Origin of the sequence: Salmonella sp. SAL04162, assembly GCF_046551535.1 — a bacterium.
Lineage (GTDB): Bacteria > Pseudomonadota > Gammaproteobacteria > Enterobacterales > Enterobacteriaceae > Salmonella > Salmonella enterica.
Window position 1 is genome coordinate 738,019 of record NZ_JBGDVX010000001.1, and the last position, 48,230, is coordinate 786,248.

Below are 48,230 nucleotides of genomic sequence, written 5' to 3' on the forward strand. Positions count from 1 at the left end.
GGTCGTGGCGTTATCTTCGATAAACTTCACCTGCTCTTCTTCCCAGACGGCATCCAGTGCCTGACGGGTATCATCCCGCGATTCCTGAACAATTTGCTTTGTGACACTGTCACTTGTAAGCGTACTGCCCGCCAGCGTCAGCAGGGCGTCAAACAGTTGATACCACGGCGCTCCTCGCTGTTTCAGACGACCGCCCAGCAGCGCCAGAATAGGGGCAATATTCTGTAATCCCTCGAGAGCTTCCGCTTCCGGCAACACGCTTAAGTACTCCAGATAGAGCGGCAGGTGATCCGGTAGTTCGCGGCAGTTGAGCTGCAGGCCCACGGTTTCATACTGGCTTAACAAATCGACCATCGCCTGGCCGCGATCGCGGGACTCCGCATGAACATGCTCGAATAACAGCAATGAAGTGGCGCGCCCGCGGTCAAACACTTCGCACCATTCTGCTTGTTTATCCAGTAACGGCGCATAAAGCAGCTCGCGAGTGAAGTCGGCCAGCATTGGCGCATCGTGTTGGATAAGGGCAAGCGCTTCATCCCGATATTCCCACAACTCGTCGTCCGGATACTCCATCAACAGGCCAATCGCTTTGAGGACTTGCATTACTCCCCCTCCGCTTTATCACGCACTTCGGTGATATTGATGGCATCAATACGGCTACTGTTGAACAGGTTGAATTTGGTATCCGACCCGTGGCAACCGTCGCCAAAAGTAAAGCCGCAGCCGTTGCGCTCCGGAAAGGCATCGCGCGCCATTTCCCGGTGACTGGTGGGAATGACAAAACGATCTTCATAATTGGCAATCGCCAGGTAGCGATACATCTCTTCAACCTGTTGTACGCTCAGACCCACTTCGTCAATCGCGCGGGTATCCGTCACGCCTTCAACCGTCTGCGAGCGCATGTAGTGGCGCATCGCCATCATCCGCTTTAGCGCCCGAATGACCGGACCGGTATCGCCCGCGCTGAGCATATTGGCCAGGTACTGGACTGGAATACGCAGCGTCTCCACCGCCGGCAGAATATTGCCATTGTGCGGCAACCCGCCCGCGTCGGCGTATGACTGGATGGGCGACAGCGGCGGTACGTACCAGACCATCGGCAGGGTACGGTATTCCGGGTGCAGCGGAAGCGCCAGCTTCCAGTCCATCGCCATTTTGTACACCGGCGACCGTTGGGCGGCGTCGATGACGTTTTGCGGGATGCCCTGTTTAAGCGCCTCTTCGATGACCGCCGGATCGTGCGGATTGAGAAACACATCGCACTGACGTTCATACAAATCTGTCTCGTGTTCGGTACTGGCCGCTTCTTCAATCCTGTCGGCGTCGTAGAGCAGAACGCCAAGATAACGAATGCGCCCGACGCAGGTTTCCGAACAAACGGTCGGCTGGCCGGATTCAATACGTGGATAGCAAAATATGCACTTCTCAGACTTGCCGCTCTTCCAGTTAAAGTAGATTTTTTTGTACGGGCAGCCGCTGATACACAAACGCCAGCCCCGGCATTTATCCTGGTCGATTAGCACGATGCCGTCTTCTTCACGCTTATAAATAGCGCCACTTGGGCAGGTGGCGACACAACTGGGGTTGAGGCAGTGTTCGCACAGGCGCGGCAGGTACATCATGAAGGTGTTTTCGAACTGACCGTACATCTCCTTTTGTATGTTGTCGAAGTTACGGTCGCGGGCGCGTTTTTCAAACTCGCCGCCGAGCAGCTCTTCCCAGTTTGGCCCCCAGATCACCTTGTCCATCCGTTTTCCGTCAATCAGTGAACGAGGACGGGCGGTGGGCTGATGCTTACTCTCCGGCGCATTATGTAAATGCTGATAATCGAAGGTAAAGGGTTCATAGTAATCATCGATTTGCGGAATCACCGGGTTGGCGAAAATTTTGCTAATTACCCCCATTTTGCCGCCCAGACGGGGCCTTATCTTGCCATTAACATCACGAACCCAACCGCCTTGCCACTCCTGCTGGTCTTCCCAGTTTTTGGGATAGCCGATACCCGGTTTAGTTTCGACGTTATTGAACCATGCGTATTCCATCCCTTCACGTCCGGTCCAGACGTTTTTACAGGTGACGGAGCAGGTGTGACAGCCAATACACTTATCGAGATTCAGTACCATCCCAACCTGTGAGCGTATTTTCATTTTTTCGCCTCCTGTACCTGATCCCGGCCCTCATCATCCAGCCAGTTAATGTTTTTCATTTTCCTGATCATGATGAATTCATCGCGATTCGAACCCACGGTTCCGTAATAGTTGAAGCCGTAAGCCAGTTGCGCATAGCCGCCGATCATATGCGTCGGTTTTGGACAGACCCGGGTCACGGAGTTATGGATCCCGCCGCGCATCCCGGTCACTTCCGAGCCCGGAATGTTCATAATCCGCTCCTGGGCGTGGTACATCATGGTCATACCCGGCGGAACACGCTGGCTGACCACCGCACGAGCGGTAAGGGCGCCATTAGCGTTGAAGGCTTCAATCCAGTCGTTATCTTCAATACCCAATTCACGGGCATCGGCTTCGCTAATCCAGACAATCGGCCCGCCGCGCGACAAGGTCAGCATCAGCAGGTTTTCGCTGTAGGTGGAGTGAATTCCCCATTTCTGGTGCGGCGTCAGGAAGTTAAGCGCTTTTTCCGGGAAACCGTTGGGCGGAATTTCTCGCATTTCGCTGACGCTGCGGGTATCAATCGGCGGGCGATATGCCACCAGGCTTTCGCCAAAAGCGCGCATCCACGCATGATCCTGATAGAGTTGTTGCCGCCCCGACAACGTGCGCCACGGGATCAGTTCATGTACGTTGGTATATCCGGCGTTATAAGAGACATGCTCGCTTTCCAGCCCTGACCAGGTCGGGCTGGAGATAATTTTGCGCGGTTGCGCCTGGATATCACGAAAGCGAATTTTCTCATCTTCTTTATTGATGGCCAGATGGGTGTGCTCGCGCCCGGTCATCTCGCCCAACGCCTGCCAGGCTTTCACCGCCACCTGGCCGTTAGTTTCCGGCGCTAAGGCAAGAATCACTTCCGAAGCATCCAGCGCGGTGTCGATGCGCGGACGTCCTTTCGCCGGGCCATCGTGTTTGGTGTAATTGAGCTTACCGAGGAAATCGACTTCATCTTGCGTATTCCAGGCAATACCCTTACCGCCGTTGCCTAATTTATCCAGCAGGGGACCCAGCGAGGTAAAACGTTCATAGGTGGCCGGATAATCGCGTTCAACCACGACGATATTGGGGGCGGTTTTTCCCGGAATAAGTTCGCACTCGCCTTTACGCCAGTCGAGAATATCAAATGGCTGCGCCAGTTCCGCCGGGGAATCATGCTGGAGCGGGTGTAACACCACATCGGTTTCCTGTCCGAGGTGTCCGACACACACCTCAGAAAAGACGCTGGCGATACCTTTGTAGATTTCCCAGTCGCTTTTGGATTCCCAGGCAGGATCGACCGCGGCGGAAAGGGGGTGGATAAACGGATGCATATCCGAGGTATTCATATCGTCTTTTTCATACCAGGTGGCGGTCGGCAAAACGATATCGGAAAACAGACAGGTACTGGACATACGGAAATCAAGCGTGACCAACAGATCGAGCTTGCCCTCAATCGCGGCGGACTGCCATTCCACCTCTTCAGGCTTAATTCCTTCGCTGGAACCCAGCGCTTCGCCCTGAATACCGCTGTCGGTGCCCAGCAGATATTTGAGCATGTACTCATGACCTTTCCCGGAGGAGCCGAGCAGGTTAGAGCGCCAGACAAATAAATTTCGCGGGTGATTATGACCACTGTCAGGCTGTTCGCAGGCAAAACGGATAGCGCCTGATTTCAACGCCTGCACGGTATAATCCGCCGCAGACAGCCCGGCTTTATCGGCGCTCGCTTTCACGCTGAGCGGGTTAAGATTAAGCTGCGGTGCCGAGGGTAGCCAGCCCATACGTTCCGCGCGCACGTTGAAATCGATCAGGTGTCCGGAAAATTTAGCCGGATCGGCCAACGGCGACAGCAACTCTTGCGCAGTCAGTTTTTCATAGCGCCACTGGCTGGCATGGTTGTAGAAAAACGAGGTACTGTTCATCTGACGCGGCGGGCGATTCCAGTCCAGCGCGAAGGCCAGCGGCAGCCAGCCGGTTTGCGGCCGCAGCTTCTCCTGGCCGACATAGTGCGCCCAGCCGCCGCCGGTTTGTCCAACACAGCCGCAGAACACCAGCATGTTAATCATCCCACGGTAATTCATATCCATGTGATACCAGTGATTCACTCCCGCGCCGAGGATGATCATCGAACGACCGTGAGTTTTATGGGCGGTCTCGGCAAATTCACGCGCAATAGTTTCGATATGTCGACGCGGCACGCCGGTAATCTGTTCGCCCCAGGCCGGCGTGTAGGCTTTTACGTCGTTATAATTATTGGCGCTATGGCAGTCATCCAGACCACGATCCAGCCCATAATTAGCCAGCACCAGATCGTAAACGCTGACGACCATCCGCTCGCTACCGTCCGCCAGAGCCAGGCGTTTCACCGGTAACTGACGTACCAGCACCGGTTCCTGCCGCACGCTGCGAAAATGTGGGTTTTCGTTGCCGCCAAAATAGGGGAAAGCGACACCCGCCACGTCATCATGCTGACCGAGTAAAGAGAGCGACAGTTCAGTTTCGACGCCCGCCGCCACCGGTTCCAGGTTCCATTTTCCCTTTTCGCCCCAGCGAAAACCGATAGAACCATTGGGCGCGACCAGTTCGCCCGTACTGTTGAGCGCGACGGTTTTCCATTCCGGATTATTGGCTTCTCCCAGTCCATCCACCAGATCCGACGCGCGCATCATACGCCCCGGTACATAACTGCCGTCTGCGCGCTCATCCAACAGGACCAGCATTGGCATATCGGTATAACGGCGGCAATAGTTAAGAAAATAGTCGCTGGGATTATCGAGATGAAACTCTTTTAAAATAACGTGACCCATGGCCATCGCCAGCGCGCTGTCGGTACCTTGCTTTGGCGCCAGCCACTGATCGCACAGTTTAGCGACTTCGGAATAGTCCGGGGTGATGGCGATCGTCTTGGTGCCTTTGTAGCGCACTTCGGTAAAGAAGTGGGCGTCCGGGGTACGCGTCTGCGGCACGTTAGAGCCCCAGGCAATAATGTAGGCTGAGTTATACCAGTCGGCGGACTCCGGCACGTCAGTCTGCTCGCCCCAGGTCATTGGCGACGCGGGTGGAAGATCGCAATACCAGTCATAGAAGCTCAGACAAGTACCGCCAAGCAATGACAGATAACGTGTTCCGGCGGCGTAAGAAACCATCGACATTGCCGGAATAGGTGAAAACCCCGCCACACGATCCGGGCCATAGGTTTTGATTGTCCAGACGTTAGCGGCGGCAATGAGCTGATTCAGCTCTTTCCAGTTCGAACGAATAAAGCCGCCATGTCCGCGCGCCTGTTTGTAACTTTGGCATTTTTGCGGGTCGTTCATTATAGATTCCCATGCCAGCACCGGATCGCTGTGCCGGGAAAGAGCCTCGCGCCACAGTTCTATCAGCCGCTTACGCACCAGAGGGTATTTCAAACGATTGGCGCTATAGAGATACCAGGAGTAGCTGGCGCCGCGCGGGCAGCCGCGCGGTTCATGGTTTGGTAAATCGGGACGTGTGCGCGGGTAGTCGGTTTGCTGGGTTTCCCACGTCACCAGACCGTTTTTGACATAAATTTTCCAGCTACAGGAGCCCGTGCAGTTGACGCCGTGGGTTGAGCGCACGATCTTATCAAACTGCCAGCGCTGGCGATAACTGTCTTCCCAGTCGCGGTTGGTATGCATCACCTGACCATGGCCGTCGGCAAAGGTATCGCCTTTTTGTTTAAAGTAACGAAAGCGATCCAACAGTTTACTCATGACATTTCTCCTGCTTCGATAAATTTTCCGCCATCCTGTCGATTTGGCGTTAAACCATTGCCGGATGGCCGTCCTACAGGTGCGTATGTTGTTATTGTTGTTTAGGCTTACGACGCCCGTAGACCAGCCAGGTCAGCAGGACGCAAGCGATGTAAAACAGCAAAAAGATTTTCATGGCGCCCACCGGCGAGCCGGTCAATGCCAAAGAGGTGCCAAACGCTTTTGGAATAAAGAAGCCGCCCACAGCGCCAATAGCGGAGATAAACCCGAGCGCGGCGGCGGTATCCGTCACCGCTTCGCGCTGCGCCTGCTCATCGCTCCCGCCGCGCAGTTTGACGTTGTAGAGCGTGATCTGACGAAAGATCACCGCAATCATCTGGAAGGTAGAACCGCTGCCGAGACCCGCTGTCAAAAACAGGCCCATAAAAACAAGATAGAACGCGCTAAAGCTGCCTGCGCCGGATCCTGGCAGCGTGAGGAATAGCAGGGCGGTAAACAGCGCCATAAAGATAAAATTAATGAGCGTTACGCGAACGCCGCCGAATTTATCGGAGATCACGCCGCCTGCCGATCGCGCCAGCGCGCCGATAAAGGGGCCAAAGAACGCCAGTTGCAGAATGTTTACGTCGGGAAATTGCGTTTTGGCGAGCATGGCGAAACCTGCGGAAAAGCCGATGAATGACCCGAATGTCGCCAGGTACAGCAGGCTAAGCAGCCACAGGTGCAGGCGTTTTAGCACCGGCAATTGCGAGGCGACAGACGCTTTTGAACTGCCGATATCGTTCATACCAAACCAGGCGGCAAGTGTCGCGACAGCCAGTAACGGCACCCAGATCCAGGCGGCGTTAGTGAGGGCGAGCAGGGAGCCATCAGGTTGCGGTACGCCCCGGACGCCTAAAAAAGTAAATATCGGCAGAAAAATAACCAGCGGCGCAAGCAACTGCATCACACTGACGCCAAGATTTCCCAAGCCGCCGTTAATACCCAACGCGCTACCTTGTCTGGCTTTTGGAAAGAAAAAACTGATGTTGCCCATACTGGACGCGAAGTTTGCCCCCGCAAAACCGCACAACAGAGCGATGAGCATAAATACCCCGAAAGGGGTGGCGGGATTTTGCACGGCGAACCCCAGCCAGGCGCAGGGAATAATCAATATTACGGTACTTAATACGGTCCATTTACGGCCACCAAACAGTGGTACCATAAAGGAGTAGGGAACGCGTAATATTGCGCCGGAAAGAGAAGGTAATGCGGTTAATAAAAAGAGTTGGTCGGTGGTAAAATTAAATCCAATTTTATTGAGGTTGACGGCAACAGCGCTAAACAACATCCAGACGCAAAATGCCAGGAGCAAACAACTTACTGAAATCCATAAGTTTCTCCTGGCGATGCTTTTCCCTTTATTCTCCCAGAAGGCTGGATTTTCGGGTCGCCAGTCACTCAAGAGATAACGGTTATAATTCTCGTTTTGTCGTGTCATTTTACCCCTCACATGCGCATATCATTTGAGAAAAAACACAAAAAAGAGACAGAGCGTCACGCGCTCTTTTGAGAACTTATTGAAGTTTTTTTAGAATATTGAGTGAAAGAATAGATAAAAAACCAGGCCAGCGCGGCGCGAAGAGGAGATATGATGTTTCTTAATTGTTACTATTTGTAAATTAAAAGTTATTTTTATTAAATTATTTGTAACTTTACGCAAAGAGTTCAAGCGTAATCATCCGATCCAGATGGTATTTAAACGCGGGATCGGCCATTTCCGGAATACCCAGCACATACATACCGTCCAGCCCGCACACCAGTGCGATAAGCCGCCAGGCGATATCCGTGGCGTTAGCAGTAAACGTAAATTCTCCTGCCTGTTTGCCCTGCTCAATAATTGTGACCGTTTCCTCATGCCACATCTGCATCGTAAGTAGATAAGCATCTCTGATGTGCGGATCCCGGTCGGCCAGAATTTGCGCCTCTCGCCACAATTTTATGTAAGGCTCAAAGCCGCCGTCTTCGCTACCCAACATAGCGTGAAGCCGTGCACGCCAGGTGGCGGGCGGCGGAACTTGCCCGGCATCAAGCAGGGTGCGGATCAAATGGACAAAGGCCAGCGCTTTGAGCTCGCCCGCCGAGCTGAAGTGGTGATGCACCTGGCCGGCGGCGACATCGGCTTCTGATGCGATTCGTCGCACCGTCATGGCGGTAAACCCCTCTGCCAGCGCCACGCGCATCGCCGCTTGCAGGATCACTTCGCGGCGTTCATCCCGGTTAAGGTAACTCATATTTTCCCCACATTAGCCAATGCGCGCAGTGTAACAAAAAGCTGGACATTCGTTCAACTTACCGTAGGATCCTGAAGCTGGACAAGCGTCCAAATTTGAGTTTTTGAAGGGAGAGTTATGTTTCGTCAGTGGTTAACGTTAGTCATTATTGTGCTGGTCTATATTCCTGTCGCCATTGATGCCACGGTCTTGCATGTCGCCGCCCCGACACTGAGTATGACACTGGGGGCCAGCGGCAACGAGCTGCTGTGGATCATTGATATTTATTCTTTGGTTATGGCTGGCATGGTGTTGCCGATGGGCGCGCTTGGCGATCGTATCGGTTTTAAACGCCTGCTGATGCTGGGCGGGACGCTCTTTGGCCTGGCGTCACTGGCGGCAGCGTTTTCGCATACCGCCAGTTGGCTTATTGCCACCAGGGTATTACTGGCTATTGGCGCGGCGATGATTGTACCGGCGACGCTGGCCGGGATACGCGCCACCTTTTGTGAAGAGAAGCATCGCAACATGGCGCTGGGCGTCTGGGCAGCGGTAGGTTCGGGCGGAGCGGCGTTTGGGCCGCTCATCGGCGGCATATTATTAGAGCATTTTTACTGGGGATCGGTTTTCCTGATCAACGTGCCGATTGTGCTGGTCGTCATGGGCTTAACCGCCCGCTATGTTCCTCGCCAGGCGGGCCGTCGCGATCAACCGCTCAATCTTGGCCATGCGGTGATGCTGATTATTGCCATTTTGCTGTTGGTCTATAGCGCTAAAACCGCGCTGAAAGGGCATCTGTCGCTGTGGGTCATCTCGCTTACCCTGCTTACCGGCGCGCTGCTCCTGGGACTCTTTATCCGCACACAGCTTGCGACATCGCGTCCGATGATTGATATGCGACTATTTACCCATCGCATTATCCTGAGCGGCGTCGTGATGGCGATGACCGCGATGATCACTCTGGTGGGTTTTGAGCTGCTGATGGCGCAAGAGCTGCAGTTTGTTCACGGGCTATCGCCTTATGAGGCCGGGGTATTTATGCTGCCGGTGATGGTCGCCAGTGGATTCAGCGGGCCGATTGCGGGCGCGCTGGTCTCGCGTCTGGGACTACGGCTGGTCGCGACGGGCGGCATGGCGTTAAGCGCGCTGAGTTTTTATGGCCTGGCGATGACGGATTTCAGCACCCAACAATGGCAGGCCTGGGGGCTGATGGCGCTGCTGGGATTTAGCGCCGCCAGCGCATTGCTGGCTTCCACGTCGGCAATTATGGCCGCTGCGCCGGCAGAAAAAGCGGCGGCGGCCGGCGCGATCGAAACGATGGCTTATGAACTGGGCGCGGGACTGGGCATCGCCATTTTCGGTCTGTTGTTAAGCCGTAGCTTCTCCGCGTCTATCCGTCTGCCTGCCGGGCTTGAGGCGCAAGAGATTGCCAGAGCGTCATCTTCAATGGGGGAAGCCGTGCAGTTGGCGAATAGCCTGCCGCCCACGCTGGGGCAGGCAATACTGGACGCCGCCAGACAGGCCTTTATCTGGTCGCATAGTGTGGCGTTAAGCAGCGCCGGGAGTATGCTTCTTTTGCTGGCGGTAGGGATGTGGTTCAGCCTGGCAAAAGCCCAACGCCGATAACATAACGCCTGATGAGATAAGCGCTTAATGCGCTAGCTGGCAGGGGGAGTCCATTTCCTCAACCTCTTTACCGCTGAGGCGTGCGTATTGCCCCGTCAGTCGCCAGAAAGCAGGCTGGGTTTCGGTATAAATTTCCGCAGCCAGAATCAGCCGACGGCGATCAACTTCGTTCAGTTCCAGTAAGGTCCAGGGAATAAAATAGCGATCGGTATCGGTAAGCCGAAACCACAGCGGACACCCGCAGCCGGAACAGAAGTAGCGTTCGCCGCGTGAAGAGGATGAAAAGTATGGCGGTTCCGGGGAAAGGGGGTCTAGCTGTGGTTGCCCGCAGGCTTCCAGATACATGGCTATTCCACCCGACCATTTTTGACACAGCGTACAATGGCAGGCATAGACATCCAGCATTTCGACGTCAACGGTAAAATGGCTCTGTCCGCAAAGACAACGACCAGTGAACGTCTGCACGGCATACTCCTTATGACCGAGTCTACATCAAGAGAAAAAGCCAGCCCTGAAAGGACTGGCTTTGTATTCAGACTACAACAAAATTAGAACTGGTAGTTCAGACCAACAGCAACGATGTTGTCAGTGCTGATCTGCGCAACATTTTTAGTGAAGTTGGTGTCATCCAGCAGGTTGATTTTGTAATCAACGAAGGTGGACATGTTTTTGTTGAAGTAGTAGGTAGCACCGACATCGATGTACTCAACCAGATCCTGGTCGCCGTAAGCACCCAGATCTTTACCTTTGGATTTCAGGTAAGCAATGGACGGACGCAGACCGAAGTCGAACTGGTACTGAGCAACAGCTTCAAAGTTCTGAGTTTTGTTAGCAATACCGTCGATTTTACCGAATGTGGTCATATTCAGCGTTTCGGAGTAGGTGGTCGCCAGATAGATATTGTTCGCATCATATTTCAGACCAGCAGCCCACACTTCCGCATTCTGGCCAGAAGCATACAGGCCATTGGTGCCGTTGCGCACCTGACGGTCAGTACGGTCAGACTTCGCATAGGCCGCACCCACGCCAAAACCTTCGTACTCATACGTTGCGGACAGACCGAAACCGTCGCCGTTTGCTTCTACTTCATTGTCACGATCGTTTTTGCCCTGATACTGCGCGGCAAAGTTCAGACCTTCAACCAGACCGAAGAAATCGGTGTTACGGTAGGTGGCAACGCCGGTAGCACGCTGGGTCATGAATACGTCAGTCTGGGTCCAGGTATCGCCACCGAACTCAGGCAGAACGTCGGTCCATGCGCCGATGTCGTAAGCAACGCCGTAGTTACGACCGTAGTCGAAAGAACCGTATTCAGCGAATTTCAGACCAGCGAATGCCAGACGGGTTTTGTCTTTGTCGGAACCTTCAGATTCAGTACGGTTGCCTTTGAATTCATATTCCCACTGGCCAAAACCAACCAGTTGGTCATTGATCTGCGTTTCGCCTTTAAAGCCCAGACGCGCGTAAGTTTTGTCACCATCACTTCCGTTATCATCAGAGAAATAATGCTGAGCGTGAACTTTACCGTACAGATCCAGTTTATTGCCGTCTTTGTTATATACCTCGGCTGCATTTACAACGCCTGCTGCCAACAGGGAAGTCACTGCCACTGCCACTAACTTAAGTTTCATTTTAATAATCCTTATAATTTTCTTAGCGTGTTTCCTCAACCATTGTTAAACGAGGCGTTTGTCAATGGCAGACTATTTTTAAATGACGGAGTGGCATAAGTTCAATAATAAGTTTCATAAGATTACAAATTATTTTAATTTGTGTGATCGAGATCTCCTTAATACATTTGAGAGTATTAATTCAAATAGGGACTGTCTAATAAGATATATTTTCGGAGGGGACTATTGGGCTGTTTATGGTTTTATTTTTGGTAGTAACTACTGATTATTATATGCACTAATAACAGTTGCGAGCTAGCGTTAATTATATATTTGTTAATAAAATTATATCATCAAATTAACATATTTAACTATTTTATAAAATTCATTTTTACCAGCGCATACTGGTATGGCGCAGGAGGAGCACGTGAAAATGGAAAATCGTCAAATACACACAGGCGATAGATAAAAGCGTAGTTGTGTTATGAAGAGTGTCAAGGTACAGCGGGTCGATTTAATATCAACATCGGCCCGCCCGTCGCTATTAGCGCCGCCGCGTTGCCAGCCAACAAAGTAGCGAACCTACGCAAACCATGACTGCGCCTTGCCAGAAGGAGAATGACAGTGGTGAGCTGAGTAACAGCGCGGCCAGAGCAGAGGACATGACGGGGGTAAAATAAGACCCTACGGCCATGATAGTCACATTGCCATGAAGTATGCCCACATTCCATGCGGCGTAGGCAAACCCTAACGTTAATGCCGCGGTAAAAAGTTTAGCAATCACCGGTAGGCTAAATATCATGGCAGGTTGCGGAGTAAGAAAATAGTGGAACCACAGCGCCACGGCGGTGAGTAACACAAAGACGGTGATACCGTTAAAACCACGCGCATATTTATTGGTGACCGTGCAGTACGTCGCCCATATAAACGCCCCAAGAAATGCCAGTAAATAACTTAGCGGACTGGTGGCGACATTGTTGATAATTTCTCCGGCATTAAGACCATTCTCGCCCCCCAGAACCCAGCAAACGCCAGTAAGTGCAATAAGCAATCCAGGAACAATAAGCCAGTTAGTTTTTTGCCCATTAAAAAGAATGGCAAACAGAATAGTCAGGCTGGGCCATAAATAGTTAACCATGCCGACTTCGATAGCCTGATGGCGAGTGGCGGCATAACCGAGAGAAAGCGCCAGGCATATTTCATAACTGACAAACAGTACGCTGCCTGCGATGAGGTATCGCCCCGGGAAACGACGGATATCAGGTAATCCGACGGTAAAAATCAGCAGCAGGCCGCTTAATGAATAGATCATGGCTGCGCCGCCTACCGGTCCGAGACCTTCGCTGACGCCGCGAATTAACCCAACCATCGTGCTCCACAGAACGATGGCAACAAGCCCTATTAGCGTTGCTTTTTGTGATGTCATGCTTTGTGACTGTCCTGAATACCGCGCAAAATAAACTGCCACTTATAGCACTTTTTCCGAGGGCGATGCCATGCAGTGTCATTTTTTAGTACCTCCCTGGAGTTATTGCAGTTTAAAAATAGGGCTATTTAATAGCGGAACCGTTTCAATATTGATTTGACGCAAAAAAGTTATCGATTTTGCTGTTAGTTTCCTCGCGAAGTTATACACGCATCCTGGACTGAGGTTTTGATGCAGTTCGAAGGAGGCGTGCATCCGTGGAAAAAAGAGGAAAGCAATGGACGTCAGCCGCAGACAATTTTTTAAAATCTGCGCGGGCGGTATGGCGGGAACAACGGTGGCCGCACTGGGTTTTACCCCTAAAATGGCCCTGGCTCAGGCGCGAAACTATAAGCTGTTGCGCGCAAAAGAGATCCGTAACTCCTGCACATACTGTTCCGTAGGTTGCGGGCTATTAATGTATAGCCTGGGAGATGGGGCAAAAAACGCGAAAGAAGCGATTTACCATATTGAAGGCGACCCGGATCATCCGGTAAGCCGTGGCGCGCTGTGCCCGAAAGGGGCCGGTTTGCTGGATTATGTTCACAGTGAAGATCGCCTACGCTATCCGGAATACCGCGCGCCGGGTTCCGACAAGTGGCAGCGCATTAGCTGGGATGACGCTTTCACTCGTATTGCTAAATTAATGAAAGCCGATCGTGACGCCAACTTTATTGAAAAGAATGAGCAGGGCGTCACGGTTAACCGCTGGCTCTCTACCGGGATGCTGTGCGCCTCGGCGGCCAGCAATGAAACGGGTATGCTGACGCAGAAGTTTGCCCGTTCTCTCGGTATGCTGGCGGTAGATAACCAGGCGCGCGTCTGACACGGACCAACGGTAGCAAGTCTTGCTCCAACATTTGGTCGCGGTGCGATGACCAACCACTGGGTGGATATTAAAAACGCCAACGTCGTTATGGTGATGGGCGGCAATGCCGCAGAAGCGCATCCGGTGGGTTTCCGCTGGGCGATGGAAGCGAAAAACAATAACGATGCGACGCTGATTGTCGTTGATCCACGCTTTACGCGTACGGCGTCGGTGGCGGATATCTATGCGCCAATACGTTCCGGTACAGACATTACCTTTCTGTCCGGCGTGTTGCTGTACCTGATCGAAAATAACAAAATCAACGCTGAGTACGTTAAGCATTACACCAACGCCAGCCTGCTGGTGCGGGATGATTTTGCCTTTGATGACGGTCTTTTCAGCGGCTATGACGCCCAAAAGCGTCAGTACGATAAATCCTCCTGGAACTACCAGTTCGATGAAAACGGCTATGCCAAACGTGATGAAACGTTGACGCACCCACGCTGTGTGTGGAATCTGCTGAAGCAGCACGTTTCGCGCTATACGCCGGACGTTGTGGAAAACATTTGCGGTACGCCGAAAGCGGACTTCCTGAAGGTGTGTGAGGTGTTAGCCTCTACCAGCGTTCCGGATCGCACTACCACCTTCCTGTATGCGCTGGGCTGGACGCAACATACCGTCGGGGCGCAGAACATCCGTACCATGGCGATGATCCAGTTGTTGCTCGGCAATATGGGGATGGCTGGCGGCGGTGTGAACGCTTTGCGCGGCCACTCTAATATTCAAGGCTTAACGGATTTAGGACTGCTCTCCACCAGCCTGCCGGGCTACCTGACGCTACCGTCAGAAAAACAGGCCGATCTGCAAACTTATCTGGCCGCGAATACCCCCAAAGCGACGCTGGCCGATCAGGTCAACTACTGGGGTAATTATCCTAAGTTCTTCGTCAGCCTGATGAAATCTTTCTATGGCGATGCGGCGCAGAAAGAGAATGACTGGGGCTTTGCCTGGCTGCCTAAGTGGGATCAGTCCTATGACGTGATCAAATATTTCAACATGATGGATAGCGGGAAAGTCACCGGCTATTTCTGTCAGGGCTTTAACCCGGTGGCGTCCTTCCCGGACAAAAACAAAGTGGTGCAAAGCTTAAGCAAACTGAAGTATCTGGTCGTTATCGATCCGCTGGTGACTGAAACATCAACGTTCTGGCAGAACCACGGCGAATCTAATGATGTCGATCCGACAACGATTCATACCGAAGTCTTCCGTCTGCCGTCTACCTGTTTTGCGGAAGAGGATGGCTCTATCGCTAACTCCGGTCGCTGGCTACAGTGGCACTGGAAAGGTCAGGACGCGCCGGGCGAAGCGCGTAACGACGGCGAGATTCTGGCCGGTATTTACCATCGTCTGCGTGAAATGTATCGCGCAGAAGGCGGTAAAGGCGCCGAGCCACTATTGAAGATGAGCTGGAACTACAAGCAGCCGGATGAACCGCATTCGGAAGAAGTGGCGAAAGAGAACAACGGCTATGCGCTGGAAGATCTCTATGACGCCAACGGTACACTGCTTGCCAGGAAAGGCCAGTTGTTGAGCAGTTTTGCATTACTGCGCGATGACGGTACGACATCCTCCTCCTGCTGGATTTATACCGGTAGCTGGACGGAGCAGGGCAACCAGATGTCCAGACGTGATAACGCCGACCCGTCAGGGCTTGGCAATACACTGGGTTGGGCGTGGGCGTGGCCGCTAAACCGTCGCGTATTGTATAACCGCGCTTCGGCGGACCCGCAGGGTAAACCATGGGATCCAAAACGGATGCTGATCCAGTGGAACGGCGCGAAGTGGACAGGGAACGATATTCCGGACTTTAACAACGCGGCGCCGGGGAGCGGGACCAATCCGTTTATCATGCAGCCGGAAGGGCTGGGACGTCTGTTTGCTATTGATAAAATGGCGGAAGGACCGTTCCCTGAACACTACGAGCCGATGGAAACGCCGCTGGGCACTAACCCGCTGCACCCGAATGTGGTCTCGAATCCGGCGGCGCGTCTGTATGAAGAAGATGCGCTGCGCATGGGTAAGAAGGAGCAGTTTCCGTACGTGGGCACGACTTACCGCCTCACAGAGCATTTCCATACCTGGACCAAACATGCGCTACTTAACGCTATCGCTCAGCCGGAACAGTTTGTGGAGATCAGTGAGACGCTGGCGGCAGCGAAAGGTATTGCTAACGGCGACTATGTGAAGGTGAGCAGTAAACGCGGGTTTATTCGCGCGGTCGCGGTGGTAACTCGTCGTCTTCGCACTCTGCATGTCAACGGTCAGCAGGTTGAAACGGTGGGGATCCCGATTCACTGGGGCTTTGAGGGTGTCGCGCGCAAGGGCTATATCGCCAATACTCTGACGCCAAATGTCGGTGATGCCAACTCGCAAACGCCGGAATACAAAGCGTTTTTAGTTAACATCGAGAAGGCGTAAGGGAGGCGAACATATGTCTATGGAAACGCAGGACATTATTAAACGGTCCGCAACAAACGCCATCACGCCGCCTCCGCAGGCGCGTGATTACAAAGCCGAAGTCGCGAAACTGATCGACGTCTCCTCCTGTGTCGGCTGTAAAGCCTGCCAGGTAGCCTGTTCTGAATGGAACGATATTCGCGATAACGTTGGCCATTGTGTCGGGGTGTACGATAACCCTGCCGATCTCAGCGCCAAGTCCTGGACGGTGATGCGCTTTACCGAAACCGAGCAGAACGGCAAGCTGGAGTGGCTGATTCGTAAAGATGGTTGTATGCACTGTGAAGATCCAGGCTGTCTTAAAGCCTGTCCATCTGCCGGGGCTATCATCCAGTACGCGAACGGGATTGTTGATTTTCAATCTGAACACTGTATCGGCTGTGGTTACTGTATCGCCGGGTGTCCGTTTAATATTCCGCGCCTCAACAAAGAGGACAACCGCGTTTATAAATGTACACTCTGCGTCGATCGCGTCAGCGTGGGCCAGGAACCGGCCTGCGTCAAAACTTGTCCGACCGGGGCTATTCACTTCGGCACCAAAAAAGAGATGCTGGAACTGGGTGAGCAACGCGTGGAGAAGTTAAAAGCGCGTGGCTTTGAACATGCCGGTATCTACAACCCGCAGGGCGTCGGCGGTACGCACGTCATGTATGTGCTGCACCATGCCAACCAGCCGGAGTTGTACCACGGCTTGCCGAAAGATCCGCAGATCGATACCTCAATCAATCTGTGGAAAGGGGCGCTAAAACCGCTGGCCGCAGCGGGCTTTATCGCCACTTTCGCCGGTCTGATTTACCACTACATCGGTATTGGCCCGAATAAAGAAACGGACGACGATGAGGAGGATCATCATGAGTAAGTCGAAAATGATTGTGCGCACGAAATTTGTCGACCGCGCCTGTCACTGGACGGTGGTGATCTGCTTCTTCCTGGTAGCGCTGTCGGGGATTTCGTTTTTCTTCCCGACGCTACAATGGCTGACGCAAACCTTTGGCACGCCGCAGATGGGACGTATTTTGCACCCGTTCTTCGGTATTGCCATTTTCATCGCTCTGATGTTTATGTTCGTGCGTTTCGTCCACCACAACATCCCGGATAAAAAAGATATTCCGTGGCTGAAAAATATTGTCGAAGTATTGAAAGGCAATGAGCATAAGGTGGCGGATGTCGGCAAATACAATGCCGGACAGAAGATGATGTTCTGGTCCATTATGAGCATGATTTTTGTGCTGCTGGTGACTGGCGTGATTATCTGGCGTCCGTATTTCGCGCAGTATTTCCCCATGCAGGTGGTGCGTTATAGCCTGTTAATTCATGCGGCGGCGGGCATTATTTTAATGCACGCGATCCTCATCCATATGTATATGGCATTTTGGGTGAAAGGCTCGATTAAAGGCATGATCGAAGGGAAGGTCAGCCGTCGCTGGGCGAAGAAACATCATCCACGCTGGTATCGTGAAATCGAGAAGGCGGAAGCAAAAAAAGAGAGCGAAGAAGGTATTCAGTAATTCTTTCGCGATCTGATAAACAAGGCGCTATCCTGGTAGCGCCTTGTTTTCATCTGCTGTCTGTATACTCAGACGACCACAGCAAATCGTTTAACGACGGAAATCGATGACCATACGGCCACGAATTTGTCCCTGTTCCATCTCTTTAAAAATAGCGTTGATATCTTCAAGCGGACGTAAAGCGACTTTTGGCACGACTTTTCCTTCCGCCGCGAACTGGAAGGCTTCGGTCAGATCCTGGCGTGTCCCCACCAACGAACCGACAACCTGAATGCCATCTAGCACCAGGCGAGGGATATCAAGGTTCATGGCTTCTGGCGGCAGCCCGACTGCCACCACGCGGCCTCCGGCGCGAACGGCATCTACTGCGGAATTAAACGCCGCCTTAGCGACCGCGGTAACCACCGCTGCGTGCGCGCCACCGGTTTTTTCCTGCACAATTTTAGCCGCATCTTCCGTACGTGAATTAATGGTCAGATCTGCGCCCATTTCCTCGGCCAGTTTCAGTTGTCCATCATTGACATCAATGGCGATCACTTTCGCATTGAAAACGTTTTTCGCGTACTGCAAGGCCAGATTACCCAGACCGCCCAGACCGTAGATGGCAATCCACTGGCCAGGTTTAATATGAGAAATCTTCACCGCTTTATAGGTGGTAACGCCCGCGCAGGTAATACTACTTGCCGCCGCAGAGTCCAGACCTTCCGGTACTTTCACCGCATAATCCGCGACGACAATACACTCTTCGGCCATGCCGCCATCTACCGTGTAACCGGCATTTTTCACGTTGCGGCATAAGGTTTCATTGCCCGTATTGCAATACTCACAGTGTCCGCATCCTTCATAAAACCACGCGACACTCGCGCGATCGCCGGGTTTCAGCGAGGTGACACCAGGACCGACTTCCGCCACGACGCCAATGCCTTCGTGTCCCAGAATGACGCCGGTTTTGTCACCGAAATCTCCGTTTTTCACGTGTAGATCGGTATGGCATACGCCGCAGCACTCCATTTTTAGCAAAGCTTCACCGTGGCGAAGGGGACGCAGCGTTTTCTCAGTAACATCAACCTGATGATCTTGTGTGACAACAGCAGCTTTCATAACCTTCTCCTTTTCTTAATAGTGAACTGCATAGCAGGTAATAGCAGGTAAGGTGCTATTACCTCTTTAGGATTAATATTTCTGATGAGTTATGCAAGGCGGCAGAAATACAATGTAATAGTTTAGCCAGGATTATCCTGATAAATCCCCGTTCAATACATAAAGGTGGCTAATATTAGTAGCTTGACAAATAAGCAGGGAAAGGAATTCAGGGGTGTCGACAGACTCACCAAAACTAAAGAAGAAAGAGATATCCGGCGGCATTCACCGCCGGGTACGTATTAAATGGAAGTCCGACGGTAGTCGCGGTATTCCGGTTTCCAGAAGTTATCGTCAATCGCCTGTTGCAGCGCTTCCGCAGAGGTTTTCACCGCTACACCTTGCTGCTGCGCCATTTTGCCTACGGCAAAAGCGATAGCGCGCGACACGACCTGGATATCTTTAAGCGCTGGCAACACTAATCCTTCGCCGTTATTGACCAGCGGAGAATGTTTCGCCAGCGTCTCACTGGCTGACATCAGCATTTCATCAGTAATGCGCGATGCGCCGGAAGCGATAACCCCCAGACCGATGCCGGGGAAAATATAGGCGTTATTACATTGTGCGATCGGATAAATCTTATCTTTCCAGATGACCGGCGAGAATGGGCTGCCGGTTGCCACCAGCGCGTTGCCTTCCGTCCAGGCGATAATGTCCTGTGGCGTGGCCTCCACGCGAGAGGTGGGATTAGAGAGCGGCATGACGATTGGGCGAGGGCAATGCTTATGCATCTCGCGGATGATCTCTTCAGTAAAGAGCCCGGTCTGGCCGGAAACCCCGATCAGAATATCCGGCTTCACGTTACGCACCACATCCAGCAGCGACAGCACGTCATTTTCGGTATCCCAGTGCTGGAGATTGTCGCATTTCTGCACCAGTTTTGCCTGGAACGGCAATAAATTAGGCATCCGGTCCGTCAACAGGCCGAAGCGATCGACCATAAAAACGTTCTGTCGAGCGGCATCTTCGCTTAAACCTTCACGCTGAGTCTGCGCGATGATCTGTTCAGCAATTCCACATCCGGCGGAACCCGCGCCGAGGAAAACGATTTTCTGCTCGCTAAGCTGACTGCCGGCAGCGCGGCTGGCGGCGATCAACGTACCGACGGTCACGGCTGCGGTGCCCTGAATATCATCGTTAAAGGAGCAAATCTCATCACGATAGCGCGTCAACAGCGGCATTGCGTTTTTCTGCGCGAAATCTTCGAACTGTAGCAGGATATCTGGCCAGCGCTGCTTAACGGCCTGAATAAACTCATCGACAAACGCATAATACTCATCGTCGGTAATGCGCGGATGACGCCAGCCCATGTAAAGCGGATCGTTGAGTAACTGTTGATTGTTGGTGCCGACATCCAGCACAACGGGAAGGGTATAGGCCGGACTAATGCCGCCGCAGGCGGTGTATAATGACAGCTTACCGATAGGGATCCCCATCCCGCCGATGCCCTGATCGCCAAGCCCCAGAATCCGCTCGCCATCCGTCACCACAATAACTTTAATGTTGTGGTTAGGCACATTCTGCAAAATGTCGTCCATATTGTGACGGTTCGGATAAGAGATAAATACGCCGCGCGCCCGGCGATAAATCTCAGAGAAGCGCTCACAGGCCGCGCCCACGGTCGGGGTATAGATAACCGGCATCATCTCTTCAAGATGGTTTTGCACCAGTCGATAAAAGAGCGTTTCGTTGGTATCCTGGATGTTACGCAGGTAAATATGCTTATCGATTTCTGTTTTAAACCCCTGATACTGGAGCCAGGCGCGTTCGGCCTGTTCTTCAATCGACTCGACGACCTCCGGCAGCAGCCCTGACAAATTGAAGTTGCGGCGCTCTTCTACGCTAAAAGCGCTGCCTTTGTTTAACAGGGGGAATTCCAGCAATACAGGGCCAGCGTAAGGGATATAAAGGGAACGTGCTTTCTTGGTTGTAGTTTCCATGTTACTCACTCTTTTTCGAATAACTGTCCCTGGCACCGTCGTTTATCATCATATATTGCCTTCCACCAGGGAACCGACCCTGAGTATAAAGCATTGTGAGACGTTAAGGTCATTCCTATAAACAAAAACACCATTGCAGATGCAATGGTGTTTAACGTCATTTCAGGACTGTACGATTACTTTTGGCTATCGGCGCGGCGCTTTCTGCCGGTTGGGTTATTCACCACGCTGCTGGTGTCGCCTTCAGTAACAACCTTACGCTGGTTGGAAATTCTGTAATCCAGTCCAAGTATATGACGAGCCTGACGGTTCGATTTCATGTTAACTCCTCAATCCTGTTGCTAGTTTTAAGGACAAATTCGCTTACGCGAAAGAAACGTAACCCCTAAGGTTGCCGATACAGCATAGCAGGTTTTACAGAGTAGGGTGCTGCCCGCTTACCACATAGTTGATGGTCTGCTGGTAGATGTCACTGAGGATGTCATTGTCGGAAGCCTCAACCCATTTGGTCAGCTCCATTAAAATATCATCTTCAGTGACAACGCCTAACTCCGCGCGTAATCCTTGTTCAATCGCGTTGACCAGGGCCGGTTGTGCTGCTGAGGTATTTGCTGAGTGATAAGTAAACATATAATGCCTCCGTGAACATGTATTTGTTTAGTACGGCTCGCAGAAAATTAATTCGTATTCAGCATGGCAAATATTTTTGCGGCTGTGGTTAAGATTAGTCCTGGAGTTATTTTAACGCAAGGCGGAACTCTAATTGTTTACCCCAGAAGAAAATATATTACGTTTGCCAATTACATGTCCTCATACAAATAGTGGTCAATTAATATACATTTAAAAGGCTAGTTATTGCGATTTTTATCTTTTATTACAACGAGATAAGACAAATCTTAATTTGAATAAAAATATACATAGTGGAATACGCTTCCGGAAGAAAACGTAAGGATAAAAGGAGGGATATATTCTTTAAAGAAAGGGAGGCCTGTTGATTTAATATCCATCACTGAAAAAGCATACAACTATTTTCTATATCTGAAGTGCGGGTAATTGACAACATGCTACATCCATCGGCATGGACAACGCAGATTAGCAGCATGGTCTATACTTTATTTTTTGAGCCAACAGGAGAGCAAAAATGACAATCCATAAGAAAGGTCAGGCACACTGGGAAGGCGACATCAAACGGGGTAAAGGTACCGTATCAACAGAAAGCGGCGTGCTTAATCAACAACCGTATGGATTCAATACCCGGTTCGAAGGCGCGCAGGGGACCAACCCGGAAGAGTTAATTGGCGCCGCACATGCGGCCTGTTTCTCCATGGCACTATCACTCATGCTGGGAGAGGCTGGATTTACGCCGACATCCATTGACACCACCGCTGACGTATCGCTTGATAAGGTGGAGGCGGGCTTCGCCATTACCAAAATTGCGCTACAAAGCAAAGTCGCGGTAGCAGATATTGATGCTTCAACTTTCGATCAAATCATCCAGAAAGCAAAAGCCGGGTGCCCGGTATCGCAGGTTCTGAATGCGGAAATCACCCTCGACTACCAGCTTAACGCCTGATAACTCCGCCAGCCCGGTAACGACTCTTGTTTATCGGGCTGTTGAATATCGCTTTTTCTCCCTCTCTCATTTTCTTCACGCTATCGGGCGTTAAAAGTACACGGAGCGAATGAAAAAGTATCAGACGTCAGGAACCTCGAGAAGCGTCTTCTTACCGTGTCTTTGTTGGTATTCGTTACAGGTGTTAATCATTTTCTTTGCAGCTCCTTTTAGTAAAGAAAGCATTAAATCATCATAATCAACGTAGAATCTGGTTGTTTCGGTTTCCGTTTTTATCTCCCCAATTGCTGCTATTTCAGTGGCTAATTTCAATTTTGCCGCATCGATATCTTTATTCGCTTGTTTCACTGTAGCCGATAAGCTAGTAAAGAAATTTTGCACTGCTTTTAGCCTGTTATTCAATTCTGGAATCAATTTCCCTTCAATCACGCCCGCAGCAATAGAATAGGAAATAATTAATCCAAATGGACCGGCGACTATGCCTGCAGCAGCACCGGCATAAGCTTCCTTACGAATTCTATCCACCTGTGACTGGAAATAACTACTTTTTTCCGAGAAATCATTAGTTAACTGGCTATCTAATGCCAGCAGTTTTCCTGAAGCGTTGTTGAAACTTTGTGAACTTGCCAGGAGAGATTTTTGCGCTTCATTCAGTTTATTGACGCCATCATCTAATATCCTGATGAGAATATCTTTCTGGGCTGATGCTTTTTTCTCATTATATTCATCAAATAGTAAAATATACGCTGAGAGTAATTGCGTCACGACACCACACCATTCATAAACAGTTTGTGTCGCTTCAAAATACTTGTCCTGGCTGTCCATAAGCAAAACTTTAATATCACCAACTAAAACAGAAGCTTCCTGCGAGTACTCCTGTTTAAAACGGCTTAACTCTTTTATGGTTTCATCAAAGGTCTTCCAGGGGATGACCTGGTCGAGGTATTTGTTATAAAAATCTAATGCCCCATCTGCGGTTTCGATCGCGCTTTTAACTACCTCTACAGTTTGTTCTGCAAATATTCCAGTCATAATTATTTGCCTCTTTAAATATATAAATTGCAATTAAGCTATTGTTTTATAACTTATTTCTACCTATTACCTCCAGACAGCTTTTGTAGCTTAAGTTAACATTCCAGAAGCTGGAAATACTGCCAGCTTTCTGCTTATCTACGCAGGGTACGATTACTCTGCTGCATTTTCTCCAGAATACGACCAAAAGAAACTGTTTTGCTTCCTACTTTCACCATCCCATCTTCCGGTAAGTAGCTAAATTTGACGTACAGTATATTGTTGCTGGTTTTATCTTTTGGCTTCATAGCCAAAATAGCTTGCTGTAATGCTTTTAGGTCGGCGGGGATTCCCACCGCATCGGTGATATCGGTACCGGGCACAAATTTCGATACCTGATCAACAGTTTGAGTCAATATATCCTGCAGCGGAAATAAGCCGGTAAAACGTTGTTTGGGTTTATATTTTGTCACTCCAATATAAATGTCAGGTAGACCTTTAATGTGGTTTTCAATACTGCGAGTTTTATTTTGCAACATAAATTCGCTAATCTCTACCGGAGAGCCGATCAATACCAGAGGTTTCACTCCTGCACCTTTTTCGGAAAAGAGATAGTTGTTATTGCTGCTTTTTACTGCTTTCTGCAACTCGCCACGATCCATGATTAAGCTGTAATATTTACCCTCTTTCACAACAGGTTTTGGTTCACGCCACATATTGATATCGCTAGCTTGTGCTAAACTGGATGCCATCATGTAACCGAAAAACGCCAATGTTACGGATAGTTTCATTAACTTTACCTTTTAATTAGCCAAAAAAAATAGCACTCGTAAAAAGTATAAAGCCGTGGTTACAACAAAACATAAACGTCGCTCACTTCACCGATAAGCATTTATTTATCTTAATAATGTAAATTACCCTTCCAATAATGCCTGAATTATTACCCTTTGGATTCAACTGCTTGCAGTTATAGTGCTAAATAACAATAAATCTACTGGAAGTATACAGTTTGTGTACGAAAGGTGTTTTTTATGATTACGGAAACCTGAAATTGTCCGACTATCTGTAAATGCTATGAAATTGTATTGTAGATCCGATTGCGCCCGGTGCTGATGACTACCGGGGCAATAGTGGTTGGTTTAGCCCTGATAGGGTTCGCCAGCGGCGTAGACGCCGCAAGCCGTTTTGGCCAGGGCTGGTGGTTGCCTCCGGAATGCTGACAGGCAATCTGTTTACGATGTTTGTTCTGCCCACCGTTTGTGTCTGGCTGGCGCGATTGCGACAGCATGTCAGAGCGAAGTTCTCTTTCATCAGCTCAACGTAGCGCATACCTCGTCATTTGCTATTGTCGTGGTCTACTTTTTCGCCCTAAAATCTGCTCGCCATGTTGCTTTATTCATCAAACATCAAAATCAGTCAACGTAAATATCAATAATAGCCATATCACGGAGGGTGATCTTTATTCCTGAGAGAGGAGGGGTATTATTTTCTGCGTTCTACATTAACGGGTTAACGCGCAGATGTAGAGGTTATTTATATAATTATTGGAGCAACAACAATGAATAAATTCTCCCTTGCTACAGCAGGTATTATCGTGGCAGCGCTGGTAACCAGTGTTAGCGTGAATGCGGCAACAGATACTACTAAAACAAACGTTACGCCTAAAGGTATGAGCTGCCAGGAGTTTGTTGACCTCAATCCGCAGACTATGGCGCCAGTCGCTTTCTGGGTGCTGAATGAAGATGAAGATTTTAAAGGCGGGGACTACGTTGATTTCCAGGAAACTGAGACGACAGCAGTGCCGCTAGCCGTTGAGCTTTGTAAGAAAAACCCGCAGAGTGAATTAAGCAAAATAAAAGACGAAATCAAGAAAGAACTCTCAAAATAAGAGTAAACTGATATCAAAACCCGGCCTGTGTGTCGGGTTTTACTATTTGTGACACCGTCACAAATAACATCTTCCATTTCTTCTACCAATCACGTGGTATTGCACTATTTTCATTAGAGCCCTTTCACTATATGGAGACCTAATGAAAATTTTACCGCTGGCACTCTTTATCATTCCTTTTCTGGCCGGATGTGGCGCCAATAATACGCCGCCGCAAACGCCTATTCCCGGGGAAAAAACATCTGCCAAATTACGTACCCTGGAAACAGGCGCGGCGGCTATTCAATCCAGACCACCTGTCGATGCCATCAGTACCTACCTTGACGGGTTCCATTTTTATAGCGGTGATAAAAACGGACAGATGGAAGCGCACCATTACGTTACCGTCCTGAACGAAGATGTCATGCAGGCGGTGATTTACGACGGCAATACGAAAAACGCGCGCCTGATGGGGGTGGAGTACATTATCAGCGAACGTTTATTTAAAACGCTTCCTCCCGAGGAGAAAAAACTGTGGCACAGCCACCAGTACGAGGTGAAATCCGGTAGCCTGGTGGCGCCTGGCTTACCGCAGGTCGCTGATAAGGCGTTGATGAGTAAGATTGTTAATACTTATGGCAAGACCTGGCACACCTGGCATACCGACCGGGATAAAACCCTGCCAATGGGTATCCCTGCGCTGATGATGGGCTTTACTGGCGACGGGCAGCTTGACCCCGCGCTGCTGGCCGATCGGGATCGCCGTCTGGGAATTGATACCCAGGCCATTAAACGCGAGCGGCAGGATCTGCCTGAACATCCCGTTATCAAGGGGGCTAACGCCTGGGAGCAGGGAGAAGTTATCCAGCTACAGCGTGTTCAGGGCGCTGGCGAACACGGGCGAGGCGATACCGCGCACTTCGGTACATCTGAGCAATCCCGACAATAATTCCACGCTTTTACACGCAGATACGAAAAAGAACGCCTGTTAAGTGACAGTGTCACGTAAAGATTAGCCCCATAGTCTATGCTTGTTCTTCGGATGCTGTAGAGGTTATGGGTTAAACGGAGCGATAAATGAGTTCAAAAATTTTTTGCAAAAGCTGGGGGGCTGAATATATCGCCGCTGATGTTGTCCGCTTTCGTCTTTGGGCCACCGGTCAGCAAAAGGTTATGCTCAGGCTTGCGGGTAAAGACCAGGAAATGCAGGCGAGCGGTGACGGCTGGTTTACGCTGGACGTCTCCGGGGTGACGCCAGGTACGGAGTATAATTTTGTACTCAGCGATGGCATGGTGGTCCCCGATCCGGCTTCCCGCGCCCAAAAAACTGACGTCAACGGTCCGTCATATGTGATTGATCCAGGCAGCTACGCGTGGCGCAACACCGGGTGGAAAGGTAGCCGTTGGGAGCAGGCCGTGGTGTACGAGATGCATACAGGCACGTTCACTCCGGAAGGCACCTTCCGCGCCGCAATAGCGAAGCTGCCTTATCTCGCTGAACTCGGCGTTACCGTTATTGAAGTGATGCCCGTTGCGCAATTTGGCGGCGAACGCGGCTGGGGCTATGACGGCGTACTGCTTTACGCGCCGCATTCAGCCTATGGGACGCCGGATGATTTCAAAGCGTTTATTGACGCCGCGCATGGGTATGGTCTTTCCGTCGTCCTGGATATTGTGCTGAACCATTTCGGCCCGGAGGGAAATTATTTACCGCTATTGGCGCCGGCGTTTTTCCACAAAGAGCGCATGACGCCGTGGGGAAATGGTATCGCCTATGATGTCGACGCCGTGCGGCGCTATATCATCGAGGCGCCGTTATACTGGCTGACAGAATACCATCTCGACGGCTTACGCTTTGACGCTATCGATCAGATTGAGGACAGTAGCGCCAGGCATGTGCTGGTTGAAATCGCACAACGTATTCGGGAAGACATTACCGACAGACCCATTCATCTGACCACCGAAGATAGCCGCAATATTATTTCTCTGCATCCCCGAGATCAGGATGGCAATGCGCCGCTGTTTACCGCCGAATGGAATGACGATTTTCATAATGCCGTCCACGTTTTTGCGACCGGAGAGACCCAGGCCTACTACAACGATTTTGCTGATGCCCCGGAAAAACACCTCGCAAGAGCGCTGGCCGAAGGATTCGCTTATCAGGGAGAAATTTCACCACAAACCGGCGAACCTCGCGGCGTAAAAAGTACCGGACAACCCCCGGTCGCTTTTGTGGATTTTATTCAGAATCACGATCAGGTCGGTAACCGCGCCCAGGGCGACAGACTGATAACCCTGGCGGGTGCTGAACGAACAAAAGTATTGCTCGCCACGTTGCTGCTTTCACCGCATATTCCGCTGCTTTTTATGGGCGAAGAGTATGGCGAAAGCCGTCCTTTTCTTTTTTTTACCGATTTCCATGGGGATTTAGCCCGCGCCGTTCGTGAAGGTCGCGCAAAAGAGTTTGCCGATCATGCAGGGGAAAATGTTCCGGACCCGAATGCGCCAGAGACCTTTCAACGCTCAAAACTTAACTGGAAGCAACAGCACAGTGAAGAGGGTAAAGCGTGGCTGGCGTTTACCCGCGAACTACTGCTTTTGCGCCAGAAGCATATCGTACCGCTGTTGTCCGCTGCCCGTGAGAGCTCAGGAACGGTATTGCAAACCGCGCCCGGGTTTATTGCCGTTAGCTGGCGTTTTCCGGGAGGAACACTGTCACTGGCGCTGAATATTAGCGCCACGACGGTATTACTGCCCGATTTACCGGGTAAGACTCTCTTCGCCTGGCCGAATGAATCCACCGGGTCGCTTTCCCAACATTCTCTTATTGTCCGCTTAGCCCAGGGAGAGTCTGCATCATGATCCCAACTGCAACGTATCGCCTTCAGTTTCGTAATGGCATGACCTTCGATCGCGCTGCGGCGCTGGTGCCTTACCTTAAAAATCTGGGTATCAGCCATCTTTATGCCTCACCCATCTTTACCGCCACCAAAGCGTCAACGCATGGTTATGATGTCACCGATGCGAATGAGATTGAGCCTTCTATTGGCGGGCGTGAAGGATTTGAAAGACTGGTGGCTGAACTTAAAGCGCAAGGTCTGGGATTGATCATCGATATTGTGCCTAATCACATGGCCAGCTCGCTAGAAAACGCCTGGTGGCGCGACGTGCTTGAATATGGCAAGGAGAGCCGTTACGCGCGCCATTTCGATATTGACTGGTCGCGCCGACTGACGCTGCCTTTTTTAGGCGACACGTTTGACGCCGTGCTGGAAAACGGAGAAATTGCGATCAAGCCCGATCCCGCTACGGGTAAACCCGCGTTCGCCTATTATGATAACTATTATCCGCTTGCGCCGGCGACATGGCAGGGGCGCGAGGCCGAAATACTGGCGCTTACCGATAAAGCCGCTATTGCTGATTTGCATGAGCGCCAGCCGTGGAAATTAATGTCCTGGCGCGATGCTGCTCGCTCGCTTTCATATCGGCGTTTCTTTGAGGTCACAGGGCTGGTAGGAATGCGGGTGGAAGATAAAACCGTCTTCGACGATACACATCGGCTGATTCTGGAGCTGGTCAGAACGGGGGCGGTTGACGGTTTACGTATCGATCATATCGACGGCCTTGCCGATCCGAAAGCCTATCTTGCGCGTTTACGTCAGGAAGTGGGGCCGGCGTGCTATATCACCGTGGAAAAAATTCTCGCTAAAGGCGAGCAACTTCCTGATGACTGGCCGGTTTCCGGCACCACAGGCTATGAATTCATCGCCTCGCTGGCGGAGGTGCTGGTTGACGATGAGCAGATAGACAATCTGCGCCAGGCTTACGAGACCGTTAAAGGCGCGCCAGTGGATATGCGGGCGGAATTACGGGCAGCTAAATTGCTGATGGTCGATCGCAATTTCGAGGGGGAATTTACCCGGCTGCTCGCGCTTGCGCTGTCGATTGCCAGCGAGCTACAGATCGCACAGGAAGAGAGCGTCGTTCGGCAGGCGTTACGCGAGTTATTAATTGCCTTTCCCGTATATCGCACTTACGGCACGGCAGAAGGGCTACCGCCGACCGATATTTGCCTGTTACACCGTATTGTGGAACGGGTAAAGACGCTTGAAAACCCTCCGCAGCCAGAAGCGCTTACATTTCTGAGCCGCCTTCTTACCGGCGATGTTCCCACCTCCAGCCTGGAGGAGGCGACACAGTTTCGCGTTCGGTTCCAACAACTCACCGGTCCGCTGATGGCGAAATCGGTAGAGGATACGCTTTTCTTTCGTCAAAACATGGGACTGGCGTTAAATGAAGTCGGCGCCGAGCCCGTCACGCATCACTTCTCCATTGAACGCTTTCACCATGAGATGAAAACCCGACAGGCGCGACAGCCTGACGCGTTATCCGGTACGTCGACCCACGATACCAAGCGAGGCGAGGATGCGCGAGCACGGCTGTATACGCTTACCGAAGCGCCGGAACAGTGGAGCGAATGCCTTGCCCGCTGGCGGCAGATGAACCAGACCCATGTCAAATTTTTGAATGATGGCACTGCGCCAAAATCGGCGGATACGTGGATGTTATATCAGGCGCTGACCGGCGTCTGGCCCCCGATGCTACAACCACAGGACGAAACAGGTTTAAACGCGCTGAAAATACGCTTTGAAGCCTTTGTGGAGAAAGCGCTACGCGAAGCGAAGCTACGTACCGATTGGGTGGACAGTAATGAGGCTTACGAAACGGCAATGCTTGATTACGCCCGTTATTTACTGGCGCCGGATAATCAGACATTTTTGCAGGATTTTTATCGTTCCTTGCAATCCTTCATCCGCGCAGGGCTGGTTAACAGCCTGACGCAGACCGTTATCAAATTAACCGCGCCGGGAGTACCTGATATCTATCAGGGAAGCGAGGCGTTGAATTTTAGCCTTGTCGATCCCGACAACCGCCGCGAACCGGATTTCGCCACGCTGGCGCAGCAGTTAGACCAGCTAACGCCGGGAGTTTTCTCGTGCGAAGAGAGTTGGCTGAACGGGCAGGTGAATCAGTATGCCACCGCCGCCTTACTGCGTCTGCGTCAGCAGAATCATGAGCTCTTCCGTTTTGGCGACTATATACCGCTGCGGGCTATTGGTCAGCGTGCCGACAAGGTCATCGCTTACGCCAGAGTCAATCATGATGATGCGCTGATTGTTGTTGCGCCCCGACTGGTGTTCGCCGAATGTGACGGCTTATTGTCACAATCGCATAGCGGTTTCTGGGCAGGAACCGACATTATTATACCCGGACAGCTTAATCAGCATCGTTATCGCAATGTGCTTACCCAGGAGAGGTTAATGCCTGGTGAACGCCTGTCGTTGGCCTCACATCAGGGCGGCGTACTGGTTTTAATGAGCGACTGAGTTTATGTGTTGATGTGCCGTGACAGGACAACGTTTACCGTGGGTGGAGAAAGAGAATGACAACAAACAGGGCTTTTGAAATCAGATCAGGATACAGCCATACGCTTGGCGCGAATTATGACGGCGAAGGCGTGAATTTCGCTATTTTTTCCGCCCATGCGGAACGCGTCGAGCTTTGTCTTTACGATCCGAGCGGGGAGCATGAAATCGCTCGTCTGGAGTTACCGGAATATACCGACGAAATATGGCACGGCTATGTCCCGAAGTTGCAGCCCGGCGCGCTGTATGGGTACCGCGTTTACGGTCCTTATGACCCGGAAAATGGTCATCGTTTTAACCCCAATAAGCTGCTTATTGACCCTTATGCCCGTGAGCTGGTGGGCGATATTCAGTGGAACGATGCGCATTTCGCGTATCAATTACTTCATGACGATAAAGATTTGACCTTTGATGACCAGGATAGCGCGCCATTTACGCCTAAATGCCGGGTGATTGATCCGGCTGAGGCGAATTGGGAGGATAGACAACGGCCTTCCATACCGTGGTCGAACGCCATTATTTATGAAACGCATGTAAAAGGCTTTACCCAGCTTAATTCCGCGATCCCTGAGCCTATACGCGGTACGTTTGAGGGCATGGGGCATAAAGCCAGCGTGGATTACATTAAAAGTCTGGGGATTACCTCCGTCGAGCTTTTACCCGTTCACTGGTTCCCGGACGATCAGCATCTGCTCGATAAAGGACTGAAAAATTTCTGGGGATACAACTCGCTGGGCTTTTTTGCGCCGGCGACGCGCTACTATGGTCCAAAAGGTATTCAGGGATTCCGCGATATGGTGCGCGCTTTCCATGATGCCGGCATCGAAGTGATACTGGATGTGGTCTATAACCATACGGCAGAAGGGAATGAGCTTGGTCCCACGCTGTCATTTAAAGGTATCGATAACTTCTCTTACTATCGCACCATGCCCGATCAGCATCGCTATTACATTAACGATACAGGGACAGGTAATACCGTCAATACCTCTCATCCACGGGTACTGCAAATGGTGATGGATTCGCTTCGCTATTGGGCGGAGTCAATGCATGTCGACGGCTTTCGTTTTGATTTGGGCACCATTCTTGGTCGTGAGCCGGAAGGCTTTGATCAGAGAGGCGGCTTTTTTGATGCGGTAACGCAAGACCCGGTACTGGCAAAACTGAAACTGATTGGCGAACCCTGGGATATCGGACCGGGCGGCTATCAGGTTGGCGGCTTTCCACCAGGGTGGGGCGAATGGAATGATAAATACCGCGATACGGTACGCGAATACTGGAAAGGTGACAACGTCACAAATGATTTCGCCGCACGCCTGCTGGGTTCCGGCGATCTCTATGATTTGCGCGGCCGTCGCCCCTGGTCAAGCGTTAACTTTATTACTGCCCATGACGGCTTCACGCTGAACGATCTGGTGTCTTATAACGACAAACATAATGAAGCCAATGGCGAAGATAATAATGACGGGCATAATGATAACCGCTCCTGTAACTATGGCGCAGAAGGGCCAACCGACGACGAAGGCATCAATGCGATACGCGAGCAACAGAAACGTAATTTCCTGACCACCTTGCTTTTCTCGCACGGCACGCCGATGTTATTAGCGGGCGATGAGTTTGGCCGCAGTCAGATGGGCAATAACAATGGCTACTGTCAGGACAGTGAAATATCGTGGGTCCACTGGGATAATTTGCCGGAAACCGCCAATGCGCTACGGGAGTTTACCCGTCATCTGATTCAACTGCGCGCCACGCAACCGTTGCTGCGCCGGGAGAGCTGGCGTGACGGTCTGGAGATCCGCTGGTTTAACGCCGGCGGAGGGGCGCAGCAATCCGAACAATGGGATGAGGGATCGACCATAGGCGTATGCATTAGTCGTCCCGATCTCCAGCCGGAAGCGGGGATCTGGCATGACGCCTTACTGCTTTTCAATCCGTTTGAAGGCAGCGTACCGTTCCGTATTCCGATGTGGGGAGAAGGCGGCTGGGTACTTGAACTGACGACTGCCGATAACGCGCAGCAGGGAATGCGGATTACCGAAGAAATGGATTTCGATCTGGCCGGGCGCAGTATCGTGTTATTCAGACGCCCCTGATAGTAAAACCGCGCTCCGGACCCAACCGGCCTTGATGGCCGGTTTTTTTACTGGCGCTCAGGCGATATCATGCCGCAGAAATAACCCCGGTGTCAGTTTACCGCCCGAAAAATTCATCCGCCTGTTGGTATTCCTTTGATTGTCTTCACCGATATTCGCTTCAGGCCGTCTATTGCCATTTCAAGGTAGGTACGTGGACATCCCAGATTTAAACGGATAAATCCGCTGCCCGCCGGGCCAAAGCCGCTGCCCATTGAAGGAGCAATACCCGCGACATCCGCCATTACCCATTTTAGCTGTTCGTCATCCAGTCCCAGTTTTTTACAATCCATCCATAATAAATAGGTTCCCTGCGCCGGGACAATTCTTGCCCAGGGAAGGTGCTCTGTCGCCTGTTCAACAAACCAGCGGCGGTTTTCCGCCAGGTAATCCAGTAGCGAATCCAGCCACTGTCTGCTTTCATTCCATGCGGTAGTCGCCGCCTGAACGGAGAGGGCGTTAAAGACGTCCAGCCCATGAGCGTCCAGACGAGACAGAAAACGCTGGCGAAGCGTAGGATCGGGAATGAGAAAATTAGAAATTCGCAACGACGATAAGCCAAATGTTTTGCTGGCCGCAGTGGCGGAGATGACCCGTTTATGCCAGCGCTCCCCTAAATGCAGTACCGAGGTAAAGGTTTCGCCGGGCAGCAATAGATCGGCCCATATTTCATCCGAGATGAGAGTGACATCATAAGCTTCACATAATAAAAGCAGTTTCTCCAGTTCGTTGGCCGACCAGCAACGCCCGGTTGGATTATGTGGATTACACAAAATCATCAGCGGAGGGCGCTCATGGCGAAACAGCCTTTCCAGTTGGCAAAAATCCATCTGGTAACCGTCGTCCGGCGACTCGCTAAGGGGATTCTCCAGCAGTTTTCTACCATTAAGCGTGATTATTTTGGCGAAGGAGCCATAGTATGGCCCCTGTACCACTACGCCGTCGCCTGGATGCGTCAACATTTGCACTAAGAGCGCCAACCCTGGTACGACGCCTTCCACGCTGCATACCCATTCTTGTTTTAACGTGAGCTGGTGGCGTGATGAAAACCAGTGAAGCAGGGCGTTAAAATAGGCCTCATCGCGTTCGCTATAGCCAAATACGCCGTGCTCGATTCGCTGATGCAATGCCGCCTGAACCTCAGGCGGGCAGGCAAAATCGAAATCAGAAACCCACATCGGCAGCAGTTTTCCAGCGCCGTCGCCAAAGTGACGCTCAATAAAATCCCACTTTACCGAACCAGTATTGTTGCGATTGATAATCTGGTTAAAATCCATCTTGTTTCCTTATTATTTCGTCACTGACGCTTGCGGCGACTTTTCTGAAGCGGAGGCAGTTCTGGCAATACCAATTCCGCTAAAACCATAAATTAATGCGAAGAAGATCGCCGCATAGCACTGGATAGCCCAGGGCAGAAGATCAAGCGTGCTAACGCCCAGCGTGGTCGCCATGTAGACACCAGCCGAGGTCCACGGCAGGAGAGGTTCGATAACGGTACCGGCATCTTCTATCGTCCGTGAAAGGTTTTTAGTATCCAGCCCCATACGACGATAGGCATCTTTAAACAGTTCGGCGGGAACTAACAATGCCAGTTTACCGTCGCTGGTCGCTCCTGTGACCAAAATTGTGGTGCCGATAGTGGCGGCAATGAGCTGACCAACGCTATGAATAATAGTCAGCAGCCGGTTAATGATGATCGTTAACGCGCCGGTTAACGTTAGCGCTCCGGCAAATGAAAAAGCGCAGAAAACTAACAGTATTGTTCCCATCATCGAGAACATTCCGCCCCGGTTTAGCAGGCGCGGAACATCGGCCACGACACCTTCAGCGCCTTGTGGGAACATGGCGATATCAAATCCATCAATGAAAGCGTCCAGTCCCTGTTTGATGCTCAGTCCCTGCATGATGACGCCGAGGAATAAGGCAAGTACGCAGGCGCTTAACATTAATGGGATGACAGGCTTCTTGCGAATTGCGCCCCACAGTACGATCACCGGCGGCAAAATAAGAACAATATTAAAATGGTATAGCGATTCCAGCGAGTGGATGATGTCCGTAACGCGCTGCGGCGTGGCCACCTCGCCCAGCATATTACTGTGTCCGGCGATAAGATAAACCACGGCGGCAAGCAGGAAACTTGGCAGGGTCGTCCAAAGTAAATGCTGAATATGCTCAAACAGAGTAGTGTCTGCGACAATCGCGGCAAAGTTAGTCGAGTCGGACAACGGTGAGATTTTGTCGCCGAAATAAGCGCCAGAAACGACGGCGCCAGCTGCTGCTGCAAGAGACACGTCCAGCCCGGCGGCAACCCCCATTAACGCAACGCCAACCGTCCCTGCGGACCCCCACGATGTACCGGTACAGACGGAGACCACGCTGGTTAAAAAGAAGGCTGCAATCAAAATATATTCCGGGCTTATGAGTTTTAGCCCCCAGTACACCATGTAGGGAATGGTGCCACTAAACATCCAGGTGCCAATCAAACCGCCCACGCAGATCAGGATCATGATAACCGGCATTGCTTTAGCCAGCTTATCCACCACTGAGTTGATGATGTCTTCCCAACAGTATCCTTGCCACCATGCAATGCCTGCCGCTACCGCCGCAGAGCACAGAAGGAGCGGTTCGATACGTAGCCCCATGATGCCGTAACCGATAATCAACAATAACAACATGGAGATGACTGGGATTAGCGCTAAACCCAATGACAGCGTTTTCTTCTTGTTTTGTGATGCACTCATAATGGAGCTCCGGTCAGTAAGGTAGCTCAAGGGTAGGGGGATACGCTTCTCACTACTGTGATCCATTACTTTCGTCCATGTAACCGATTACATGAGAAGGGTTAATTTGATAGTCATCACAGTTTTTACTGTTGACGACGCATTCATCGTGAAAAATAGGGCGCGACAGAATCGCGGATCACCAGTTCGGCATTGAAATGATTGCTGCTGGGCGGCGGCGTAATGCCCTGGTATAACTGTATCGCCAGTTGCGCGGCACAACGCGCCATTTGTTCGACCGGATAATGCATTGTTGTTAACGCCGGATAAAGATACCGGGCCAGCACCACATCATCAAAGCCGACAATAGAGAGCTGTTGCGGAAGCTGAACGCCGCGTTGATGAAGAATACGCATAATGCCAGCGGCCATCACATCGTTAAACGTGACCGCAGCCGTAAGGGGAAGCCCGCTATTGATAAGTTGATGCGCGGCCCGCTCGCCGCCTTCTTCGTTAAACGGAACGCTAATCACCCAGCGAGGGTCTGGAGAAATACCATATTCTTCCAGCGCCTGACGGTAACCATCAAGGCGTTCCTGACGATCGATAATTGGCAAGTCAGATGTCACACAGGCAATGCGCCGATGCCCGTTCGCCAGGAGATATCGGGTCGCTTCCCTGGCGGCGCTGCGATTTTCCAGCCAGATACACCGGTTGGCCATACCGGCGATATAACGATTAACAACAACCAGCGCTGGAAAGTGGGCTGCGTAGCGCAGCAGCTCTTTATCCGGTAATCGGCTGGCATGTACAACAATAGCCTCACAGCCTTGATTAACCAGAAAATCCAGTCCCGCTTTTTCCATTTCTTCGTCGTGGCCGCCGCTACATACCATCAAGCGATACTGCTGCTTACGAGAAACATCTTCTACGCCGCGAGCAAGGCGGGCAAAAAAAGGATCGGCCAGATTGCCGGTTAACAATCCGAGCATATCGCCGCTACGTTTCGCCAGCGCGATAGCGGCGGCATTCCGGCGATAATTGAGATCGCGCATGGCTTTCTCTACACGTTCGCGCGTGACGGGTTCAACCCACGCGGTCTGGTTAATGACGCGTGATACCGTCGCGGTTGATACACCGGCCATGGATGCAACATCCTTTATTGTCGCCATGTTGAGCTCATATTTGTTCGTTTAAAGGGTATCAAAGCCATTGATTATCATGTTATGTAGAAATCAGTGCAATCACTGCGGCGCAGCCTGAATTAGCCATTAAGAACTCAAAGAAAAAAAGATCTCATCCGGATTAATTTTTGCAGGAACAGCCACGTTAGGTATAGCTTCTCTTGCCATGCCGCAACTGACATTACTTTCAGCAGCAACGGGAATTACCGAATACTATACCCGCCTGACCGTGTCACTGGGCTGTACTCCCCTCAGTGTCATGCCGGAAGAAATTCGGCTTTGCTGATAAGCACAGCGGCTTGTCCGGTGGTGAGCCGGTAGTCACAGGGTAGGGGAGGAATACAGCCTATGGCGTTTCAATGTCTGAAAACACTACCACATCTTGTGTCAGAGGGCCGCTGCGCGCCAGGCCGTTTCGCAAAGTTCGATTATTTTTGCAGTGTTCTGCCCTTAACAAATGGCCAGCTCGTTCACGACCTCAGCTACGCTCTTGATGCTGCGGATATTTCCGATGCCCGTGCCCAGCGCAATGTATCCTTCATCTGTATTACCTTCCAGCATGCCGATACGCAACCCGCGTAAACCTCCCATCGTCTGGGCCAGTTCTTCATTGCTTGCACCAGCTTTATCCATCGACACGAGCTTGTCAGCCAGCTTGCCAGGAAGTGAGCGGTAGTAATCTGGCAGGGTACGGAAAAGCAGCAAATCCAGGCCGTTAGCATTAATGATTTTATCCTTTACTGACTGCGGCACACGGCTTTCTTCTGTCCCAATAAACACCGAACCAGCAAAGACACCCTCTGCTCCCAGCGCATGGGCAGCACGGGCGGTACGACTATCGGTAATCCCGCCTGCAGCCATGACGGGAACACTCTTCACCGAGTCCGCAATCAGCGGCACGATCGAAAAGGTGCCAAGCGCGGTGCCAGGCAATGTGCCACCTTCATCAAAACCTGTTGCAACAATAATGTCGGCGCCGGCTTTTTCCGCTAAACGTGTATTTTCAGGTGTCGGATTAATATCGCGGTAAATAATTGCAATACCCGACGCTTTTAGTTCATTAAACAGCGAAGTGATAATAGCTCCTTCTCCGTAACCGGTATAAACAACAGCTTTTACTCCCTCTTCCTTTATTACCTGTAGGATAGGCGGAGTCCAGATGTCGTTTTCAGGGGTTGGAATAAGGTTCACCCCGAATGGTTTTTCGGTAAGTTTTTTGGTTTTACGAATTTCTTCACGCATTTTTTCTGCTGTTTCATCAGGCGTTGATACAGCAGTTTCCGCTGTTAAGCCCGCATTTGGGCCAAGCACACCCAAACCACCGGCGTTGCTTACGGCTGCAACCAGTCTTGCATCGGTAAGCCAGGACAATGGGCCTTGTATAACAGGTTTTTCGATACCCAGAATCTGGCAGATACGGTTGTACTTCATGACGTAATCTCCTTCGAACAAATTTTCAGCCAGCCTTTTAGGCGACTGTGGTAGTTAATTAATCTGAAGAAGATCTTAAGCCTCTTTATTGTTACGAAAAACCATCCAATCTTTAAAACAGAATTACTGATAAAGTAACAATAGCCAGGTCGGATATGCACGAAAGAGCGTTATCAGAGATGTGCATCCGGACCAAAAACCTCGCACAGCCAGTCGATGAATACACGAACTTTAGGTGCCAGATACCGACGATCCGGGTAAAGCAGTGAAACCGGTTTTGGCGGGGGCGGGAAATCAGTGAGGATCTCTGTCAGCTCTCCACTGGCAATAAAGGGTGCAAGCGACGGACGCAATCCGTGTAGAATCCCCAACCCCGCCAGCCCACATGAAAGAAACGCTTCTGAATTGTCTACCAGGATGCTGGAGGGTACTTTTATTGACGCAATACTGCCATCAACCGTGAATTTCCACTCCATTATCTGCAGGCTGTGATTACTGAAAAAATTTACAGCCCGGTGGGACGTCATCAGCTCATCGATAGAGTGCGGCGTGCCATGCTTCGCAAGATAAGATGGCGCAGCACAGGTCACCATGGCTGCCGTTCCCAGACGTCTGGCAACAAAACTGGAGTCATTAAGCTCACCAAGTCGGATGACGCAGTCCACACGCTCGGCAATCAAATCAATCTTGCGATCGGACGTACCAAGTACAATCTCAATATCCGGGTATCGGTTCTGAAAATCTCCAAGAGCCGGAATGATGACTGCCCGGGCGAGTGTAATAGGGACGTCAAGGCGCAGGCGACCTTTCGGCGGTTGCGTGCGGGAAAATAATCGCCGGACGTCGTCCAGCTCACTTAAGAGCGACAGGCAACGCTGGTAAAACTCTTCCCCTTCATCCGTCATACTGACCTGTCGTGTTGTACGATGCAGGAGCTTAACGCCCAGATCATGTTCCAGATTCTGAACGGCGCGGGTAACAGCAGGGCGGTGCAGCTCAAGCACCTCCGCCGCGCGGATAAAGCTCCCTTGCTCTACCACATTGACATAAATATTCATGGCTTCCAGCATATTCAGCTGCATCTGTTCTCAGTCCTCAACCATTATTTGTGTCGAAGGGGGAAGCTCCTTATAACATTCCTGTCTGCTGGAACATATCCCTTTGTGAGCTGATTGTTTTATCTGGAGTAACATACTGCTATCGATACATGACTTTTACCGGGTGGTTGAGGTAAGACATGTCATTTGTAAAATCGCTACCAATTCTTCGCAACCTTTTTGGATGTTCGGCGGCGTCGTATACAAAAACAAACAGGCCAGGCGATACGGTTACGCATGTGCAGGTCATGCCAGGCGCGACGCTAAAATACGAGCCGATTATGTTTGACCGCCGCCAGTGTAGGTGGCGAGTGTGAATGCAAGACATTGGCAGACAGTGAATAATCAAACCTCGTGAAATGAGGTTCCCATTAATTTTTTAGCCCATGTCAGCGCAGCGCAGGAAAATTGCCCGTCGTCTGGAAAAAAGCCCGTTATTAAAACGGGAACTGTCGGAAATGGCTGTTGAGTCCTACGGCGATGCCGTGTTATCTGCAGCGCGTGAAACAGGCCTTGATGAAAAGAGTTTTCCGTCTGAAATGCCGTGGGCGCTCGCTGATACGCTGTGCGACGATTTCATCCTGGACTGACACACTGACAATGACGAACCGAACACAATAGCCGGTTTTTTTATGCCTGAGCGGCGTGTGCTGCGTGAAATCGTGTGCAGGATAGCGGGTGCAAATCAACAGAATTCGCTCAGCGTCACGGCAGGGAAGGGATCAAACTTATAGGCCAGAAGTTTTTTGACATGCACGAATCCAGCCGCCTTAACATGTCTTTTAAATGTTCTGGTGCATTTAACATAATATACATTATGCGCACCAGTGCTGTTAGAACCATTTAGTAATGTCACTTTTTATCTAGATAGAAACGTCACCTTAGAGTAAGCTAAACTGAATACAATTCTAAGGGACTCAACGGATGTTGGTGACCATGTCAGATAAAGAGATTCATCGCTTGCCAGTTATACAGGCTGTTTGTGAGAAGCGCCTACGCCGTCGCGATGCAGCGTCACAGCTTGGCATCTCAGAACGTCAGGCGCAACGGCTTATCAATCGTTACCGGGTTTCTGGTGCTGAAGGACTTGTTAGCCGCAAACGCGGCCAGCCCAGCAACCGTCGGTTGACCGAATCTCTCAAACTACGCGTGCTCACGCTGATACGTGAAAACTACAGTGACTTTGGACCCACACTGGCCGCAGAAAAACTCAGGGAGCGCCATGGTATCCGGCTTTCAATCGAAACCGTACGCAACTGGATGACGTCTGACGGACTCTGGGTCCCGCATGCTCGTCGCAAGTCACGGGTTTATCAACCCCGACATCGTCGTGATTGTCTGGGTGAACTGATCCAGATAGACGGCTCCCATCATGACTGGTTTGAAGGTCGTGCGCCAAAATGCTGCCTGCTTGTATTTATCGATGATGCCACCGGCCGCCTGATGCATTTGCGGTTCAGCGAGTCAGAAACAGCCTTTGATTACATGCTGGCAACCCGGGAATACATTGAGCAGCATGGGAAGCCGGTATCGCTGTACAGTGACAAACACGCAATATTTCGCGTCAGTGGTCCGGAGAACCGCAATACCACCGTTACCCAGTTCGGACGTGTGCTCTATGACCTGGCAATCGAGCTTATTTGTGCCAACAGCTCTGAAGCTAAAGGCCGCGTGGAACGTGCGAATCAGACTCTTCAGGATCGGCTAATCAAAGAAATGCGTCTGGAAGGTATTACCGGCATTGAGGCCGCGAATGCCTGGCTTGCCACTTTCATCGCTGGCTTTAACCGCAGATTTTCACGACCGGCCAGGTTCCCTAAAGATTTGCATCGTCTAGTGCAGGAGAACCCCGATGAGTTAAGAGATATCTTTGCCTGGCATGATGTTCGTACCGTGTCGAAATCACTGACATTCCAGTACGATAAGATCCTTTATCTCATGGACCCAACAGAAGAAAACAGCCGCCTTGCCGGTGAGAAAATTAAAGTGCTGGATTATCCCGATGGCACCCTCGCCTTCCACTACGGACATCGGAGCCTTGAGTGTCAGGCATTCGATAAGCTGGCCTGTGTCGATCAGGGGCAGATTGTCGATAACAAACGGCTCGGGACAGTACTCAGACTGGCTCAGGTAAAACAGGATGAGCGGGAAAGCGAAGGAAAACGGGAACGAAGCAAAAAATCGCCAAGCCGTAAGGCTCAGGTGCGTGTCCAGGAACAGCTCCGGGCTATCAATCCCGTTCTGGCAGACCCGAGCTTGTTTGTCGCAAGTTCAAAGCGGTAGAATCGACCATCAGTGCTGCAAAGTACCGAGTAACGGTGAGCACCCAAAAGGATACTTGAGATGATTAAATTCCCGACTAAAAAGCGCGTTGATTTGTATAAAAATGCTGTCAGTTCTGAGCAATTACATCTGGATCTGGCTGCGGCTCAGGAGTTCATGTTCGATGCCTGGGAAACTGATGACCTGGACGTTGTGCTGAAACTCATCAGAAAAGCTATCAAGAAATCCCCGCTCTGTGCTGACGCATACTCATTCTACTGCGAGTTATCTCAAGAACCTCCTGAGTCAAAAATCGGGAATCTGGAGACGGCTTTGTACGCAGCCAGCATTGCTCTTGGCGAGGATTTTCAGGAGTTCGCAGGACGTTTCTGGGGATTTGTCGAAACACGTCCATATATGAGAGCAAAAGCAGCTTTGGCTGAGGCCTTATGGGAGTCAGGTAATTTTTATCCGGCTATGGCTCACTGCCGCGAAATGCTGAAGCTCAACCCGAACGATAACCAGGGGATTCGTCATTTATTAGCGAACTATTACCTTGGGCTTGAAATGGTGGATGATCTGGCCTTGCTACTGGACGATTATCCTGGGGATATGCGCCCGTTTCTTCAGTATACACGCGCCCTCCTCGCCTACCGGCAGTCATCCCCAGATGCCAATGATATCGCTAAAGCTGCGATTGATTCTAATAGACACATCCCCGGCTTGTTATCGAAGTGCAGATTACAGCCCAAGTCTAACAGTGGATACATTACGTTAGGTGAAATGGATGAAGCCATATATTACGTGAATAATAATTTAAAATCCTGGATTCGCACCCCTGGTGCAATTGAATGGATTGTCAAACACTCATCTAATTTAATATAAGGATTAATTTTTAATGTTTAATCTAATTATGGGCGGAGAACCTGACTATTTTGAACATTGGCCCATGTATGAAAAGGTTAATGGTAGTTGTGACTTCCCAATCTCCCGCATGTTAGAAGGCACCTCTGAGGACATCCGACTGAAGTTAACCCCTTTGAATGACAAGGCACTATCTTATATTGAGAAATTACCTACGTTATTCATGTCAGAGCTTTATTCCAGAAATGGTGTTGAGTACATAACTCTTCGGCTTGGTGTTATATCAAATCTACGAACGGTTAACAAAAACGTTGAGTTTTATTTCCAAATCACTCATTCACAAGATGATGTGGTCGTGATAGACAAAGAGTTATATCAAACAGTTTTAGAATTAGGTTCATATGGATTGAAACGTACTCACTGGGGAATAAAGGCTCGCGATTTAAATCAAACGCTAGCCCTTCTAAATATAACAACAAGAAGCATGCCACTCCCTCCTGCCGAAGCACTTCCCGATGAAATCGATAATTACCCAATAATTGATAATGTTCAAAGTTTCATGGCGTGTGTTTTAGAACAAGAACATAAAGAAGATGAAGAGATCTTTTATCGCGGACATTCTGATGTGTCTTATGAGTTGGCGCCATCTGTTTTCAGGAAAAACAAAAAAGGTAACTTTAAGCATTTACACAATGAATCAAGCTTAGTCCGTGAAGCCCTAACAGCAAGGCCAGCTGAGTTTGTTGACGACAAAACAATGCTGGACAAGTTAGTAAGAATGCAACATTACGGACTACCAACTCGCTTGTTGGATATAACATCAAATCCTCTTATCGCACTCTATTTTGCTTGTTGTGATATTAATAATAATGAACCAGATAATGATATTAATGGGCATGTGATTATTTTCAAAACAAAAAGAGAACGTATAAAGTTTTTTGACTCTGATACAGTAAGTTGCATCTCAAATATATCAATGCTTAGCCAAACACTGAAAGATCAGCTGGATTGCAAAATGGACAGGGATGCTTTCAACAAAATTGAAGCTTGTCAAAAACTCATACATTACATTAAGGATGAAAAACCTTATTTTAAAGATGTAATTATACCAACAGATTTGGAAAGGTTAATCTTTGTTAAAGGACGAAATAACAATGAAAGAATGTCATCTCAGTCAGGTGCATTCTTATTGTTCGGGAATAATGCTGTTTATCCCGATTTAGTATCAAACCCTGATGATGCTATGCAAGAGTTTAAAGTCGAAAAGATAGTGATCAGAAACAAAGCTAGAATCCTGAAGGAACTCGCAAGGCTAAACATTACAGATGCGACTGTCTATCAGGGTATGGAAAGGACAATGAAACTAATTGCGGCCCAATTTTCCGCAGGAGATTGATCTTCATGGGTATTTTTGGCACACTAACCTGCCGGTATCGGGCATTGATCCCTTGGATGCCAGGCCTGATGTGTGTCGGACAGAGGCTGGTTGTCGATAACTACAAACGGCTCGTGACAGTACTGAGACTTTCTCAGGTAAAACAAGATGAGCAGGAAAAGGAATGAAGCAAAAAATCGCCCAGTCGTTAAGTATAATTTGAATGTAAAAATATAAAACAAGGAATTGAGAATGAACCCCATTACTTTGAGTGAAATGAGTGATGAATCTGAAGAAGTAAAAATAATTTCTTCATATGAACCTCAAGATGATGAGATTGCGATCGTTTTTGATAGCTCAAAAATAACTGGAGGTAATGCACTGGATTTTTTCCAGTTCACCAAGCACTCACATTCTAATGTTAAAGTGTACGGAGACCCCAATGGTGTTTCGTACCTGCAATTAAACAGTATAACGTTAACGTTAGGTACATTTTTTGCCACATCAATAATGGTACCTTTTTTAGTAAATCTTATTTCAAATTATATTCAGAAGAAAATTGATAACTTTGGGACTAGAGATATAGACGTTCAAGTCTCTATAATTAAAAAAGCTAAATCTGGGAAGCATGTAAAATACACTGTTTCTGGCAAAGTAGAAGATGTTTTAAAAGTAATTAATAAAATTAAATAAGATTACATATGGATATTCACGGAAAATTAAAGGGCTGGATGAGTATTACTCAAGAAGATGGTGCTATTCTTGATTATCTTAATGCCGAGTTAATAAAGTCTCAATCCTTGAGTTTAAATAATGAGTCAAACAGATTGTTTTTATACAAAACAATTCTACAGGCTCATTTAAAATACATTCAAGTTATTAATCTACTAACAAAAGGTGATTTTTATGAAGCGTGGGTAGAACTTGAAAGAATAGAAATAGATTTAATACACATCAAAGAAAATAATGAGTATCTGCCTGAAATTAATTTGTATGGTGTTAACTTCTTAGCCAGAATGGTATGTAATTGGCAGGCTTTATTCCCATATAAACTCTTCGGTAGTTCTCGTGAAATAATAAAAGAAGTGAAATGCTCAGTATGTAATACAACTCGTGGTTTTATTAATGATTGCGGTCATGTTAAAAACAAACTTTACAATGGAGTTCTTTGCTTTGATGAAGTGACCGATTTTGAATTAATTTCTTATGACGTAGTTAGTAATCCCGTTAACAAATATAGCGTTTTTTTCTCTAGTGATGGTGATAATTATAACTATTCAACTTTAATTAATGTTGTCAAGTATATACAATCCCCACATCAAATTTTCAATATTTCAACTTGGAAATATAAGGCGAAAGAACATGACGGAGTATTATCACCAGAAAATATTTGTCCATGTGGATATTCTTTCAAAAAATATGCAGATTGTTGTCTGTCACGTAATGGTATTTATTACAAACAGATAGACATTTGGTTTCCACTTCCGTTGGATATAGAACCCATTTAGAACCAGAAATGCAATGATTGAAGGTCCCGTTGATACGGATGTCTTCTCATTAAGATTATTTAGTTATGCGTATTATTCCAGTCATACATATTTAACTTTTGTTTTATGAATTGGTTTAGTGGGATAACGCAGCAGTCACATTAATATGTGTTGATGAAAATGACATAGGCTGAAAGTGCCCTTTCTATCTTGCAGAAAGAGGTGACATTTTAAAACTGCATTGACAAGTGCGACGGGCCACGAAATCAGGCAATCCGGGGTTATCGATAACCGCCAGTGCCGGCACAAGATTATGATACCCGGACACCAGTATATTGATGACCGGGCATCACTTGTTACGTGACTTTTTACGTAATGCTTCCACCCGTTACGTGAAATTTTCACGTAACGGCCAGAGCCATCGGCCGACGACCCCGACGAACGCCACCCACTGGAGACATTCACGCAGATGCAGCATAATGCTACATGCCACATTATGTAAATACCTCTCCAGTTCATCACGCAGCCGGACGACAGACACAAAAAAGCCCGGCATTTAGCCAGGCTGTTTCATAACCTTCTAAAGAAAGTGTCGCCACAAATAATAAAGCACCCACACCAGACAGAAAACAAGCAAGACCGTTACAAACGTCATCGCATCCCCTTAATCACTATCAGGCCAGTATTCCTCATCAGGCCCGCCCTCATCATCTTCAGGCCAAAAATCAAAGAAATCTTTGTATTCAATCGTACCTACATACAAGATTTCAAAATCATCACCACGCCAGCGGTCTGTTAAATCATTATATTCATGACGATAAACCATAGAGCCATCAGGCCAGACAAAAACATCATCACCGTCCATATATCACCTCATATTCAGATAAAAAACAGTAAAAAGAAAAGTAATAATTAATACAGTAACAGCAAAATACCCAAGAAATAATCCTTATTTACGAGTAAAAACCTTTTGCATATATCACCCCCTAACCTTTTTGGCCTGAAGAACTATAAGTAAATCCATACCCTGTTTTTGATTAGATTTCTGAGACCATGATTTAGGTAAAAATGATAACCCTGTTTTAGTCGTATTATCCTTGCTTTGCGTCAAACCAGATAACACGATAATATCACCATCTTTCATATTAACGTTGGTAATAATCTGCCTGTTAGTAAATGTAGGACTGTTATTCACGCCCGTAGTTGTTTCAGCATAATCACTCAGTTGTTCATTAATACTCATGGTTATAATATTTTCAGTAATAACAGGCTTAACCTGCAACGTTACACCTGTATTACGGTATTCGACAGACTGTACAGGCGTCCCGTTTTCGTAGCTAACAGAACCTAACGTAGGCACACTGGCACCACCCGCAAGACTGGTATTGGCACCAGATATCACCCTGGAATGCGCCCCCGTCACAAGTGAAAAACGATTGTCAGTACGAAAGATTTCATACAGTGCATCGAGCGACCCGCTGGAGAACTGGAGGAAGTTCCCATAACCTGAACGCGATCCAATATTAACGCTAAAATGACTGTTAAGCAGTTTAGCCGCCAGTTGAAGACCAGAACCGTTGCGCTCGTCAGTAGACACCTCAAAAACATAGGCCGTAACGTCTATCTGGTCTGCCCTGACATCAATTTCAGGCAAAAGCGCCCGTATCTGGTCAATATTACGTTTCGTACCACGATATACGAACGTGTCGCCAGTCGTGGACATAAAAGGTTGTTCAGTACTGTCAGGCATCACAGCCGCAGACGTACCAGGCGCGGAAGAACTGACAGGCGTAGTCCCGTTCTGAGTAAATGACGACCCCAGTACAGACGCCAGATACGCCACATCACGAAACTTAGGCGTATAGGTAAACGTATAGAAACGGGGTGGAGATGGAATAACCTGATAAGGATATAAATAATCAATCCCCTTTTTCGTTGAAACACGAATATGCATATTATCGAGATACCGAATAATAAATTCACGTTCATCATTATCAGGCTGTATGTGCAACGTTAATTTACGGGTATCAAGCGTAAGTTCAGGTGATAACATAAAAGGCTTCTTTAATACCTGATTCCATAACACACCCACCGCATCAGGCAACGGCATAGCTGTAACCTCAAAATCAGTACCCTTTGCATAAGCCTGATGAAAAGAAGCAAAAAGAAAAAATAAAGTTAACCTGTTAGATAATTTCATATATGCCCCTAATTTAATATGGAAGAAACGGAACCTTTAAGCGTACCACCGACAGCACCCGACAAATCAGGCGTCAAAGGGAGCGAAGGCGCAGCCGCTGAAGCACCGGAATAAAATGTCACTATTTCATTATCAACTGTGATTTGCGTAAACTGCCCGTCATACGGACTGTCAGAACGAAAATAACGAATATTTCCGACAGTATCACGAAGAATAAAATAGCCCTCATTATCAGAACGCTTTAAATACCCTGTTAAACGCCACCGTGAAGAAATAACAGGCTCAGGAGGCGGTGCGGGAACGGTCTGTACATTAACGTTAACAGGCTGGCCGTTTTCATCAACAACCACAGTTTTATAACCCGAAGTATTAACAGGTTTTTCATCAGGTTTAAAAACATAATGCGTAATAAACTGGTATGAAATATAACCCAGAATAATAAAGAATGAGAGTTTAAAAACAGACTTAAAGCCAAAGCGTGATTTCTTTTTAAGCTTTTCATCCTTTACAGGCTTTTCAGGTTTTACAGGCTTTTCAGACTGAGAATTAACTTTTACATCTGTATCAGAAGAAACAGACACCACCTCAACAACATCAGAATGAGAATTTACGCCCATATCCCTGCCCTCATGCCAGTTAGTCCAGTCTGATAAAGGTGATGAAAGATATTTACCGGGAAGCAGCGTATACCAGGCACGCATATCAATTTCTTTATTGTTAATAAACTCAGTACCATCAACAAACATAAAATCAGTATCATAAAAATCATAATATTCTTTAGCCATGATGGTATAAAAATTTTCAGGTTTTTCACTCAGCGACTGACTTTTATGAAAAATACGCGCCTGAAC

The 48,230-nt window shown here is 49.5% G+C and carries 37 protein-coding genes and 3 pseudogenes (1 of these 40 running past the window's edge); 18 read left to right on the forward strand and 22 right to left on the reverse strand.

Annotated features, from left to right (window positions below; translation table 11 throughout):
* The 5 genes from narW to ACLJRH_RS03925 form a co-directional block, all read right to left on the reverse strand.
* Positions 1–603, reverse strand: the 5' portion of a protein-coding gene (narW, locus tag ACLJRH_RS03905) for a nitrate reductase molybdenum cofactor assembly chaperone (RefSeq protein WP_001197700.1). 93 nt of this gene lie to the left of the window's left edge; the window shows 603 of its 696 coding nt (coding positions 1–603); it begins with the start codon at positions 601–603; its stop codon lies off the left edge, out of view.
* Positions 603–2,147, reverse strand: a complete 1,545-nt coding sequence (narH, locus tag ACLJRH_RS03910; protein ID WP_000702595.1) for a nitrate reductase subunit beta — start codon at positions 2,145–2,147, stop codon at positions 603–605. Before narH ends, narW begins: the two co-directional genes overlap by 1 nt.
* Complete coding sequence (locus ACLJRH_RS03915) at positions 2,144–5,884, reverse strand: nitrate reductase subunit alpha (protein ID WP_023223290.1); 3,741 nt, start codon at positions 5,882–5,884, stop codon at positions 2,144–2,146. The genes narH and ACLJRH_RS03915 overlap by 4 nt, the downstream gene beginning before the upstream one ends.
* A 91-nt stretch (positions 5,885–5,975) precedes the next feature.
* Complete coding sequence (locus ACLJRH_RS03920) at positions 5,976–7,364, reverse strand: NarK family nitrate/nitrite MFS transporter (protein ID WP_023223291.1); 1,389 nt, start codon at positions 7,362–7,364, stop codon at positions 5,976–5,978.
* 214 nt (positions 7,365–7,578) lie between these two features.
* A complete protein-coding gene (locus ACLJRH_RS03925) occupies positions 7,579–8,157 on the reverse strand; it encodes a TetR family transcriptional regulator (RefSeq protein ID WP_000121049.1) in 579 nt (192 codons plus the stop codon).
* Positions 8,158–8,274: 117 nt separating this feature from the next.
* Between ACLJRH_RS03925 and smvA the strand changes: the two genes are divergently transcribed.
* Entirely contained in the window at positions 8,275–9,762 is a 1,488-nt protein-coding gene (gene smvA, locus ACLJRH_RS03930) for a methyl viologen efflux MFS transporter SmvA (RefSeq protein ID WP_001527750.1), read from the forward strand.
* A gap of 24 nt (positions 9,763–9,786) precedes the next feature.
* Here the strand turns inward: smvA and ACLJRH_RS03935 are convergent, their stop codons facing one another.
* From ACLJRH_RS03935 to yddG, 3 genes are all read right to left on the reverse strand, one after another.
* A complete protein-coding gene (locus ACLJRH_RS03935) occupies positions 9,787–10,167 on the reverse strand; it encodes a GFA family protein (RefSeq protein WP_077905442.1) in 381 nt (126 codons plus the stop codon).
* Between the two features lie 143 nt (positions 10,168–10,310).
* Complete coding sequence (gene ompD / locus ACLJRH_RS03940) at positions 10,311–11,393, reverse strand: porin OmpD (RefSeq protein WP_000769043.1); 1,083 nt, start codon at positions 11,391–11,393, stop codon at positions 10,311–10,313.
* A gap of 523 nt (positions 11,394–11,916) precedes the next feature.
* The gene (yddG, locus tag ACLJRH_RS03945; protein WP_000203786.1) at positions 11,917–12,798 is read right to left on the reverse strand and encodes an aromatic amino acid efflux DMT transporter YddG; all 882 of its coding nucleotides are present in this window, start codon (positions 12,796–12,798) and stop codon (positions 11,917–11,919) included.
* 277 nt (positions 12,799–13,075) lie between these two features.
* Here yddG and fdnG point away from each other — a divergent pair, with 277 nt between their 5' ends.
* From fdnG to fdnI, 3 genes are read left to right on the forward strand one after another with little or no spacing between them, the layout of a single operon-like run.
* Positions 13,076–16,123 carry a formate dehydrogenase-N subunit alpha gene (fdnG, locus tag ACLJRH_RS03950; protein WP_077909916.1) on the forward strand — a complete coding sequence of 1,016 codons (3,048 nt, stop codon included), beginning with the start codon at positions 13,076–13,078 and terminating at the stop codon, positions 16,121–16,123.
* Positions 16,124–16,136: 13 nt separating this feature from the next.
* Entirely contained in the window at positions 16,137–17,021 is an 885-nt protein-coding gene (gene fdxH / locus ACLJRH_RS03955; protein WP_000061599.1) for a formate dehydrogenase subunit beta, read from the forward strand.
* The gene (gene fdnI / locus ACLJRH_RS03960) at positions 17,014–17,670 is read left to right on the forward strand and encodes a formate dehydrogenase-N subunit gamma (protein ID WP_000045657.1); all 657 of its coding nucleotides are present in this window, start codon (positions 17,014–17,016) and stop codon (positions 17,668–17,670) included. Before fdxH ends, fdnI begins: the two co-directional genes overlap by 8 nt.
* 90 nt (positions 17,671–17,760) lie before the next feature.
* Here fdnI and adhP read toward each other — a convergent pair whose 3' ends face one another.
* The 4 genes from adhP to bdm all read right to left on the reverse strand — a co-directional run bounded on the left by adhP (position 17,761) and on the right by bdm (position 21,380).
* Positions 17,761–18,771, reverse strand: a complete 1,011-nt coding sequence (gene adhP, locus ACLJRH_RS03965) for an alcohol dehydrogenase AdhP (protein ID WP_000642446.1) — start codon at positions 18,769–18,771, stop codon at positions 17,761–17,763.
* A gap of 281 nt (positions 18,772–19,052) precedes the next feature.
* The gene (locus ACLJRH_RS03970; RefSeq protein WP_000450509.1) at positions 19,053–20,750 is read right to left on the reverse strand and encodes an NAD-dependent malic enzyme; all 1,698 of its coding nucleotides are present in this window, start codon (positions 20,748–20,750) and stop codon (positions 19,053–19,055) included.
* A 176-nt stretch (positions 20,751–20,926) separates the two neighbouring features.
* Positions 20,927–21,070, reverse strand: coding sequence for a stationary-phase-induced ribosome-associated protein (sra, locus tag ACLJRH_RS03975; RefSeq protein ID WP_000841559.1), 144 nt, complete (start codon positions 21,068–21,070; stop codon positions 20,927–20,929).
* Between the two features lie 94 nt (positions 21,071–21,164).
* The gene (gene bdm / locus ACLJRH_RS03980) at positions 21,165–21,380 is read right to left on the reverse strand and encodes a biofilm-dependent modulation protein (protein WP_000495700.1); all 216 of its coding nucleotides are present in this window, start codon (positions 21,378–21,380) and stop codon (positions 21,165–21,167) included.
* A gap of 511 nt (positions 21,381–21,891) precedes the next feature.
* On the opposite strand from bdm, the gene ACLJRH_RS03985 reads away from it, so the two are divergent.
* On the forward strand, positions 21,892–22,323 hold the full coding sequence (locus ACLJRH_RS03985) for an OsmC family protein (protein WP_000152297.1): 432 nt from the start codon (positions 21,892–21,894) through the stop codon (positions 22,321–22,323).
* Between the two features lie 120 nt (positions 22,324–22,443).
* On the opposite strand, the gene hlyE is transcribed toward ACLJRH_RS03985, so the two are convergent.
* The gene (gene hlyE, locus ACLJRH_RS03990; protein WP_023136884.1) at positions 22,444–23,355 is read right to left on the reverse strand and encodes a hemolysin HlyE; all 912 of its coding nucleotides are present in this window, start codon (positions 23,353–23,355) and stop codon (positions 22,444–22,446) included.
* Positions 23,356–23,489: 134 nt separating this feature from the next.
* The gene (locus ACLJRH_RS03995) at positions 23,490–24,125 is read right to left on the reverse strand and encodes a hypothetical protein (RefSeq protein WP_000778345.1); all 636 of its coding nucleotides are present in this window, start codon (positions 24,123–24,125) and stop codon (positions 23,490–23,492) included.
* Between the two features lie 300 nt (positions 24,126–24,425).
* Between ACLJRH_RS03995 and ACLJRH_RS04000 the strand changes: the two are divergent.
* The 6 genes and pseudogenes from ACLJRH_RS04000 to glgX all read left to right on the forward strand — a co-directional run.
* Positions 24,426–24,658 (forward strand): annotated as a pseudogene (locus ACLJRH_RS04000) (efflux RND transporter permease subunit); the annotation flags it as partial.
* Between the two features lie 234 nt (positions 24,659–24,892).
* Positions 24,893–25,222 carry an acid-activated periplasmic chaperone HdeB gene (hdeB, locus tag ACLJRH_RS04005; protein ID WP_001032161.1) on the forward strand — a complete coding sequence of 110 codons (330 nt, stop codon included), beginning with the start codon at positions 24,893–24,895 and terminating at the stop codon, positions 25,220–25,222.
* 142 nt (positions 25,223–25,364) lie between these two features.
* Positions 25,365–26,150, forward strand: coding sequence for an OBAP family protein (locus ACLJRH_RS04010; RefSeq protein ID WP_000698596.1), 786 nt, complete (start codon positions 25,365–25,367; stop codon positions 26,148–26,150).
* Between the two features lie 128 nt (positions 26,151–26,278).
* Positions 26,279–28,063: a malto-oligosyltrehalose trehalohydrolase gene (gene treZ, locus ACLJRH_RS04015; protein WP_023136883.1), complete on the forward strand. Its 1,785-nt coding sequence runs from the start codon at positions 26,279–26,281 to the stop codon at positions 28,061–28,063.
* The gene (treY, locus tag ACLJRH_RS04020) at positions 28,060–30,588 is read left to right on the forward strand and encodes a malto-oligosyltrehalose synthase (protein ID WP_023136882.1); all 2,529 of its coding nucleotides are present in this window, start codon (positions 28,060–28,062) and stop codon (positions 30,586–30,588) included. The genes treZ and treY overlap by 4 nt, the downstream gene beginning before the upstream one ends.
* A 56-nt stretch (positions 30,589–30,644) precedes the next feature.
* Complete coding sequence (glgX, locus tag ACLJRH_RS04025) at positions 30,645–32,720, forward strand: glycogen debranching protein GlgX (protein ID WP_000210589.1); 2,076 nt, start codon at positions 30,645–30,647, stop codon at positions 32,718–32,720.
* Between the two features lie 113 nt (positions 32,721–32,833).
* On the opposite strand, the gene ACLJRH_RS04030 is transcribed toward glgX, so the two are convergent.
* The 3 genes from ACLJRH_RS04030 to ACLJRH_RS04040 form a co-directional block, all read right to left on the reverse strand.
* A complete protein-coding gene (locus tag ACLJRH_RS04030) occupies positions 32,834–34,036 on the reverse strand; it encodes a MalY/PatB family protein (RefSeq protein WP_001527716.1) in 1,203 nt (400 codons plus the stop codon).
* A 12-nt stretch (positions 34,037–34,048) separates the two neighbouring features.
* The gene (nhaC, locus tag ACLJRH_RS04035) at positions 34,049–35,500 is read right to left on the reverse strand and encodes a Na+/H+ antiporter NhaC (protein WP_001276630.1); all 1,452 of its coding nucleotides are present in this window, start codon (positions 35,498–35,500) and stop codon (positions 34,049–34,051) included.
* 143 nt (positions 35,501–35,643) lie between these two features.
* The gene (locus ACLJRH_RS04040) at positions 35,644–36,651 is read right to left on the reverse strand and encodes a LacI family DNA-binding transcriptional regulator (RefSeq protein WP_000201082.1); all 1,008 of its coding nucleotides are present in this window, start codon (positions 36,649–36,651) and stop codon (positions 35,644–35,646) included.
* Between the two features lie 89 nt (positions 36,652–36,740).
* Between ACLJRH_RS04040 and ACLJRH_RS04045 the strand changes: the two are divergent.
* Positions 36,741–36,868 (forward strand): annotated as a pseudogene (locus ACLJRH_RS04045) (hypothetical protein); the annotation flags it as partial.
* A 245-nt stretch (positions 36,869–37,113) separates the two neighbouring features.
* On the opposite strand, the gene ACLJRH_RS04050 reads toward ACLJRH_RS04045, so the two are convergent.
* A complete protein-coding gene (locus tag ACLJRH_RS04050) occupies positions 37,114–38,094 on the reverse strand; it encodes an NAD(P)H-dependent flavin oxidoreductase (RefSeq protein ID WP_000876799.1) in 981 nt (326 codons plus the stop codon).
* Positions 38,095–38,267: 173 nt separating this feature from the next.
* Positions 38,268–39,176, reverse strand: a complete 909-nt coding sequence (locus ACLJRH_RS04055; RefSeq protein ID WP_001176637.1) for a LysR family transcriptional regulator — start codon at positions 39,174–39,176, stop codon at positions 38,268–38,270.
* Between the two features lie 401 nt (positions 39,177–39,577).
* On the opposite strand from ACLJRH_RS04055, the gene ACLJRH_RS04060 reads away from it, so the two are divergent.
* The 6 genes from ACLJRH_RS04060 (at position 39,578) to ACLJRH_RS04085 (ending at position 45,200) form a co-directional block, all read left to right on the forward strand.
* Positions 39,578–39,781 carry a DUF29 family protein gene (locus ACLJRH_RS04060; protein ID WP_001276024.1) on the forward strand — a complete coding sequence of 68 codons (204 nt, stop codon included), beginning with the start codon at positions 39,578–39,580 and terminating at the stop codon, positions 39,779–39,781.
* A 346-nt stretch (positions 39,782–40,127) separates the two neighbouring features.
* Positions 40,128–41,474 carry an ISNCY family transposase gene (locus ACLJRH_RS04065; RefSeq protein WP_080400673.1) on the forward strand — a complete coding sequence of 449 codons (1,347 nt, stop codon included), beginning with the start codon at positions 40,128–40,130 and terminating at the stop codon, positions 41,472–41,474.
* A gap of 60 nt (positions 41,475–41,534) precedes the next feature.
* Positions 41,535–42,338, forward strand: a complete 804-nt coding sequence (locus ACLJRH_RS04070; protein WP_059509655.1) for a tetratricopeptide repeat protein — start codon at positions 41,535–41,537, stop codon at positions 42,336–42,338.
* A gap of 13 nt (positions 42,339–42,351) precedes the next feature.
* On the forward strand, positions 42,352–43,713 hold the full coding sequence (locus ACLJRH_RS04075) for an FRG domain-containing protein (RefSeq protein WP_059509657.1): 1,362 nt from the start codon (positions 42,352–42,354) through the stop codon (positions 43,711–43,713).
* 231 nt (positions 43,714–43,944) lie between these two features.
* On the forward strand, positions 43,945–44,385 hold the full coding sequence (locus ACLJRH_RS04080) for a hypothetical protein (RefSeq protein ID WP_059509659.1): 441 nt from the start codon (positions 43,945–43,947) through the stop codon (positions 44,383–44,385).
* Between the two features lie 8 nt (positions 44,386–44,393).
* Positions 44,394–45,200 (forward strand): SecC motif-containing protein, encoded by an 807-nt coding sequence (locus ACLJRH_RS04085; RefSeq protein ID WP_165473012.1) that lies wholly within the window; start codon positions 44,394–44,396, stop codon positions 45,198–45,200.
* 643 nt (positions 45,201–45,843) lie between these two features.
* Here ACLJRH_RS04085 and ACLJRH_RS04090 read toward each other — a convergent pair.
* The 3 genes and pseudogenes from ACLJRH_RS04090 to ACLJRH_RS04100 form a co-directional block, all read right to left on the reverse strand.
* A complete protein-coding gene (locus ACLJRH_RS04090) occupies positions 45,844–46,044 on the reverse strand; it encodes a hypothetical protein (RefSeq protein ID WP_410958004.1) in 201 nt (66 codons plus the stop codon).
* 114 nt (positions 46,045–46,158) lie between these two features.
* Positions 46,159–47,379: a type II secretion system protein GspD gene (locus tag ACLJRH_RS04095; protein ID WP_410958005.1), complete on the reverse strand. Its 1,221-nt coding sequence runs from the start codon at positions 47,377–47,379 to the stop codon at positions 46,159–46,161.
* Between the two features lie 8 nt (positions 47,380–47,387).
* Positions 47,388–48,230: pseudogene (locus ACLJRH_RS04100) on the reverse strand (hypothetical protein); the annotation flags it as partial.

Bases quoted from the DNA above. Each gene is read 5' to 3' on its own strand.
- hdeB (WP_001032161.1), top strand. From the start codon at position 24,893: ATGAATAAATTCTCCCTTGCTACAGCAGGTATTATCGTGGCAGCGCTG.
- ACLJRH_RS03915 (WP_023223290.1), bottom strand. From the start codon at position 5,884: ATGAGTAAACTGTTGGATCGCTTTCGTTACTTTAAACAAAAAGGCGAT.
- ACLJRH_RS04065 (WP_080400673.1), top strand. From the start codon at position 40,128: ATGTCAGATAAAGAGATTCATCGCTTGCCAGTTATACAGGCTGTTTGT.
- ACLJRH_RS04070 (WP_059509655.1), top strand. From the start codon at position 41,535: ATGATTAAATTCCCGACTAAAAAGCGCGTTGATTTGTATAAAAATGCT.
- ACLJRH_RS04040 (WP_000201082.1), bottom strand. From the start codon at position 36,651: ATGGCGACAATAAAGGATGTTGCATCCATGGCCGGTGTATCAACCGCG.
- ACLJRH_RS03925 (WP_000121049.1), bottom strand. From the start codon at position 8,157: ATGAGTTACCTTAACCGGGATGAACGCCGCGAAGTGATCCTGCAAGCG.
- nhaC (WP_001276630.1), bottom strand. From the start codon at position 35,500: ATGAGTGCATCACAAAACAAGAAGAAAACGCTGTCATTGGGTTTAGCG.
- adhP (WP_000642446.1), bottom strand. From the start codon at position 18,771: ATGAAAGCTGCTGTTGTCACACAAGATCATCAGGTTGATGTTACTGAG.
- ACLJRH_RS03985 (WP_000152297.1), top strand. From the start codon at position 21,892: ATGACAATCCATAAGAAAGGTCAGGCACACTGGGAAGGCGACATCAAA.
- ACLJRH_RS04060 (WP_001276024.1), top strand. From the start codon at position 39,578: ATGTCAGCGCAGCGCAGGAAAATTGCCCGTCGTCTGGAAAAAAGCCCG.
- ACLJRH_RS04010 (WP_000698596.1), top strand. From the start codon at position 25,365: ATGAAAATTTTACCGCTGGCACTCTTTATCATTCCTTTTCTGGCCGGA.
- yddG (WP_000203786.1), bottom strand. From the start codon at position 12,798: ATGACATCACAAAAAGCAACGCTAATAGGGCTTGTTGCCATCGTTCTG.
- hlyE (WP_023136884.1), bottom strand. From the start codon at position 23,355: ATGACTGGAATATTTGCAGAACAAACTGTAGAGGTAGTTAAAAGCGCG.
- ACLJRH_RS04075 (WP_059509657.1), top strand. From the start codon at position 42,352: ATGTTTAATCTAATTATGGGCGGAGAACCTGACTATTTTGAACATTGG.
- smvA (WP_001527750.1), top strand. From the start codon at position 8,275: ATGTTTCGTCAGTGGTTAACGTTAGTCATTATTGTGCTGGTCTATATT.
- ACLJRH_RS04085 (WP_165473012.1), top strand. From the start codon at position 44,394: ATGGATATTCACGGAAAATTAAAGGGCTGGATGAGTATTACTCAAGAA.
- ACLJRH_RS04030 (WP_001527716.1), bottom strand. From the start codon at position 34,036: ATGGATTTTAACCAGATTATCAATCGCAACAATACTGGTTCGGTAAAG.
- ACLJRH_RS03920 (WP_023223291.1), bottom strand. From the start codon at position 7,364: ATGACACGACAAAACGAGAATTATAACCGTTATCTCTTGAGTGACTGG.
- ACLJRH_RS04095 (WP_410958005.1), bottom strand. From the start codon at position 47,379: ATGAAATTATCTAACAGGTTAACTTTATTTTTTCTTTTTGCTTCTTTT.
- fdnI (WP_000045657.1), top strand. From the start codon at position 17,014: ATGAGTAAGTCGAAAATGATTGTGCGCACGAAATTTGTCGACCGCGCC.
- sra (WP_000841559.1), bottom strand. From the start codon at position 21,070: ATGAAATCGAACCGTCAGGCTCGTCATATACTTGGACTGGATTACAGA.
- ompD (WP_000769043.1), bottom strand. From the start codon at position 11,393: ATGAAACTTAAGTTAGTGGCAGTGGCAGTGACTTCCCTGTTGGCAGCA.
- ACLJRH_RS04090 (WP_410958004.1), bottom strand. From the start codon at position 46,044: ATGGACGGTGATGATGTTTTTGTCTGGCCTGATGGCTCTATGGTTTAT.
- bdm (WP_000495700.1), bottom strand. From the start codon at position 21,380: ATGTTTACTTATCACTCAGCAAATACCTCAGCAGCACAACCGGCCCTG.
- ACLJRH_RS03995 (WP_000778345.1), bottom strand. From the start codon at position 24,125: ATGAAACTATCCGTAACATTGGCGTTTTTCGGTTACATGATGGCATCC.
- ACLJRH_RS04080 (WP_059509659.1), top strand. From the start codon at position 43,945: ATGAACCCCATTACTTTGAGTGAAATGAGTGATGAATCTGAAGAAGTA.
- glgX (WP_000210589.1), top strand. From the start codon at position 30,645: ATGACAACAAACAGGGCTTTTGAAATCAGATCAGGATACAGCCATACG.
- fdxH (WP_000061599.1), top strand. From the start codon at position 16,137: ATGTCTATGGAAACGCAGGACATTATTAAACGGTCCGCAACAAACGCC.
- ACLJRH_RS04050 (WP_000876799.1), bottom strand. From the start codon at position 38,094: ATGAAGTACAACCGTATCTGCCAGATTCTGGGTATCGAAAAACCTGTT.
- treY (WP_023136882.1), top strand. From the start codon at position 28,060: ATGATCCCAACTGCAACGTATCGCCTTCAGTTTCGTAATGGCATGACC.
- ACLJRH_RS04055 (WP_001176637.1), bottom strand. From the start codon at position 39,176: ATGCAGCTGAATATGCTGGAAGCCATGAATATTTATGTCAATGTGGTA.
- ACLJRH_RS03935 (WP_077905442.1), bottom strand. From the start codon at position 10,167: ATGCTGGATGTCTATGCCTGCCATTGTACGCTGTGTCAAAAATGGTCG.
- ACLJRH_RS03970 (WP_000450509.1), bottom strand. From the start codon at position 20,750: ATGGAAACTACAACCAAGAAAGCACGTTCCCTTTATATCCCTTACGCT.
- narH (WP_000702595.1), bottom strand. From the start codon at position 2,147: ATGAAAATACGCTCACAGGTTGGGATGGTACTGAATCTCGATAAGTGT.
- treZ (WP_023136883.1), top strand. From the start codon at position 26,279: ATGAGTTCAAAAATTTTTTGCAAAAGCTGGGGGGCTGAATATATCGCC.